Genomic DNA, 57,671 nt, shown 5'->3' on the forward strand with positions numbered 1-57,671 from the left:
ATTTAATCGAGTATTCTGTTTATTTTTCTATTTTTAAAAGTTTTGACGATTATTTTCGATAAGCCTTTATACTATGGCTATACCACTCCTGCATTTCTTTTGATGGAGGAGTCATATAATCCCCATACATCTGTGTTAGAAAAGCATCATAGTTCTTTGGAATAGGTACCATCCGACCTTCAAACTCTGTTAAAATCAGTTCTTTTAAAGTTCCTGCTGGAAAGACTTCTTTCATTTTTTCTTTCCCAACTCCAATGGCTCCTTCATATGCAGGATTTTCTGTCACACTATTTTTAACTAATTGATCTATTTTCTTATAGAAATATCTCGGATTAACAAGTCTAAGAGGATACCAGATACACAAACGAAGGAAATCTTTTAATTTGCTATCTCCGTGTACTGCACGTTCTTTTTTGATATAGGCAAGCTGACGCAAGGCAACATATTTATAGCTCTTATCAACGATGCTCAAATCTGAAAAATGATCGATTGGAAAGACATCAATAAACAAACTCGTATCATGACGCTTATATTTTACGTTATCTTCAATAACTGTTGATGTATCAAGAATAGCTGCAAAATTATGGAAATACCATGAAGAAGTATCGTAAGAAAGAACTCGATAAATAGGATGATTATCTTCCTCAATCGCTTTTAATAGACGCTCATAGTCTTTTCTATACAGTGAAATATCGATATCATCATCCCAAGGAATCATTCCCTTATGACGAACAGCTCCCAACATGGTTCCATAGCTGAGGAAATAAGGAATGTCATTTTTTTTACAAATTTCATCAACATAGTCCAGAATACCTAGTTGAATTTCTTTAATTTCATTTTTTTCTAAGTACTGCATTTAATCCTCCAATTGATAGGCTTCAAATTCGTGACTATAAAACTGTTTTTCTTTTGGTGGGAGAGTCATATAATCACCATAATACTGCTTCAAAATAGTATCGTATTGTTTCGGTGCTGAAAGCATCAGATGTTCAAAAGGAACTTCAATTAAATCTTCAAAAACTTCTTTGGCAAAGACTTCTTTTTCCTTAAACTTGGAAGGAATAAAAGCGATATATTTTCCATCTTTTACCCTATACTTTTGAATTTGCTTTTCAATTTGACTTGCAAAATAACAGGGAGAAATAGGACGAAAAATAAACCAGAAGAAGGTACGAATCAAGTCTTTTAACTTGCTATCTCCATAAACAATATTCTTATGTTTACTGAAAGACAATAATTTAAAGCTTTCCAACTTATAGCACACATCGATAACTTTAGGATCATTGAAAGAATCCATTGGAAAAATATCAATGAAAATTCCAGAATCATAAGTTTTTGTATTTCGTGTATCTACTATTCTCGTTGTCGAATCTACAACCTTTATAAAATTATTATAGTAGTGATCATCGGTTTCCAAAGCTAAAATCTTATATTTCGATTGTTCTTGATGAAATAACTGGATAAAACGGTCATAGTTTTCACGTGTCATAGAGAGGTCTATATCATCATCCCAAGGAATAAAACCTTTGTGACGGATAGCCCCAATCAAGGTACCATAATTAATAAAATAGTCAATATTATGCTTCTTACAAAAAGAGTCAATATAGGCCAAAATGTCAAGCTCAATCTGCTTAGCTTCTTCAATACTTAATCTTCTCATCTAATCCTCCTAAGATTTTTTTATACGTTTTTTGAGAGAAACAAAATGACCTAAAAATTCATAAAAGATACTATCTTTGGTCCAAACTAGTAAACCAATATAACTAAGAGCTGATAAGACCATGATAATCAGCATATTAATCAAGAAAGGTAGGTTAATCACCATTTTGACTGGATAAATAGCATTGACCAAGAAATAGATAGGAACAAATGTCAATGCAAAAAGAGAATAACGTACCGTATATTTAAAGATATGTCCTAGGTTAATGAGCTTAGTCTTATGAATAAAGATTACGTACAGTATTAGAAGAAAACTTTCTGACATCATCGTCGTAATCAAATAATACTCGGGTGAAATAATGTTATTAAAATAGAGAAGGCAATCTAAAATGAGGTTCAATCCACCCGCAAATAGCGTATAAACTGTAATTCTTTTTTCAAATCCATTTGTAAAGAGAATTTGAGAGCCTAAAATAGTATCTAAAGCAAGAATAATGGTACGAAATGCAAAGAGGGATGTCAAGATACCACCACCGATATATTTTTCACTACCATACAGAAGGATTGCATAGGGACCCAAAATCATCAAACCAAAACTAAGAGGGATGATGAAGAAGTTAAAAATACGACTTCCCCGGTTCACCAAATTTACATACTCTTCTTTTTTCCCGATTCCTAAATAGTAACTCAAGCGAGGAACACTAACTCCAATCGCACCTGTAACAACACCAGCGATAACTGTTACAATACGTTGTGCCATCGTATAATAGCTGACGTTCACATCAACACCCGTCTTTACCAAGAATAGACGGTCTAGGAAGGTAAATAACATATTGGCATTGGCAAAAATCAACATGGCTGTCAAAGGTAGGAAAAGAGGTCTAAACTCTTCTAACGAAACCTTAACAAACTGAATATCTCTCTTAATCCAAAAATAACTAATGAGATAATTGATAAGAGTTGAAAGACTCATAATCAGTGTATACACAACAATGTCATGCTCATTTTTTACAAACATAAAGATAGAGACAAGCATGAGAATACGGATGAAGGCTGTTTTATAAAATAAAAAGCTATAATTCTCAAGTGCCTCATTGACCCATTCGATGGAGAAGATTTGAGCAATTAGTTGAACACCCATTACCAAAAAAATCTTTTTGATGACAGGATTACTATTAAAGAATAAGGGATAGGAGAACAGATAGACAATACTTGTTAAAATCGTACAAACTACACATAAATAAAAAAGGCTTGAAAAGACTTTATTTAGTTCTCTTTTATTGTCTTTTACATTACTAATAGCACGAAGTCCGTAACTATAGACTCCATAGGTCGCAAAAGGCAAGAAAAAAGACAGAATAGTATCGACAGAGTTAAAATAACCATAATCTGTACGATCTAAAACACGCGCGACATAAGTACCCGTCAAAATTGGAAAAATGATATTTAAAACACGAATACCCATATAAGCCAGGGCATTTAACTTAATACTTTTCATTCAATTTACCTCGTTGATTTATTATATCATAAACTTAGTTAAAAAGCCTACTTAGCTTTAAATCCTATTTCTTACTCGATGATGATCGGTGAAAAAAAGAGGAACCTTCAGTCCTCTTTTTCTGTATTCTTAATTTTTCCTTGATGATTGATATTAGAGCGCAAAAGCAATAACACCTAAAACAGAACGATTGAGATTTCTCACTTCTTGCAAACTTTCTTCAAATTTCTTATAGCGAGTGACACCATATTCTTCTACAAATAGTACATTCTCAAATGCTAAAAGTTCTTTGACATTCTGCAAATTAACAAACTGAACTCCTTCAAGATTCAACTTGTATTCTGACTTCAATTTATTCAAGATATGATTATCTGAACTTACAATTGCTAATGGTTGGCCTTGGCACATATAACTTAGGAGTTCAGAAAGATTTTCAACAGTGGTAATAGTTGAAACGAAATCTACTTGATAAGCAGAAAAATCACCTGCACGATTGATAGTTGGATTAAAGAGATATACTAGGATATTTGCTAAAATAACTAAGACTACACAGAGGACACCAATAATCACTAAGCGTAAAATAAGATTTTTCAAGTTAAATCCAAGAGCAACTTCTCCATTCGGAGTCAATTCTGTAGAGTTGACCGTTTCAAGTTTCTCAATCTTAACATCTGTAAAAGTAGACTTAAACTTATCAATCAAAGAGTCAAATTTACTCTCAAGGAAATCATTTACTTCCTTACTTGGAGTTAAAATTTTAACAGTTACACCTGCATCATCAATTAATGGATTGATCGTTAATTTTTTTGTCCAATAGTCACTTGCAGAATTCTTCAATGCTGTTTCTGTAGTATCTAAATCTTTTGCGATTTCTTTCATCTTATCAGAATCAACATCATTAAACAGAAAGGCACCATTGAGATTACCATCAATTAGTTTTGCATAGAAGTCACTATAGCCACCAACTTGATGATTTAAAATTGTCTTTGACGATTCTTCTGGAGCAGTTATCTTATAGGTAATATAAGTTGAATAGCTAGTAGAATCTTTGACTGTATTTTTATTTTTTACAGCTTTTAAAGTAAATGGTACAGCTATGAGAGCAAATAAGGCTAGTAAAGCTAGCAAATTCACTTTACGTTTTTTATAAAGATTTGCGAACAAATCAGCTACAGAATAATGTTCAAACATGTATTTCCCCTTTTTTGATTAAGTGATGATTTTCTTTTGTAAGCATTTTTGCCACGAAAATGATAATAAGAACAATTCCCCAGAATTGCATTGTAAAAAGATTAAAGAAACTTTCTGAGAAGCTACTTCTAGGCATAAAGAATAAATTATTCAAGATTAGCAAAGATAATGCAAATAAGATTGTTCTTGAGCGATATGCCACTTGCAACATAGCTATAAAGAGCATACCAAGTAAGATACTTAGTAGAAATAGTCCCAACATACCATAATCAGTATACAATTCCATGATATAACTACTTCCAATACCATGGCCTCTTAAATATTCTTTATTTAGAACAAGATAAGATAAATTGTGGGCATAACTATTACTGTCAATCGCTAGTTCAATACTATTTGTCGTATGTTCAAATGGTTTGGCACCAAATATGATTCCGATACTACCTCTCGCAAAATAGTCAACAACCGGACCAAAAGTGAAATTTCGGAAGTCTCTATAAGGAAGACTACTATTGTACAGGAATCCTCTAGCTAAAACTCCAAAACTAGTTCCTTGTTTATAAATGAAATCGAGTAATAAATCAAAAACTCCACTATGGGATACTTGAGCATTATCACGAACATAGTTTAATGCTCCCATCGCAAGCATGAGAACAGGTGTTCCAAGATAAATAGCCATTTTTTCTTTGAAACCGATCCATTTACCTTTCTCCGTTTGTTCACGCATAAAGTAGTAAACAAAGGCAAAAATCAAACTTAGAATAAAGGGATTTCTGGTACCAATTACTAAGTGAATCAAGTTAGCCGCGATATAGGCAACTAAAACCATTGTCGCATGTGACTTTTTAGGTTTGGTTGCTAAATAAACACACATGGCATAAACCGTGAAAGTCGATAAGATATAGGTAAAGTAGGGCAATTGACTTTCAAAATTTGCATAATAATTGTAATAAGAAGTTTGCAAACGGTATAGTAAGCGCTCAAATAGTCTAAGGAAATAAAATGGATAGGTGAGTAGAAATACACTCAATGAAACGAAGCGTAGTTTTTTTACATAATTGACATTCGATTGTTTTTCCACTCTTACAGGAGCTTTGCTTTTTCGAGAAAGATAATAATTCGCTATCAATCCCCCTAAAGTCAATCCTAAAATAGATACAATAACAACTAGGAAAGCAAATTGATAAGCAATTGGTTGGTAAGTATCAAGTGCTCCATCTCTGAAATAATCGATGGTGGGTCTGGATACCAAAAATATAAAAATCGTGATAAAAAATATAAAGTGAATCAAATAATATTTGATGTTATTCCAGCAAAGTAGCAGACTGCTAATTAAGAGCAAAAGCAAAGTTGTCAGAAGTCCTACGTTGTTACTGGTAAACAAATAAGTGATTCCACTTATTATGGTTACGATATAGCTTAGAATCGTAACCGTTAGCAACATTCGTTTGCCATCAACCATCTCAGCCCTCCTTTTCTAATTGATTTTTTTCGACTGCTCAATATTTTTAAACAATAATATTCTATACAATCTTACATTTACAAATAAGGCTAAAGCACTAATACGTCTTCCTTTTCTAAAAATGGTATTTTTAAAAATAGCAAAGGCATGTTTTTTCAAGTAGTCATAAATCCTTGGATAGTCTTTAAACCCTTTGAAATTATCATCTAGAAGCATTTTATCCAAGATAAAGAAATATGCATATGCAAGTCTAAAGAAAGCTACTTCTGTTAAGCTTGTATAGTCTTTAACTACTTCATTATAAAATTTTTGATAAATATCAATGTAGGCTAAATCTTTTTCCGCATATGGTTTGGTAGTAATACTGTCTCCTCGGTGGAAATAGTAATAGTATGGTTTGGTATTAACTACGTACTTTTTAGCTACTTTAATGAGATCAAAATGATAATAGGCATCTTCATAAATCAAGCCCTTTGGAAAACCTAACTGTGTTGCAATCTCTTTCTTGATGAGTTTGTTACAAATAGTACCAGGTATTTTCTCACCAATTAAATATTCTCTAAGGAATGTTTCAGTATCACATACAAAATAATCATCCTGGTTTTCAGTTTGGGGACTCTCACTATTGGCATAGACATTCATAACCCCACAGCTGGAAACATCAGCATCTTCTTTGATTAATTGTTGATATAAGCTTGCAATCATTTCAGGATGAATATAATCGTCCGAATCTATAAAAATAACATAGTCCCCGTGGGCTTGCTTCAATCCATCATTTCGAGCTTGAGATAGTCCTTCATTTTCTTTGTGATAGACCAAAACTCTTTCATCTTGCTCAGCAATTTGTTCACACAAGCGACCACTTTCATCTATCGCCCCATCATTAACAAGAATAATTTCGAGATTTTTATAGGTTTGTTGCTGAATGGATGCTATTGATTTTTCAAGGTATTGCGCCACATTATAGACTGGAACAACGACACTAATTAATGCAGTTTCCATGCTACTCCTCTATTAGTTTTTCTACTTGTTCAATTTGTTTAGCAATTGTAAACTGTTGAATAAATTGGCTAGCTTCGTTAACATCAAAGCTTGAAACACCTGTCATGTAGTTATCAATTGCTTGAGCTGCTTCTTGATTGCTTTCAATGATTTTACCAAATCGACCTTCCTGAGATAATTCTTCTGCTCCGCCAACCTCGGTAGACACAAAGGGAACCCCTAGACTCAAGGCCTCAACATAGACCCCAGGAAAACCTTCCTGTTTGGACATGGATAATAGGACTTTCATATGAGAGAGATACTGATAAGGGTTCTTTTGATAGCCTAAAAAATGAATGTAGTCTTCAAGTTGGTATTCTAGCACTCTTTTTTTCAATTCACTTTCCATCTCTCCAGCACCTATAAAGTAGAGGTGATATTTCTTACCTTGTTGGTGCAAAAGTCGTATAACTTCTACTACTCGGTCAGAACCTTTATTTTCCTCAATACGTCCAATGGTACAGATACTTTGAGGAGCTATGTCTATTGCTACTTTCTCTTTTGATTTTTCTAAAATACTTTCAAAATCATAACCATTATAAACTGTAGTCAATTTCTGTGAGTATTCCGGATAAACTTCTCTGATAGAATTGCTGGTTTTCTTTGAAATTCCCACTATCCTATCAGCAGCATCCAATTGTCGTCTATGAGAACTACGTTTTGAAAGATCTGTTAAAAATTCTTCAATACTTCCATGAATCCAAGAAATCTTTTTCACTTCCTTACGTTTAGAAAATAAAAGAGGAGGATTCATAATGGTAAAGGAAACCTCTACATCATATTGATCTTTTACTAGTAATCGTCTTGTTAATCTTGGGAAATAAATTCTCAATCTCCACAAAAGCGCTCTTAACCATCTTGGTTGGCGATAATCTTGAAAGGCTTTTAAAATTCTCACATTTTCAGGTACTGGTTCGTATCCTTTGTCAAAATGTTCCATTTCAAGGATATCTATATCATACTTTGTCGGATCCAAGTTTGAAACAATCGTTGATAAGATTTTTTCTGCACCTCCACCTAGAGAGAAGGACCACATAAAAAATAGAATTTTCTTCTTATCCACCATATTCTCCCTTATATTCTGTATAGCTTTTATCCATATCTACTATTATGGCATCGTGGTGAGGCACTTGCTTGTCAGCTGGTGGTGGTGTCATGTAGTCACCAAAAGCTGTTCTGAGATAAACATCGTAACCAACTGGAATAGGCATTTCTGTTCCTTCGAATGGTAGGAAAATGTTGTCTTCAAAAGCCTGAATTGGATATTTATTTTTCATATAGCCAGGGCCTGAACATAATTCTGTAATGCCATCACTTTCAGAAAGTCCATACTTGGTCATTTCTTTCTCAGCCTTTTTCCAGATACGATAGCGAAGCGATTTTGGAGTTAATCCTAATAAAATGGTGCTCCCCCACTTCATGAGAACTCCATGCTTTTCTGGAATGGTTTGTGCACAAAATAGAGAATAAATCAAAGCCCAGCGGACCTGTTTCTTACGCTCTGCTGGATTTTTAGGATAGTAGTCCAAGGGAAGAACATCTAAAGCCAAGCCGTGGGGAAGATCCAAATCTTGTTGATAAGGCTTGATACAAGTCGTCTCCTTATCGCGAATGGTGATAAAGAGGTTACGGTCTACATAGTCTTTAGAACTCTTTGATAGGAAGTAACGCTCATCCGCATATTGAGGCCATAACTCTGCTAGTTTTTCATAGTCCTTTCGTGGCATAAAGAAATCCAAATCATCATCCCAAGGGATGAAACCTTTATGTCGTAAAGCTCCAATAGCTCCTCCGCCACACAAATAACAGAGTAAGCCATGTTCTTTACAAAAGGCGACAAAATATTCAGCCATTTCCAGACTACGAGCCTGAATCGCTTTCAAATCACTCATCTCATTCTCATCCTCTTCTATAGAATTACATCATTTTATTATACCAAAAAATGGTCAAAAAATCCATCTGGTTATGTGAAAAATCAAAGCCTGAGACATCTATTTTATTAGATATTTCAAGCTTTGATTTAGTTTTTATTATCATCTAAATCCCATTTGAGCTAATTTTTTCTGATAGGCTTCTTGGTCAATACGAAGTGACTGGCCTCCATAGACATCATAGTCATCTACCCAGTCTCCAAGTTCCGGTACTGTTAGTCTTTCAATACCGTTCTGGCCTCCTTCGAGAACGGATAATCCGTTGGTCAATATGAAAGTATAAGGAAGGTTTGTGGATGTCATAGCGAATACTTTACCAAGAGCTTCTGAACCTGTGAAAAGTTTTGTTGGATCCTTAATTTGCTGTAAAACAGCAGTCATGACTTGTTGCTGCCTACGAGTGCGTCCATAGTCCCCTTCATCATCATCGCGGAAACGTGCATAGTTAAGGAGAGTAGAACCATTCATTTGTTGTGTCCCAACTTTAATAGTTTGTGTTGGTGATTCGGTTTCTGTCGCATGCAAGTCATCGCCGACTGTCGCTTCTGTAACTGGAACTCCATTTAGGGTTGAAAATTGAGCATCAATGGTCACCCCGTTAGGGAAAAGCGTATCAATTGCAGTCGCAAAGGCTTGGAAATCTACAAGAGCATAGTATTTGATATCTAGGTCAAAATTATCTTTAAGGACCTTACGTACCATTTCAGCCCCTTGTTTTCCTTCTTGTTCACCTAATTCGTAGGCTAAGTTCAACTTGTGGTCAGTTTGTTTTTGTCCGTTAATAACTTGGCTATAACCATCAATATAAACTAGGTTATCTCGCATAAAACTTACAAGCTTAAGTTTTTTATCTTTACCACTTACATTAAGAACCATAATAGAATCGGTCCGTGTTTCTGCACTATTCTGACCAATACGGCCATCTGTTCCTAAAATAAGAATATTGACACCATCTCTTGTATCCTGTCCATTAAAGACTTCAACTTGAGCGGCTTTGGCATCTTTTGATCCATTTGAACTATTAGGATTGGCTGATTGAAAACCTTTCAGGAACATAAAAATCATTCCCAATGCTGCGCAAAGCAACAGCATTCCTAGCCAAGCAAGTATCCGTTTAAATCGAAAAACTCTTTTTTTCTTTGGTTTCTTCTGCTTAGGAATCTTAGCTTTTGGTTGAGGCAGACTAGTACGTCGACTAGCACGGCTGCGATTCGTATAACTCGGAAGACCTGTGTTCAATTCAGTGTATTCTTGATTTTCTACTTCTTCTTGGACAACGGAGCGCACTTCTTGTTGACCATCCAGCTTAGCTTGTAAAAAAGCAAACTCTCGCTTTTCTTTATCATTTAGATAGTGGATGTTTTTTAATAGATAGTCGTAACGTAGTTTTTCATGGTGTGTCAGAGGATTTTCTCTAGTCATTCCTTCTCCTTCCCTTTATCCTGTATGGTATAGATAGGATAAGCACCTAGTACTTTATAGTGGATCCCAATCGTTTCTAATTCTTTTTGAGCAAAGTGGACCAGTTCTTTATCAGCATAGTCCACATCAATGATGAAAAAGTATTCTCCCAGTGCTGTTTTTAAAGGACGGCTTTCAATCTTAGTCAGGTCAATTCCCCGCCAAGCAAAGGTGGAAAGAGCCTTATACAATGCACCAGGTAGATTATCTGGCAAGGTCAAGGCTAAGCTCATCTTTTCAGAATCTGCATTCAAGGGAATTTGTGGTAAGTTAGGTCCCAAAACCCAAAAACGCGTGAAATTAGCTTCCATTTCTTGAATATCTTGAGCGACTAATTCTAGTCCATATTCCTCAGCAGAGCTCTTGGGAGCAATAGCTGCAAAAGGTTGATCCGGATGTTCGGAAACATACCGCGCGGCGTAGGCTGTACTGGCAGTGACTTCTAATTGAGCATTCGGATAATGTTCATCGATAAATTTCTTCCCTTGAGCCAATGCCTGTGGGTGAGAAAAGATTTTCTCAATTGTAGATTTCCCTGGCACTGCCATCAACTGTTGATGGATTGGCTGAACAATCTCTGCCATAGCTTGAATGCGAGCCTGATGGAAAAGATAGTCTAGGGTCTCATGAACACTACCTTCAATAGAATTTTCAACTGGCACTACTGAATAGTCTACCAAACCTTGTTCATAGGCCTTGATAACGTCCGTAATATTTGAAAAAGGCTCTAGTTCCTCATGTGGAAAAGCCGTCTGCACAACATGGTGCGAAAAAGATCCTTTGGGACCTAGATAGGCAATTTTCATTTCAGTTCCTCTATAATTTCCTCTGGGCTTAATCTTGATACATCAACAATCTGACTAGCCACTTCTTCATACCAAGCCTGTCTTTCATCAAAAATCGCAGCCAAATCTTCCTTGCTATTGTTTAAAAATAGTGGACGTTGATTGTCCTTATCGACTGAAATACGCTGGTAGAGAGTCTCAAAATCTGCTTTAAGGTAGATGTTGTCTGGATTTTGCTTGAGCAAGGCACGATTTCGAGGAGAAATGACTATTCCTCCTCCTGTGGAGATAACTTGATCTGTCTTTAGCAGATCAGCCAAAACTTCTTCTTCTATCTGACGGAAGGCTGCTTCTCCTTTTTCTTCAAAGAAACGAGCAATCGGCATCCCCAAACGTTCTTCAATCAGGGTGTCCATATCTACGAAGTCAGGTGCTAAATTTCTAGCAATGGTAGATTTTCCTGCTCCCATAAATCCAAGTAAAACCTTAGCCATGAATCAAAGTCTCCAAATCATCAAAGAAGCTTGGGTAGCTAGTATTAATAGCTTCTGCACGATCCAATTCGACCTCTCCATCTGCAACTAAGAGAGCTGCAATGGCTGTCATCATGCCGATACGGTGGTCACCAAATGTATTGACTCTGGCTCCATGAAGAGCAGATTTTCCTTTGATAATCATTCCGTCTGCTGTAGGAATAATAGCTGCACCCATGTTATTTAAAGCATCAGCAACAACTTGAATACGGTCAGTTTCTTTAACCTTGAGTTCCTCTGCATCTTTGATAACCGTTTGCCCTTGAGCTTGGGTAGCAAGGAGCGCGATAATTGGTAATTCATCAATTAAACGCGGAATCAAAGCTCCACCAATCTCGGTTCCTTTGAGGTCTGAAGTTTCGACAGTCAAGGTTGCAGACTTAGCAATTGGATCAATATCAGTAATGTCCAATTTACCACCCATAGCACGGATAACATCGATAATACCTGTTCGTGTTTCATTAATACCAACATTCTTAAGTACCACTCGAGAATTTGGCACAATCAAACCTGCTACTAACCAAAAGGCTGCACTAGAAATATCTCCTGGTACGACAACCGTTTGTCCACTTAGTTTCTGTGGCCCTTGAACAGTGATTTTCTTACCATTGACACTCAAATCACCTCCGAATTGTTGGAGCATATCTTCTGTGTGATTACGAGTGCACTCCTTCTCCATAATGACTGACTGGCCGTGAGCCTGCAAAGCCGCAAAAATCAAGGCTGACTTGACTTGGGCAGAAGCGATTGGCAATTCGTATCGAATAGTTCTTAAGTTTTTCGTTCCTTTCAACTGCAACGGTGGCAAGTCTCGCTCTGTTTGACCTGAAATGCTAACTCCCATTTTTTTCAAGGGAAGAGTTACACGATCCATTGGGCGCTTGGAAAGACTATCATCTCCAAACATCTCTACTTCAAAGTCTGCACCAGCAAGGACACCTGAAATCAAACGAATAGAGGTCCCAGAATTCCCCATATCCAGGGCTTTCTGAGGGGCTTTTAATCCACCCATGCCAACACCTTGAATAGTAACGACACCGTCCTTATCCTCAATCTTTACGCCGAGGTCACGAAAAACTTGCATAGTTGATAAGACATCTTCACCACGCAAGATATCATAAACTTTAGTCTCACCCTCAGCCAAGCTTCCAAAAATAATAGAGCGATGACTGATGGACTTATCTCCTGGTACTCGAATACTACCTTTCAAATGGTTAACGTTTGTTTTTAACTTCATACCGGCCCTCATACTGACAATACTTTTTCTTATTTTATCATAAAAAGTCAGAAATTTCTTAAAAATTCCTGACTTTATGAGGTAAATTCTTATTTTAAAAGTTCTGATATTGGTTCAAAGACAATTTTTTCAATATCAGAAAGGTAAATCGAAAGTTGTTGCTGTTTGGCAAAGAATTCTGACAAGAGAGAGTTACCTTGAATCTGCTTGCCAAAACTTTCCATTTTTTCTTGGAAAGAAACATCTGGAATTTGACCAGTCTGTGCCATGATTTGGATTTCATGTTGAAAAGCAATATAATCTGCAAAAATTTTGCTTGCTTCTGCATCCGCTTGGATGGCATCTCTAGCTTCTTTAACTGCCTTGTATTCAGGCAATTCGCGTAGTCCACGACTTAGTGCATTTGCACTATCATAAATATTTGACATAATTGTCCTCCTTATTTAATAACGACTGTGTAGTCAGTATTTTCTGTAATGACTTGCTCAGCACGTTTTAAATCCTGAGCATTCTTAAAGGAAATTTGCAGAATCCCGTGAACATCCTCACGGTTTTCCTCATTGATATGGATATTGACCAAAGAAGTTCCACGTAGCAATTCCAAGATGCGTAAAATCACATCTTCCTCATCGGGAACATCAACATAAAGGTCATAAGAACTATCTACACCACCACGTTTATGGATTTCCATAGCCTGACGTTGCTCACGCGCTTGATTGAAAAAGTTCCAGATTTGGTTTTCATCACCCTTACTGATAGCTTGTCCAATCTCGTCCAAACGGCCCTTGAAATCCTCGATGCGTTCAATAATGGTATCCCGATTGGATAAGAGGATAGAAGTCCACATACTAGGCTCACTTTCGGCAATCCGAGTCATATCACGAAAACCACCTGCCGCAAAGCGTCGCGCCATTTCATGCTCTTCAGCATAACTTGCAGTTTGTTCCATTAGGCCTGATGCTAAGATATGCGGAAAATGGCTAATCTGAGAAGTCACTCGGTCATGCTCTTCAGCATCAATCTCGATAAAGCGAGCATGGAGACCAGACAACAGGTTCTTCATTTCTTCAAGAGTATCTGAAGTGGTCAGACTTGACGGTGTAAAAATATAGTAGGCATTTTCAAAAAGATTGACATCAGCAGAGGCTGCTCCTGTCTTATGACTCCCTGCCATAGGATGAGCTCCAACAAAGCGAACAGACTTATCAGCAAAACACTTCTCAGCTGTAGCCACGATAGCTGACTTGGTCGATCCAGCATCAGAAATAATGACACCTTCTTTCAAGTCCAAGTTGGCCAATTCCTTGATAAAGGCAATAGTTTGCTTGATTGGCAGGGTAAGAATGATGACGTCTGCAAGTGGAGCAAAACTGGCAAAGTCATCCGTCGCACGATCAATCATCCCTCGCTCCAAGGCAATATCTCTAGACGCTTGACTACGATTGTATCCTAAAATTTCATAATCAGGATGATCCCGCCTGATTCCGAGTGCCATGGAAGCACCAATCAAACCTAGTCCTGCGATATAGATGGTTTTTGCCATAAGAACTCCTTAATAATTCTTTGTATACTCCCGATGTTTCGCAACAGCTTCTTTTAATTCTTCCAGATTATCAGAGGAGAATTTCTCAAGGATTTCTTGAGCCAAAACCGTTGCTACGACTGCCTCCATAACGACACCTGCTGCTGGAAGAGCAGTAGGATCACTTCTCTCTACTGTTGCTTTATAAGGCTCATGAGTTTCAATATCAACACTCATCAACGGCTTGTAGAGAGTCGGAATTGGCTTCATAACTCCACGAACGATAATCGGTTGGCCGTTGGTCATACCACCTTCGAAGCCTCCAAGGTTATTAGTCCGACGAGTATAGCCATCTTCTGATGACCAGAGAATTTCATCCATGACTTGGCTACCCTTAAGATGGCCTGCTTTAAAACCGAGGCCGAACTCCACACCCTTAAAGGCATTGATAGAAACAACAGCTTGAGCTAGCCTTGCATCTAGTTTACGATCCCATTGAACATAAGAACCAAGACCAACCGGAACACCACCGACAACCGTTTCAACAACTCCACCGATGGTATCCCCATCTCGCTTAATCTGGTCAATATAGTCCTTAATCTCCTGCTCACGTTCTTGGTTGACGATAGAAACTTCAGACTGGGCAGCCAATTTCTTAATCTCTGAGACTGTTAAGTTTTCTGGAACATTGATTTCCTTACCACCAAAGACAACAACATGGTTAGCAATTTCGATATCAAGCTCAGCTAAAAGCCGCTTAGCAACAGCTCCAACTGCCACTCGCATAGTTGTTTCACGAGCAGATGAACGTTCCAAAGAATTTCGTAAATCATCAAAGCGGTATTTGATGCCCCCAACCAAGTCTGCGTGACCTGGACGAGGATGTGTGATTTTTCGTTTACTTTTGAGTTTGTCTTCAATATCCTCGGCAGACATGATATCTAGCCATTTTTGGTGGTCTTTGTTAATGACATCCATGGTAATGGGAGCCCCTGTCGTCTTACCATGACGAACCCCAGAAGTGAAGACAACCTGATCACTCTCGATTTTCATGCGTCCACCACGACCGTAACCGCCTTGGCGACGTTTGAGATCCTCATTGATATCTTCTGCAGTCAAAGGCAGTCCTGCTGGAATTCCTTCAATAATTGCTGTCAGACGAGGACCATGTGATTCTCCTGCTGTTAAATATCTCATACATTCTCCTTATTTTACTAAGTAATCTTTCATTTCTTCGAGAGAAACTGGGTGAATCGTCGCTGAACCAAGTTCTGGTACCAAGACTAACTTCATGGTATTGCCACGCGCTTTTTTGTCATGAGTCAAAGCCTGATAGAGCTTGTCAACATCCCAGTTTTCATAATCAACAGGAAGACCAAACTTCTGACACATCTCTCGGATAGACCGAGTTATTCTAGCTGGCATGAGTCCTTTGCCTTCGGCTACCTTAGAGACCTGAACCATTCCCATAGCTACTGCCTCACCGTGCATGACTTTTCCATAACCAGCAGTTGCTTCAATAGCATGGCCAATTGTGTGACCAAAGTTGAGATATAAACGAATGCCATTATCCAACTCATCTTCAACTACCATCTTGCGCTTGACCTGGCAAGAATGCTCAATCAAACTCTCTGAATGTTCCAAAATGCTTTCCACAGAACCATCCAAATTAGATAATAGGTCCCAGAGCTCAGGATCTTCGATCAAGCCATACTTGATGACTTCACCCATTCCTTCAATCAACTCTCGCTTTCCTAAGCTTTCAAGAACAGTTGGGTCAATCAAAACGCCATCCGGCTGAGCAAAAGTTCCCACCATATTCTTGGCAAAAGGTGTATTCACACCTGTCTTACCACCGATTGAAGAATCCACCTGGGCCGTCAAACTAGTCGGAATTTGGACAAAGTGAATACCGCGCATATAGGTAGAGGCCACGAAACCTGCCAAATCACCAACTACACCGCCACCTAGAGCCACAATTCCATCGCTACGAGTCAAATCCTGTTTGACCAAGAATTCATAAGCCTTTTGAACCGTGGTTAAATTTTTTCGCTCTTCACCCTCTAGGAAGTCAAAAACTGCCACTTGGAAACCAGCATCCTCTAAGCTCAATTTAACCTTTTCTGCATAGAGTGAAGCCACACGGTTATCCGTTATGATAACAATTTTTTGTGGTTGCCAAAGTTCTCGCAACCATTTTCCTGCTTGAGACAAGCATCCTTTTTCAATCTGAATATCGTAGGGATGATGTGGAAGGTCTATTCTAATTTTCATAGCAGGTCTCCTTTTTCTTTATTGGTACTTTTGTTTTAATAATTCCCAGATTTGATCTGTTGGCATTTCCTTGCCTGTCCATAACTCAAAAGCTTCAGCAGCTTGGTAAAGTAGCATGCCAAGACCATTGATAGATTGATTTCCCTGGTTTCTTGCCCATTTTAAAAACGGTGTTTCAAAGGGTTGATAAATCACATCTGCTACCAAGAGCATCTCTGGTAAAACGATGCTGGTCGGGATTGGATGAGAGGATTCATCCATGCCCACACTAGTAGCATTAACCAAGAGGTCGGCTTTAGTGATGCTGTCTTGAAGATCTTGAACATCCTCTAATGCAAATAAATCTACTCTAAATCCAGTCGCATTCTGTATTTTTTCTAAATAAGGTCTTGTTTTTTCCATGGATGAAGAACGAACAAAGACAGAAATCTGACTCACTCCATCCAAGATTGCCTGTGCCAAAATTGCCTTGGCTGCACCGCCTGCTCCTAACAAAACCAGTCTTTTCTTTGATATTTTAAAAGAAGGCAAGCTCTTAAAGAATCCCTTGCCATCTGTGTTATATCCAATTAATGTTCCTTCTCGATTCACAACTGTATTAACTGCACCAATTAAACAAGCCTCTGCGCTCAACTGGTCCAGATAAGCAATCACTTGTTCCTTGTAAGGCATAGAAAGATTGATTCCATACATCTGATAGCGACGAATATTAGCAACTGTTTCTGCTAGTTCAGTCGCATCTACTTCCCAAGCAAGATAAACACCATTGGTATTGGTTGCTTCAAAAGCGCTATTGTGAATAAAGGGAGAAATGGAGTGTTTGATAGGATTTGCGACTACAGCTGCTAAACGTGTGTAGCCATCAATCTTCATTTAGAAGCTCCCTAATTTTTTTCATGCTAGATAGTGAAATTTGTCCTGGGGCACTAGCTTCATCTAGACTTGCAAAAGACCAACTAGATCCAGTCACATCTGAAGTAATACGAGAGACCTTGCCCACTTTTCCCATAGAAATCGTTACATATTCTTGTTCAGGATTCAGTGTTTTAAAGCCACGTGTAAAGTTCATCAAATCCAACACATCCTGTTCTGTATTAGCCATAACAGCTATTTTTACAACTTTAGGATTTAAACTTGTTAACTCAGACAAGATTTCCATTAGATTTTCAGGTGTCTCTTGGAAGTTATGGTAGCTCAAGACGAGATTTGGAAAGTCCAACATCTGATCAAAAACATCCTTGTAGCTAAAATATTCAAAATCAATATAATCTGGTTGATAAAGCTGTGCCACTTCCTTGATCATTTGAACATACTCTTCTGAAGAGAGCTCAATTTGACCACCCTCGGCACGAGTACGTAAAGTAAAAACAAGCTCACGACCTGCAAATTTTTCAAAAATAGCTGGCGCTACCTGCAAGATAGCTTCCTTGGGTAAGAAGTCTGCTCTCCACTCAATGATATCTGCATCATGATACCGCATAACATCAATGGCCTGAGCCTCTTCTATACTTCTTGGCATGACAGAAACAATTAATTTCATTTACTAACCTTCATGGTAATCACTTTGAGGTAATTACTACTTTCATCTTTTTCATTGTAGACAAAGTCTGCTGGAAGTCCATATTTATGAAGGACCTGATACTTTCTACCTGCAAATCCTTTGTCGATTTGTTCTGTGAATTTTTGACGGGAAACATTAGCCGCATTGGTACTAGCAATAATGATTCCACCTGGGTTTAAAATCTCTAGGCTTTGGGAAATCAACTTATGATAATCCTTAGCTACAGAGAATGTTTGTTTTTTATTTCGGGCAAAGCTAGGCGGATCCAGAACAATCACGTCATAACTTAAACCTTTTCTCTTAGCATATTTAAAATATTCAAAGACATCCATGACAAGCAGTCGATGATTGTCTAAACTCAAACCGTTGGCATGAAAATGAGCTTCTGATAGTTCTCTTGAACGTTTGGCTAGGTCTACAGAGGTTGTTTCACTAGCTCCCCCCATAGCTGCAGCGACTGAGAAGGCCGCTGTGTAGGAAAACATATTGAGTAAGGATTTCCCCATAGCTAAACCATCAACTAAGCTCCCACGAACTTCATGCTGATCCAAGAAAATCCCTGTCATAAGGCCGTCATTCATAAAGACTTGGTACAAGACTCCATTCTCAAGAACAGTGAAATATTCAGCTGCTTCTTGACCATAGATATGAGTAGACTCATAGTCTAGACCTTTAAAGCGAATCTTTTCATAGGCACCTAAGACTTCCGGGAATACCTGAGAGAAGGCTGCTATGATCTCTTGGCGAAGACTATAAATATAGGAGTTATACCAAGAAAAGACAACATAATCTCCATAGAGATCCAGCGTCATTCCACCAAAACCATCACCTTCTTGATTAAACAAACGAAAGGCAGTTGTCAACTCATCTTGATAGTAGGAAGAACGTTTTAGTTTGGCTTGCTTAAACAAGCTTTCAAAGAAGGTTTGTTTAAAAGAAATGTTCTGGTTAGATACAAACCAACCAATTCCCTTATTTTGACGAGATAAATAAGCCTTCCCTAAAAATTCTTTGCTTTGGCTGAAAAGTTCAACTTCCTGATCAGTTTCAGATAAGTCTGGAAAATCAACTTCTTCCAAAAGAACCTGACCTTTGCGGAGCTTTTTTTCGACACGCCGACTGACGAATACTTTATTCATAGATACAATTATATCAAATTTGTTGAAAATTCACAAAGTAGAAAGTGATTTCTCCATTGATGTCATAGGAACTATCCAAACTTTTCGTTTCTGCTTGATGATTTCTAAATGAGAATGGTCATTTGTGTTGAGAAATTTCATTCTATTACCGTAAAAATAGACATTCACATCCTGAGGTCTATTTTTGTAGCGCAAACGTTTGCTCATTTGCTTGCTTTGTGGTAAAATGATTGTCAAATTGTTAAGTATGAGGACTTTCTATGAAAAATCAAACCCTAATGCAATATTTTGAGTGGTACCTTCCCCACGATGGACAACACTGGACGCGACTTACCGATGATGCTGAGCACCTTGCAAATCTAGGAATTAGCCACGTCTGGATGCCACCTGCCTTTAAAGCTACCAACGAAAAAGATGTCGGTTATGGTGTCTATGACCTTTTTGACCTCGGTGAATTTGATCAAAAAGGAACTGTGCGTACCAAGTACGGTTTCAAAGAAGACTATCTTCAAGCCATTCAAACACTTAAATCACATGGGATTCAACCTATGGCTGACGTCGTCTTAAACCACAAGGCAGCTGCAGACCGTTTAGAATCCTTCCAGGTTATTGAAGTCGACCCAGAAGATCGCACTATTGAACTTGGAGAACCTTTTACCATCAATGGTTGGACTGGTTTTACCTTTGATGGCAGACAAAACACCTACAATGATTTCCACTGGCACTGGTACCATTTCACTGGAACTGACTATGATGCCAAAAGACGGAAGTCTGGCATCTATCTCATTCAGGGAGAAAACAAAGGTTGGGCTCATGAAGAATTAGTCGATAACGAAAATGGTAACTATGACTACCTCATGTATGCGGACTTAGATTTTAAGCATCCAGAAGTCATACAAAATATCTACGATTGGGCTGATTGGTTCATGGAAACGACTGGTGTAGCTGGTTTTCGTTTAGATGCAGTCAAGCATATCGACTCCTTCTTTATGCGTAATTTCATTCGTGACATCAAAGAGAAATATGGACAAGACTTCTATGTCTTTGGAGAATTCTGGAATCCAGACAAGGATGCCAACCTAGACTATCTCGAAAAAATTGAAGAGCGCTTTGACCTTGTCGATGTCCGCCTCCATATGAATCTCTTTGAAGCAAGCCAAGCTGGTGCAGACTACGATTTGCGTACCATCTTTAATGATAGTCTGGTTCAAATCAAACCAGATAAGGCTGTAACCTTTGTCGAAAACCATGATACTCAACGAGGACAGGCTTTAGAATCTACTGTAGAAGAATGGTTCAAACCAGCAGCCTATGCTCTCATCCTCCTACGTGAACAAGGGCTTCCTTGTGTCTTTTACGGAGACTACTATGGTATCTCTGGTCAATATGCTCAGCAAGATTTTAAAGAAGTTCTTGATTGTCTCTTAGCTATCCGAAAAGATTTGGCTTATGGAGAGCAGACGAACTACTTTGATGACCCTAATTGTATCGGTTGGGTTCGTTCTGGAGCTGATAACCAATCACCTCTTGCCATTCTTATCTCAAACGCTCAAGAAAATTACAAAACCATGTTTGTAGGTCCAGAATGGGCTGATCATACTTTTGTTGATTTACTTGGCAACCATTCAGACCAAGTAACTATTAATGCTGAAGGATATGGTGATTTCCCAGTTGCTGAACGTTCTGTAAGTGTTTGGGGACTTACTTATTAAGAACACAAAAAACTTGCCATAGGCAAGTTTTTTTATTACTAAATATTAGTCTTTCCAAAGATCCATGGCATTTTTAAAATCAGATGAAACCTGAACATTTTGAGGGTTTGTTGCCTCTCTCTCTTGACGTTTCGCTTCTACCTGGGCTACACTCCTAATCCCTTCATGACGCCAGTTTCGTAGGATAGCTTGGATATATTTCCAATTTGGTTTTCCATTCAAAACAGCTTCTCGTAAGGCTTCTTTTATCAAATCCACACTAGTTCCGTCTTCTTTCAAACTCTTTTCCAAGTCTTCAATTTCAAATGGGCTCAATAGACGACCTAGTTCCTGTTGGAAAGTATCTACCAAGCTCTTTAAGTCATTTGGAGCAGATTGCACCTGGTTTGGAGCTTGTTTTTCAAACAGTTGGTCTAAGCGCTCCAAGGCAAGAGTTGCATCGAAGATTACTTCTATTTCACCATTCAGTTCAATGGTTCGGTATTGAAGCAACCCTTTCTCAGTCAATCGTGAAATAGCCTGATTGACTTCAGTGACATTTTTGCCGATTTTTTCAGCAATCTGACTTGGAGACAATTCACCTAAAGCCGTTGTATTCTGTAGGTAAAAGAATTGCCAAACCAAGAAATCATCGCTTGACGAAAACAGTTGATTGTAATGTAAGAGCAGGTCACTCGGTAACACTAAGTTTCCTGATTTGAAAGCATCTAAATATGTCATAATTCCTCTTATAAATATCCAAAATGAGACACATCATCTTCCACACTTTTCCACTCAAACGGCGTCTCTTGGTACACTGCATAATTTACCCAGTTACTAAAGAAGAGGGCTGCAGATGAACTCCAACGCATACATGGGAGTTCATGAATGTCATCATTTTTGAAATAATTTTCTGGTATATGTGGATCTAAACCAGCATCTAGATCTCTAAAATATTCCTTTGCAAGCGTATCGCGATCATACTCTAAATGCCCAAAGCTATATACTTCTCTCAAATCTCGACTCGCAAGGATAGATATTCCCACCTCTTTTCCTGATGCTAAAATCTCTAGATTTGTTTTGTTTAGAATATCTTCTTTGTGGACTTCTGTATGGCGAGAATGAGGGGATACATATAAATCATCAAAACCTCTCAGTAGAAGATGACCTTCTTTCAAAACATCTTGAGAATAAATCCCAGAAAGCTTCTGGTCCATCTGGTATTTATCTACGCCATAGCGATAGTATAGACCCGCTTGTGCTCCCCAGCAAATATACAGGGTTGAAAAGACATGAGTCTTAGACCAATCGATAACCTTAGTAAATTCCTCCCAATAGTCCACTTCTTCAAAAGGGAGATGTTCAACTGGAGCACCTGTAATAATCAAGCCATCAAAATACTGGTCTTGAACTTCTGAGAAGGTCTTATAAAAAGTCTTCATATGCTCAGAACGAGTTGTTTTCGACTGATGACTTTCCATATATAAAAATTCAATATCTAACTGCAAAGGAGTATTGGCTAAATGGCGTAAAAGCTGAGTTTCTGTAACCATTTTCAGTGGCATCAAGTTTAAAATCAGAATTTTCAGTGGTCGAATATCCTGATGAGCCGCCCTCTGGTCATCCATGACGAAAATATTTTCCGTTCGTAAAATCTCAACTGCTGGTAATTTTTTATCAATTCGAATCGGCATAGAAATCTCCTTACTGTATCATATTGGACTCAAGTAAACATGGTATCGTCAACGGGGAAAAATGCTGACGTTTCTCTTTCCCTTTATTATACTGTATGAAGATATAGTTTTCAATTATAGTTTTTCTCTAACTAGATATAGCTTATTTTTATATCAAATGAAGAGAAAACAGCCCTAGGGACTGTTTTTCATTAATAATGCATCAGCACTTTATAGTCGTAATCTCCGATAGCTTCACGACCTTTGAGTTCATCCAGTTCGATCAAGAAGGCACAACCTGCTACGACTCCACCCAATTTTTCAATCATTTCGATGGTTGCTTTAACAGTACCACCTGTTGCCAAGAGGTCATCTACAATAAGAACACGTTGACCTGGTTTGATAGCATCTGCGTGCATGGTCAAAGTATCAACACCATATTCTTTTTCGTAGTCCGCTGAAATGACTTCACGTGGCAACTTGCCAGGTTTACGAACAGGCGCAAAACCAATTCCCAACTCAAAAGCGACTGGACATCCAACGATAAATCCACGAGCTTCTGGTCCTACGATCATATCAATCTTTTTATTAGTAGCATATTGAACAATTTCACGAACAGCATAACTGTAGGCATTTCCATCTGCCATCAATGGGCTAATATCACGGAAAGTAATTCCTTCTTGTGGATAATTTTCAATACTTGCAATGTAATCTTTTAAGTTCATAGCGTTTCTTTCTTTTAAAGTTTTTACTCCCTATTATACCATAATTCCTAGAAAAGCAAAATAGAAAGAAGCCTTGGAATATCCTTCCAAAGCCCCTCAGTCCTTCATAAAATTCGGAGATTCACTCGCTCAATGAAATCTTTACTTCTTTTTGCTTTTAGTGCTTTGATTTCGCTCGCGATTTTGTTCGATGCGCCACTCTCGCTCAAAGTAAGACATGGTTTCAAATACTCTCTTTGGTAAGCCAACATCCAGCAAATAGATTGGGATTTTCAAAACGTTCGAATGTTTTGAACTTGTAAATCTACTTCGAAGATGATTCCAGAAAGAGTTGGATTTTAAAAGTTCCTTGTCATAAAACCGAACCTCAATCATATAAAAATCCCTTGCATTTCTACTACCCTTAATTCTCGTGAGAGCAAACTTTTCTACCTGTCCCCAGGAATAAAACTGCCAGTCTTTCTTTGGATATGGTTTATAGGAAAATCCTTGAGCCGTACATTTCAAATACTCTTTATCAGAAAAAAGCCGTCGCAAATGTTGATACAAAATGAAGCCAACGATGATGATTAAGAAACCAATAAAGAGGATTAAGGCCACCAATCCCGCAGGTGCTTCTTCGGGATAGCTCAGCAAAAACGAAAAAATCCAAAGTAGAAGAGCCAATTCTAGTAGGTAAAGAATAAGGCTCAAAATGATTTTCTTACTACTCCATTTAATAATTGTTTCTTCCATTATACTAACTCACTTAAATATTCATAGCGTTCATATTTTTCCAGCAAGTCTTCATTTTTCTCGTCTAACTCTTTTTGAAGGGTAGCTAGTTTCCCAAAGTCAGAACCATTTGCTAGCATTTCTTCCTCTATAGAAGAGATGCGGTTTTCCAAGGCTTCGATGTCACCTTCAATACATGCCCACTCCTGCTTTTCTTGGTAGGTCATCCGTTTCTTTTCTTCACGGACTTTAACGACTTTTTCCTTCTCAACTTTTTGACTTTGCGTTAAGGCTTCTGCTTCAAAGGCCTTTTCATCTAGATAATCTGTATAATGGCCAAAGAAAGGACGAATGGTCCCGTCTTCAAAAGCAAGAATCTTAGTTGCTACCTTATCAAGGAAATAGCGGTCGTGACTAACTGTCAAGACTGGTCCTGCAAAACCTTGTAAGAAATTTTCTAGAACTGTTAAGGTCGCAATGTCTAGGTCATTTGTTGGTTCATCTAAGAGAAGCACATTGGGTTTTTCAAGGAGTAATTTGAGGAGGTAGAGACGCTTCTTCTCTCCACCTGACAGCTTCTCAATCAAGGTACCGTGCGTTGAACGAGGGAAAAGAAATTGTTCTAGTAATTCTGCAATGGATGTCGTAGTACCACCGCTAGTCTTAACCTCTTCTGCCACTTCCTGCAGGTAATTGATAACCCGCTTACTTTCATCTAAACCTTCAATTTGTTGAGAGAAATAAGCGATACGTACCGTTTCACCGATGATAACTTGTCCTTCAGTAGGTTCAAGACTTCCTGCAATAAGATTAAGAAGGGTTGACTTCCCAACACCATTGTCCCCGACGATTCCGATACGGTCTTTGGCTTGTACCAAAAGATTAAAATGTTTCAGAATCGGTTTATCGTCATAGGCAAAGGAAACATCCTTAAACTCGATAACTTTTTTACCGATACGGCTAGTTTCAAAATTCATGCTCAAGTCTGTCTCAAGGCTAGTATCTGAAACTTCCTTTTTCAAGTCATGGAATCGATTGATACGAGCTTGTTGCTTGGTCGCACGAGCTTGAGGTTGCCGTCTCATCCAAGCTAATTCTTGTTTGTAAAGTTGTTCCTTTTTGTGAAGAAGAGCTGCGTCGCGCTCATCCTGTTCAGCCTTGAGACGGACATAATCTTGGTAATTCCCCTGATACTCTGTTAATTCACCTCTATCCAATTCAAAAATTCGCGTAGAAAGAGCATCTAGGAAATAGCGATCGTGGGTGATGAAGAGGACGGTCTTCTTGGAATTCTTCAAGAAAAGTGTTAGCCACTCAATGGTCGCAATATCCAAGTGGTTGGTAGGCTCATCAAGAAGCAAAAGATCATGGTTGCCCAGAAGGACTTGCGCCAACTGAACCCGTCTTCGCAGACCACCTGACAATTCTCCAACAGGAGTAGATAAGTCTTGAATGCCCAGCTTGCTGAGAACGGTCTTGACTTGACTCTCAATTTCCCAAGCTTGAAGGGAATCCATCTCTGCCATAACCCGTTCCAAACGTGCCTGCTTGTCTTCACTGTAGTTGAGCATAAGCAGTTCATACTCCCGAATCAACTGGATTTCTTTGAGGTCACTGGATAAAACAGTATCCAAGACAGTCTTACTATCATCAAAATCCGGATTCTGGGTCAGGTAGCCAATCTTGTAATCATTCTTTGCTGAAAATGGGCTAACATCACCATCAAAACCTGAAACGCCAGAAAGCACATCTAAAAGGGTTGTTTTACCGGTTCCGTTGACACCGATAAGACCAATTCTGTCCAAGTCATGGATGATAAAGGAAATATCCTTAAAGACTGTCTTATCTCCCACGGATTTACTTAGTTTTTCAACGATAAAGTCACTCATTTTCTCTCCCTTAGGTATGCATGAATGGCATCCAAGTTATTTTCCAAATCTCCATCCACAATAGCATACTCAATTTCTTCTAAAACATCTCCTAATTCTGGACCTGGTTGGTAGCCGTATTTTTTGATGAGAATACCACCATTGATTTGCATCTCTTTCTTATCATGAATGGTCAAGCTCTCATAAGTTTCTGTGATTGTTTGTGGATTATAGTCTTTACCTTGAGCTCGACGAAGATTTTCAGCCTGTAGAAGCAAGTCCAAATCAAAGCGGTAACAATCACGCTTGCCGAGTTCCCCTTCTTCTCGAAGAGCCAAAATAGCGAGCAAATCCTGTACCTGTTTGGCAAATTGTCGTGATGTCTTCCAATGTTTTAAAAATTTTTGAGCATCTTCCACTTTTAAAACCCATAAAAGTGCTGCCCAGGCTTGTTCAGAAGATTCAAAAGTGAAATGATCTTCTAAATCAAATAATGACTGGAGTTTATCCTGACTACCAGCCATATCTGGAAGATAATCATAAGCTTGACTCTCAATCATAGATGATAAACCTACTCGCCAATAGGGAGCCAGTAAAAGCTTATCAAACTCGACAAAAGTGCGCTCCACAGAGATTTTATCTAAGAGTGGTGTTAAGGCCATCATCGCTTCAAACGTTTCTTGCTCGAGTTCAAAACCAAGACTAGCCTGAAAACGAAATCCACGCATGATGCGTAGCGCGTCTTCATTGAAACGTTCACTAGCTACACCGACGGCTCGCAGGACTTGATTTTCTAAATCTTTGAGACCATCAAATAAATCGACGATTTCCCCTGTCTCATCCAAGGCAAAGGCATTGACTGTGAAATCTCGGCGTTTGAGATCTTCTTCGAGTGAACGAACAAAAGAAACCGAACTTGGTCTCCGATAGTCTACATAGACATCCTCTGTTCGAAAAGTGGTTACTTCGTACTCTTCATCTCCATCTAAAACCAAAACGGTCCCATGCTCAATGCCGATATCAGCTGTGCGTGGAAAAATCTGCTTGGTCTCTTCAGGATAAGATGAAGTCGCGATATCCACATCATGGATGGGACGATTGAGTAGGGCATCCCTAACAGAGCCACCCACAAAATAAGCTTCAAATCCTGCTTCTTTAATTTTTTCTAATACTGGTAAAGCCTTCTGAAATTCAGAAGGCATTTTTGTTAATTTCATAGTAAGTGTTCTAATCCATAGACAAGCTCATGACGCTTGACAACTTCTTTGATTCCCAAATTCACCCCTGTCATGAAGGAGCTACGATCATAGGAGTCATGACGCAGAGTCAATCCCTCTCCTTGATTGCCAAAAATGACCTCTTGATGAGCTACCAAACCTGGCAAGCGAACTGAATGGATTCGCATACCATCAAAGTTAGCTCCACGTGCTCCCGCAATGAGTTCTTCCTCATCGCTAGCACCTTGTTGAATAGACTCACGAACTTGTGCCATCAACTCAGCTGTTTTGATAGCTGTCCCGCTCGGCGCATCTTTTTTCTTATCATGGTGAAGTTCAATAATCTCCACATTTGGAAAGTATTTAGCTGCCTGTGCTGCAAATTGCATGAGTAAGACAGCACCCAAGGCAAAGTTAGGAGCAATCAAGCCACCCAAGCCTTTGGAACGAGACAATTCCTTTAATTCTTCGATTTCTTGACTGGTGAAACCTGTCGTTCCTACTACTGGAGCAAAGCCATTTTCAAGAGCAAAGCGTGTATTCTCATAGGCGACAGCTGGTGTAGTAAAGTCTACCCAAACATGGGCATCAAAGCCTGCTAAGTCATTTTTATCATTGAATACTGGAATTCCTTGCCATTCAGATGCAGTCTCAAAAGGATCCAAAACAGCTACTAGTTCAAGTTCAGGATCAGACAAAACCATCTGACAAGCAGCTTGTCCCATTCTTCCCTTAAAACCAGCAATAATCACTCGAATACTCATCTTTACTCCTATCTAAGATACAAAGCCTGTAAGAACACAAAGTGAAAATAGGAGTTCTGATCAAGGAGTTTCTTCTCCTTGGAAGAACTATCTTTTTCACATAGGGTTCCAGGCGTGTTCAATTGCTAAGATACAAAGGACGTTAGCTGCCCATGAAAAATAGGGAATGGCGCCGACTTTCCATAAAAGGCAAGACTGGCATCTTTTTTCAAGAGGCAGATAGTCCGTGTTCAATTTTAAGATACAAAGCCTGTAAGAACAATCTAGACAATTGGTGTGTATGCCAAAGCGATGCTTCCTTCTCCCAGGTGGGTTCCAATAACACTACCAAAGGTTGCAATCTCAACATCTGTAGCTACTCCACTATCTAGCAATAGCTGACGTAAATCGGATGCTTTTTGAGAGGCATTCCCATGAATTACCATAATCTGGTAGTTTCCGTTACTTGTCACATCTTTGACAATTTCAACTAGACGTTTTGTTGCTTTCTTCTCTGTACGAACCTTCTCATAAACTTCGATAACACCTTGGTCATTGAAATATAGAATTGGTTTAATGCTAAGAAGATTCCCTAAAATAGCTGCGCCATTTGATAAACGACCACCTTTAACCAGATGATCAAGGTCATCTACCATGATAAAGGCAGAAGTATTTTCAATCTGTTCGGTTAACTTATCTAGTATAGACTGGAAATCATCTCCCTGATCAGACCATTGAAACACACTTTCCACCATAAATCCTAGGGGCGCACTTGTAATGCGAGTATCAGGAAAAGCAATGGTTAGATTTTCGAACTCATCCGTCATATGCTGGATATTCTGGTGAAATCCTGAGATTCCAGAAGAAAGGAAGAGTCCCAAAACATGAGTATAGCCTTTTTCTTTTAATGATGATAAAATTTCATCCAACTTTGCAATACTTGGTTGACTTGTTTTAGGTAGTTCAGATGAACGAGCCATTTTTTCATAAAATTCTTGAGCGGTTAGATTTACACCTTCAACATACTCCTGTCCGTCGATATTCACAGGAATGTCAAGCACAAATAAATCTTCTTTCCGCAAGGTTTCCGCTTGTAGAAAAGCAGATGAGTCTGTTATGACCGCTAATTTCATTTTTTTTAAAACTCCAAATTAATTCCTGGTAAGTCTAGTGCAATTTCCGTTACTTCATAAGTCAAACGGTTTAGCATATCCAAAGAAGGACGAGCAAGCGTCTCAACTTCTTCTTGACTAAAGTCACTTGGTTGATCTACGATACGACCTTCAACGTGGTTCACTTGAGAAATAGTACCACTGATAACAAATTTATCAAAGACAATCATAAAGCTCAAAACAACTACGAGAGAAGTCACCTGATTTTCTTGGTCATGTTGAAGTAGTTGGAAGTTCACATCAACCTTTGTTTCAGGAATTCCGTTCTCATTTTCCCATTCAAAATTACGCGCATCAAAGTGATACTGACTTACAAATTCTTGTTCACGTTTTAAATTCATCATATTCTCCATGGTTACAATTTACTTTGACATTGTAACATATTTTCTTATTTTCTGCTAACTTTCCTAAATTCCGATTTCTGCTTTCACAACTTCAGCAATGGTATCCACATAGTAATCTACTTCTTCAGTTGTTGGTGCTTCAGCCATGACACGCAAGAGTGGCTCAGTTCCACTTGGGCGAACGAGAATACGTCCGTTACCTGCCATCTCTTCTTCCATCTTATCGATAATAGCCTTGATAGCTGGTACTTCCATGGCTTTGTCTTTCATGGTGTTTTCCACACGGATATTAACCAATTTTTGTGGGTAAATTGTTACTTCTGAAGCCAACTGAGATAAGCTCTTACCTGTTTCTTGCATGATCTTAGTCAATTGAACTGCTGACAACTGACCATCACCAGTTGTATTGTAGTCCATCAAGATAACGTGACCTGACTGCTCTCCACCGAGATTGTAGCCTGATTTTCTCATTTCTTCAACTACATAGCGGTCTCCAACAGCAGTGACAGCTTTATTAATGCCTTCACGATCCAAGGCTTTATGGAAACCAAGGTTGGACATAACTGTTGTTACAATTGTATTTTGTGCCAATTGACCTTTTTCAGAAAGGTATTTACCGATGATATACATAATCTTATCACCGTCGACAATCTCACCGTTTTCATCTACTGCAATCAAACGGTCGCTATCACCATCAAAGGCTAAACCAATGGCAGATTGATTTTCTTTGACAAGTTCTTGCAAGGCTTCTGGATGAGTCGAACCAACATTCAAGTTAATGTTCAAACCATCTGGAGTTTCTCCAATGACAGTGATTTGAGCACCCAAATCTGCAAAAATTTGACGAGCACTTGTAGAAGCTGCTCCATTTGCAGTATCCAAGGCTACCTTCATTCCTTCAAGACCTGTTCCAGTTGAAACCAGATAGGCTTCATACTTGCGTAATCCTTCTGGGTAATCAACAACAGTACCTAATCCTTCAGCACTTGGACGTGGGAGAGTATCTTCACTGGCGTCAAGCAAGGCTTCGATTTCTGCTTCTTTTTCATCGTCTAGCTTAAAGCCATCTCCACCAAAGAATTTAATCCCGTTATCAAGGGCTGGGTTGTGGCTAGCTGAAATCATGACACCTGCGCTCGCTCCTTCAGTTTTCACCAAATATGCTACTGCAGGTGTAGCAAGTACACCAAGTTTATAAACGTGAATTCCCACAGAAAGAAGACCAGCAATCAAGGCTGCTTCTAACATTTCCCCTGAAATACGTGTATCGCGTCCAACAAAAACCTTAGGCGCTTCTGTCGCATGTTGACTGAGGACATATCCTCCAAAGCGACCCAATTTAAAGGCCAATTCTGGCGTTAATTCTACGTTTGCTTCTCCACGGACTCCGTCCGTTCCAAAATATTTACCCATTTTATCATTCCTTTTCTAGTATAATGTTTATTTTAAGATTCTGACTTCGTTTCTGCTGCTGTCGTTGAAGAGTTTTCAGTAGATGAAGTATTACTTGTTGTGGTTGTGCTACTTGTTGTTCTTACAGCTTTGGTCGTTACTTTCATAGTAGTTTCAAAAGGTGTAATCACTGTTGGTAAGACAGCCCCATTTTTATCAACAGCTTGCAAAGGAACTGATCCAGAATAGTTCCCTGTAATCTGTTCACTCGTTGGTAAAACTGCAACAATCCGATCAATCTTAGATAGTGTATCCGCATCACTAGTTACTGAAACTTTTTCATCAGAAACAGTCACACGTTCGATTATAATCTTCTCATCAATTTGACTAGAATCAATTTGAGGTACAACAGGTACATTATCTCGAGTAACTTTCTTACCAACCTTGACTGTGATCTTTTGTGGTGTTGCTACAGCTGTCAAACCACTTGGAAGATTTTCAATGGTCAAGGGAACTTCAATCGTTCCTTCTGTAGCCTGGGTCAAATCAGCAGTCACTTTAAATTTACGAGTGCTCTCTTGCATCTCACTAGCCAAGGTGACTCGATTTGAACCCGTTAGAAACACTGTTACTTCTGAGCTGAAACCACTGATAAAATATTGCTCACTATCATATTGAATATCAATCGGTACATTGACTACTGTATTGGTATAGGTTTCAGTTTTAGTTTGTCTTGCGTTGGTATTGTTTTGATAATTGATTGATGTTGCATAGATAAACAGGACACATGCAAAGAGGAGTGAGGAGATGATATAAAGACTATTTCTTTTCATTATTCCAGCCTCCTAATAGACGTTCTTTTAAGCTTAGTTCTTGTTCATCCTTAGGTATCAGAATACGACGTAGTTCTTCCTCGAATTCTTCCAAACTTAGATCATATTTGAAGACACCATTATAGGTGATGGATATCCCCCCAGTTTCTTCTGATACAACAAAAGTAAGGGCATCTGAAACTTCTGATAAACCTATGGCTGCACGGTGACGAGTTCCGAACTCTTTGGAAATACCTGTGTTTTCAGTCAGTGGTAAATAGGCAGAAGTTACTGCAATCCGATCCCCACTGATAATGACTGCACCGTCATGGAGAGGCGTATTAGGGATAAAGATGTTAATTAATAACTCAGCAGAAATTTTAGCATCCAAAGGAATTCCTGTAACGATATACTCTTGCAAGGTTCTCACACGTTGAACAGCTACCAAAGCTCCAATCTTTCGCGGGCTCATATACTCAACAGATTTTACAAAAGCTTGTACCATCTGCTCCTCTGAACTCATAGGAGTATTTGAAAAGAAGTCCGTAGCTCGACCTAATCGTTCCAAACCTGTCCGAATTTCTGGAGAAAAGATAACAACCGCTGCGATAACTCCATAGGTAATCAATTGGTTAATCAACCAGGAAATAGTCGTCAAGCCCAAAAAATTAGCCGCAATCTGAGCTAAGATAAAAACTAAAACGCCTCGAACCAGAATCATAATCTTGGTTCCTGCAATTGATTTTGTAAATTGATATAAGATATAAGCGACGATTAGAATATCAATCACATTTATCGCAATACTCCAAGGACTGGAAAACAAACTAGACCAGTATTGAAGATTAGATAATTGCTGAAAATTCATCCTGTGTCCCCTCTCCAAAAAAGCTTCTCTTCATTATACCATTTTTAATAGAAATTTTCTCCCCCCTACCTCATTTTAAATTGGCAGAAAATATGTTAGAATAAAATGATAAAAATGAAATAAGGAGAAACCATGTCTGAATTATATGATATTAGCATCATAGGGGGTGGCCCAGTTGGTCTTTTCGCAGCCTTTTATGCAAATTTACGTCAAGCTAAAGTACAAATCATTGACTCTCTTCCTCAATTAGGTGGCCAACCTGCCATTCTTTATCCTGAAAAACAAATTCTTGATGTCCCAGGTTTCCCAAATCTCACTGGTGAAGAACTAACTAATCGCCTCTTGGAACAACTAAAAGGTTTTGATACACCAGCACATCTCAATGAAACTGTTCTTGACATTGAAAAAGAGAATGATATTTTTAAGATAACAACTACTAAAGGTATTCATAGTAGTAAAGCTGTCATTATCGCTATGGGTGGTGGTGCCTTTAAACCGCGTCCACTTGAATTGGATGGTGTTGATAGTTATGAAAATATCCATTACCACGTTTCTAACATTCAACAATATGCTGGCAAGAAAGTAACCATCCTGGGTGGAGGAGACTCTGCTGTGGACTGGGCCTTAGCTTTTGAAAAGATTGCTCCAACTACACTTGTTCACCGTCGAGATAACTTCCGTGCGCTTGAACATAGTGTCCAAGCCCTTCAAGAATCATCTGTTAGCATCAAAACACCATTTGTACCAAGTCAACTTCTTGGAGATGGAAAAACTCTTGACAAGCTTGAAATCACAAAAGTCAAATCCGATGAGAGCGAAACCATTGAAGTGGACCACCTCTTTGTCAACTATGGCTTTAAATCTTCTGTCGGTAATCTTAAAAATTGGGGATTAGACCTTAACCGCCACAAGATTATCGTTAACAGCAAGCAAGAATCAAGCCAGTCAGGAATTTACGCAATTGGTGATTGTTGCTACTATGAAGGTAAGATTGATCTAATTGCGACAGGTCTTGGTGAAGCACCAACTGCTGTTAACAATGCCATTAACTACATCGACCCTCAACAAAAAGTACAACCAAAACACTCAACAAGTTTATAAGAAAAAAACCACGAATCCTAGGATTCGTGGTTTTAAAGTTCATCAGCAATTTTATTTATCTTTCTCAGTCGATGATTGACACCACTTTTTGTGAGTGGATTTGTCAAACTGTCAGCCAATTGCTGGATAGAGTAGTCCGGATGTTGGATACGCAAATGTGCTACTTCCTGCAAATCTACTGGTAGGCTATCTAGACCTATGGTATCAATGATTTTACTGATATTGTTGATAGTTTTCATGCTTGCAGAAACCGTACGAGCGATATTAGCTGTCTCTGCATTATTAGCACGATTGAGATCATTCCGAGTTTCTCGGAGAATCTTGACGCCTTCAAAAGTATCTCTCGCTTCCATGGCTCCCACTAAAATCAGAAAATCCATAATATCTTCCGCTCGCTGAAGATAGGTCACCGCGCCTTTTTTTCGTTCGATCACTTTAGCATCTAGCAAGAACTGCTGCAAGAGCGAAGCAATCCCTTGGGCATGGTCTAGATAAACAGAACTTATTTCTAACTGATACTTGCCTGACTCCGGATCCCGAATACTCCCATTTGCTAAAAATGCACCACAAAGATAGGCACGACCTGCTTCTTCATCTCCTAAAATTTCTGGATCAATCCCAGTCTCCAAGCCAAAGAAAGAATCGGCCAAACGCAAATCTGCTAAAAGTTCTTGGACTCGCTCATCCGTAAATACAGTATAGACGCGATTTTTCCGTAAATTACTTCTCTGGTGGTGACGAATCTCAGACTTGATGCCGTAAAAGTGCAAGAAAGATTCATAGAGATGACGAGCCAATTTAGCATTTTCTGTAATGACGGACAAGGTCAAACCAGAGCTCGATAAACCAATACTACCAGACATCTTGATAATAGCTGACAATTCATGACGACTCAGGTGATGCTGACTTAAAATTTCTTCTTTTACTGCTACTGTAAAACTCATTTTCTCACCTGTATGATACGCATGAGCTCATCTACGATTAAATCACCATCGTGAAAGGCTCCCCCATTTTCCAAGCGTAGAAAGTTGGATGAAATGACACGTGGGACTTGCTTACGCAAACCTTCAAAATCATGCTCAACCTGCACCAAATACTCATCAAAACGGTTGGTATCCATATAGTCCCTCGGAACCTTTTCGATATTAACAAGGACAGTATCGATAAATGGACGGCCTAAATGACGATGCAAGACTGCTACGTGATCACTATCTGAGAAATGCTCCGTTTCTCCACGTTGAGTCATAATATTGCAGACATAGGCAATCTCCGCCTTAGTCTCTAGAAGAGCCTGTCCAATTTCTTCAATAACAATGTTTGGTAAGATGGATGTAAAGAGCGATCCCGGTCCCAAAACAATCATATCACTCTCAAGAATGGTATTGACAACACGACGGCTAGCCTGCGGTTTCTCATCATCTAGAGTGTTTGTTACATAGACATGGTCAATCATACCTGAATGATCTGCAATGTGACTTTCCCCAGCAACTTCTGAACCATCTTTAAAGACAGCATGGAGTGTCAAAGGATGGTCACTTGATGGGAAAATCTTCCCTGTAGTATGGAAGAATTTACTCAGCAATTGCATGGCATTATAGGTCGAACCCTGCATTTCAGATAAACCTGCAATGATAATGTTTCCTAGCGGATGACCTGCAAATGAACCAGCATCCTCAGAAAAACGGTATTGAAAGACCTTTTCATAGAATTTTGGCATATCTGACATAGCCACAAGAACATTGCGAAGATCCCCAGGAGGAGTCAACTGTTGAATGTTTTTACGAAGCTCTCCTGAAGAACCTCCATCATCAGCAACGGTTACAATGGCTGCAATTTCGACATCCTTTTCCCGTAAACTCTTTAAAATAACAGGGATCCCGGTTCCACCACCAATCACCGTGATTTTTGGTTTTCTCATGAACGGTTTACCGTTTCCTTTCTTCGGTCTTTATCACGATGGCTTTCGTTTACAGGCCAATGTTTCGCCAAATCATTTGCTAAACGCTTTGCAAAGGCAACGCTTCGGTGCTGCCCACCTGTACAACCCACTGCAATGGTTAAAACAGATTTACCTTCTTTTTTATAGCCAGGAAGAATCGGTTCAATCAGGGCTAGCAAATGACGGTAGAAATCTTCAGATTCCTCATGATTCATAACATAATCATAAACTGCCTGATCCTCACCCGTCTGATTACGGAGTTCAGGTAGATAGTAAGGATTTGGCAAAAAACGAACATCAAATACCAAATCGGCATCAATTGGAATTCCGTATTTAAACCCAAAAGACATAACCTCGATACGGAAAGACTGCGTTTGTTCTTGGTCTGAAAACTGTTCTGCAATGGTCTTTCGAAGTTCACGTGGAGTTAACTCTGTCGTGTCTACCACGTTTTGACTCATATTTTTCAAAGGCGCCAAGAGTTCGCGTTCCAGCTTAATCCCGTCCAAGATACGACCATCTGCTGCTAGTGGGTGACTTCTTCTTGTTTCCTTATAACGTGCCACTAATTCCTTATCAGCCGCATCCAAAAAGAGGATTTTAAAGTCTAAATCATCTTGATTTTCCAACTCATCCAAGACAGCCTGAATCTCTGAAAAGAAAGAACGACTACGCATATCAACCACTAAAGCTAACTTGTGGTCATCATCCTTGGTCTCGACCAACTGCAAAAACTTTGGCAAGAGAGCAGGCGGCATATTATCAATGGTAAAATATCCTAAATCTTCAAAGGACTGAATGGCTACCGTTTTCCCTGCACCACTCATCCCTGTCACAATCACCAGGTGAAGTTGTTTCTTTGTCATCATAGTCTCCTTATATCAAAAGAAGTTTGGAAGAACCAAACTTCTACTAGCTTATCCAATCTCTGCGATGACTTCAATTTCGACTTTTACATCGCGAGGAAGACGAGCTACTTCCACAGCTGAACGAGCTGGAAATTCCTTATTAAAGGCTGTTTGGTAAACCTCATTGAAGGGTACAAAATCGTTCATATCGCTTAAGAAACAGGTTGTTTTCACCACATGGTCAAAATCTGTTCCTGCTTCTGCCAAAATCGCTCCAATGTTTTTCAAGACTTGTTCGGTCTGTTCTTGAATCGTTTCTCCTACGATTTCTCCAGTTTCAGGAGATAGAGGAACTTGACCGCTAGCAAACAAAAAGTTCCCAACGATTTTTCCTTGAACATAAGGTCCGATTGCCTTTGGAGCTTTATCTGTATGAATTGTTTTTGCCATATGTATTCCTCACAGTTTTTCTAAAATAGCATCCCAAGCCTGGTCCATTCCTGCTTTTGTTACGGATGAAAAGAGGATAAAATCATCACTTGGATCAAAGTTTAATTTCTTTTTAATGGCTGATTCGTGCTTGTTCCATTTACCGCGCGGAATCTTGTCTGCCTTGGTCGCCACAATGATGACCGGAATCTCATAATATTTAAGAAATTCGTACATCTGTACATCATCTGCTGACGGATCATGACGAAAGTCAACGAGACTAACCACTGCTCGAAGATTTTCTCGAGTGGTTAAGTACTCCTCAATCATGCGTCCCCATTTTTCGCGTTCCTTTTTGGACACACGGGCATAACCGTAACCAGGCACATCTACAAAACGCATCTTATCATCAATATTAAAGAAATTAAGTAGTTGTGTTTTCCCTGGTTTTCCAGAGGTACGAGCTAGATTCTTACGATTGAGCATGGTATTGATAAAACTTGATTTACCAACATTTGAGCGACCTGCAAGAGCAATTTCAGGAAGTTCATCCTGCGGATAGTGGGACTTGTTGGCAGCACTCAGTAAAATCTCAGCATTGTGTGTATTGATTTCCATAGTCACCTCTAGGCTGTCTCTAGGATTGGCTTAGCTGTTCCATCAACTGCTTCTTTTGTGATACGAACTGTTTTCACATTTTCTTGACTTGGAACTTCAAACATAACATCTAGCATGGTTTCTTCGATAATTGAGCGAAGACCACGCGCACCAGTTTTACGTTCGATGGCTTTGCTCGCAATTTCCTGAAGTGCTTCATCGTCAAATTCAAGCTCAACATCGTCATATGAAAGCAAGGTCTGGTATTGTTTGACCAAGGCATTTCTTGGCTCTTTCAAAATGCGAACCAAATCATCTACTGTCAACTGCTCCAAGGCTGCAAAGACAGGCAAGCGTCCAATCAATTCAGGAATAATACCGAATTTCTGAATATCTTCTGCAATGATTTCTTGCATGTAAGAACTGTTTTCGTCAATAGCCTTGCTATTTTGTCCGAAACCGATAACTTTTTCACCAAGACGCTGTTTGACAATTTCTTCGATTCCATCGAAGGCACCACCCACGATGAAGAGGATATTCTTAGTATCTACTTGAATCATTTCTTGTTGTGGATGTTTGCGTCCACCTTGTGGAGGAACACTTGCTACTGTACCTTCGATAATCTTGAGGAGAGCTTGTTGCACACCTTCACCAGAAACATCACGTGTAATAGAAACATTCTCGCTCTTCTTAGCAATCTTGTCGATTTCGTCCACGTAGATAATGCCACGCTCTGCTCGTTCAATGTTAAAATCAGCTGCCTGCAAGAGTTTGAGGAGGATATTTTCAACGTCCTCACCCACATACCCAGCCTCAGTAAGAGCTGTCGCATCAGCAATAGCAAATGGTACATTCAAACTTCTAGCAAGAGTCTGAGCAAGGAAAGTCTTCCCTGATCCAGTTGGGCCAATCATTAGAATGTTTGACTTTTGCAAATCCACATCTTCACTATCTTCACGAGTGTCATGGAAATTGATGCGTTTGTAGTGGTTATATACAGCCACTGCCAGAGCACGTTTGGCACGATCTTGACCGATCACATAGTGGTTCAAAATGTTTAGGAGTTCGATTGGTTTTGGTACCTCAGACAAGTCCGCCAAAACTTCCTCAGCCAACTCCTCACGAATAATTTCCTGAGCCAACTCCACACATTCATTACAGATAAAGGCATTGTTCCCAGCAATTATTTTTTTAACTTCTTCTTGGCTTTTGCCACAAAATGAGCAATAAACCATCATATCATTTTTCCTATTTGTAGACATGATTCCCTTCCGTTCTAACTATTCATTCTATCTAAAATAAGGTCATATAAAAAGCATGAATGCTATTCACCAAGTTTGTGAAAGCATTTAGCCAAAGCAGAGTAGCAAGTCCAAAGCGCTTTTTACGAAAAGCGTGTGTTCCAGCTACAAGACAGACAGCACACAAAAGAGCTGTAAAAAATCCAAAAATACTACGCTCCATTAGACTTCCTTCCTCTTTCTATATTCGATGGTAAAATCATAGACATTTTTCTCATCTTTGGAATAAGATTTGCTTGCAGCAGTCTCAAAAACAGTCAAGTCAAAATCTTCTGGGAAATAGGTATCCCCTTCAACTTGAGCATGAATTTGTGTCACAATAATCTCATCGAGATAAGGTTCAAAAAGCTGAAAAATCTGCTTGCCACCAATGATATAGAGATTCTTAGCCTGATGATGATACCAGTCTAAAACATCCTCAACATTTTGAAAGACCAGAGCACCATCGATTACTTCTTCAGGATTGCGCGTCAAAATCAAGGTTTCACGTCCTGGAAGCAATCGTCGACCCATCCCATCAAAGGTGACACGACCCATTAAAATGGCATGATTCAAGGTTGTTTCTTTAAAATGTTTTAACTCTGCTGGCAAATGCCAAGGTAAACGATCCTCTTTCCCGATCACACCCTTTTCATCTTGAGCCCAAATGGCTACGATTTTCTTTGTCATGCTTTCATCCTTTTCATTGATAGTTCTATTTTATCAAAAATCTTCAAAAAAGACTGTTTTGGAATGCCCTCCTGAATAGAAAAAATCCGTAGAAAACTTCTACGGATTTTTAGAAAAATGCAGTATCTTACAAACCAGGTGCTTGTCCTAATTCTGCTGCAAGCATCCAAACTGTTTTTTCAAGATCTGCCTTAGCACCAACGAAGATATCATTGGTTACATCATCACCTTCTTCATCAGTTACATCCAAAGCTTTTTGGAAAAGAGTGATAAGGTAACGATAAATTTCAAGGACACGTTCCAAACTTTCTTCTACGTTGCGGAATTCTCCAACACCTTCTTCGATTTCACTGTGTTGAAGGAATTCTGTCAAAGTAGAGTATGGTTTGCCACCAAGTGTAATCAAACGTTCGCTGATTTCATCAAGGTAAGCATCTAGACTATCCATGTATTCATCCATCTTAGGATGCCATACCATGAATCCACGTCCACGCATGTACCAGTGTACTTGATGAAGAGCGATATGTGCTACGTACAAGTCAGCTACGGCTTGATTCAAAACTTCCTTTGTATTTACAAGCGCTTCTGCCGCTGGTTTAGTTAATGTTGCTACATCTTTTACTGCTTCTTTTTTCAATTCTACCATGTTTATTACCTCTTTTCATTTTTTATAGCCACTTTATCAGTGGTTATAGTACAAGTATACTACTCCCAGCATTCGATAGCAAGGAAAGTGTACTATCTTAGAAAAGTCTTAATAGACTGATAATTTAAGAATAGGAAACTGTAATTTTTAGTTCTTTTCTGTGTCTTTACCAGAAAATTGACTTTGATAAAGGTCATAATAGAAACCCTTTGCAGCTAGGAGACTTTCATGATTTCCTTGTTCGATAATCTGCCCATCTTTCAGCACCAAAATTTTGTCAGCTTCCTGAATTGTCGAAAGTCGATGGGCAATGACAAAGCTTGTTCTCCCCTTCATCAAACGTTTCATGGCCTTTTGAATCAAGAGCTCTAGACGAGTATCGACTGATGAGGTCGCTTCGTCCAAAATTAAGATTTTAGGATCCGCCAAGAGAGCACGCGCGATAGTTAACAACTGTTTTTGCCCAAGAGAAATATTACTTGACTCTTGGTTCATTTCCATGTTATAGCCACCAGGAAGGGTGCGGATAAAGTGGTCAACATTGGCCGCCTTAGCAGCTTCAACGATTTCTTCATCTGTTGCATTCAGATTTCCAAAGCGAAGATTTTCCTTGATACTGCCTTCATAGAGCCAGGCATCCTGTAGGACCATCCCAAACTGTCGACGATAGTCCTGACGAGACAAGTCTCGAATATCTTGGCCATCCACTAAAATGGCACCAGCTGTCACATCGTAAAAACGCATGAGAAGGTTAATCAAGGTTGTTTTCCCTGCTCCAGTAGGTCCAACGATAGCTACCATCTCTCCAGGTTCAACATCTAAGTTGAAATTGCGAATCAATGGTTTGTTTTCCACATATTGGAAATCGACATTTTTGAAACTAACTTGACCTGTCAATGGTGCTAGTTCTTTCACTTCAGCAGTTTGGACTTCTTCCTGTTCATCTAGAACTTCGAAGACACGATCAAGCGAAGACTTAGCACTTTGCATTTGCCCTGCTAATTGAGTAATATTTTGGATTGGCTGGCTGACTTGCCACACATACTGAACGAAGGCCTGCATATTACCAATCGTCAAGCGCCCTGCAATAACCTGCAATCCACCTAAGACAGCTACAATTAAGTAAGTTAAATCAGACACGATGTGAAGAGCAGGCATCATCAAACCTGAAATAAAGCTCGCCTTAAATCCGACTTGTTGCAATTCATCCGTAATCTTTTCAAATCTCTCTTGAGAGTTTTCTTCGCGTCCGAAAAGTTTTAAAACATTGAAACCTGTCAAGTTTTCCTGTACAAATCCATTCATACGTCCCAATATAGCTGCCTGCTGTTTAAAGTATGGCTGCGAACGATTTAGAATTGTTTTGGCTCCAAAATAAGTCACTGGAATCGACAAGATAACAATGATAGCCAACTGAAGATTTAGATAGAGGACCATACCCATAACAAAAAGAATGGTAAAGACTGCATTAACAATCTGTAAGAAGGATTGTTGGAGTGCATTAGATACGGTCTCTACATCACTAGTAAAACGTCCCAGCAAATCTCCAAATTGGTGCTTGTCAAAGTAAGACACAGGGATGCGGTTGATTTTTTCGCTCATTTCATTTCGCAAATCCTGTATCATAGACTGGACAGCATTGGTCATGAAATAGTTTGAGTAATAAGAACCCAACTCATAGAAAAGCCCACGCAAGAGATAAATCACTAGAATTACTGCGATATAGCTAGTATTAATACCTGCTCCTGCAACACCATTTGCCATGGCAAGGAGGTTGCTGGTTAACTCAGTGATAGCAAGCCCCAATATGAATGGCTCGATAACACTCATTATGACGCTGACTATTTTTAAGAAGACTGCAAAGAAAACAGAGAAACGGTAGGCTTTTAAATAGCTCCATAGACGAGCTATACTAGATTGTTGTTTCATCCTTTACCTCCTATTCTTCTGTCAGAGACGCATTTTTCAACTGCGACTCAGCAATTTCTCGATAGATGTCATTAGTTTCCATCAATTCTTCATGACGGCCACGACCAACGATTTCGCCCTTATCAAGGACGATAATCTGGTCCGCATCCATAATGGTTCCAACACGTTGCGCGACAATCAATACCGTAGCATCTTGAGTCACTTCCTTGAGACGACGACGCAAGATAGCATCTGTACGGTAGTCCAAGGCTGAGAAGGAGTCATCAAAGATATAGATATCTGGACCCTTGATGACTGCACGGGCAATCGACAAGCGTTGCTTTTGACCACCTGATAGATTGCTTCCCCCTTCAGCCAGATGAGTTGCAAAACCTTCTTCTCGACTTTCGATAAAGTCTTTGGCTTGGGCTACATCAGCTGCTTGGTGCAAGTCCTCATGACTGGCGTCCTCTTTTCCGTAACGGAGATTATCTGCGATAGTCCCTGTAAAGAGCAAGGCTTTTTGTGGAATAAAACCAATTTTCTGGCGGAGTGATTTGAGACGGTAATCCCGGACATCAACACCATCGACCTTAATTTTCCCCAGTGTAACATCATAAAAACGAGGAATTAACTGAACCAGAGTAGACTTACCTGACCCAGTCGAACCGATAAAAGCAATGGTTTCTCCCGGTTTAGCAGTAAAGGAAATATTATGCAAAACAGGGCTTTCCGTCTCACCAGGATAAGCAAAGGTCACATTATCAAATTCTAGATAACCATGTGTTTCTGTTTCTTGAATTCCGTCCTCATTTGGATCAATGGAAATAGGCATATCCATGATTTCCTTCAAACGTTCACTGGATACGGCCGTTCTAGGGTACATGGTAAAAAGGTTTGACAAGAAAAGGAAAGACAAGAGGGCGTGGAAACTATACTCGATGAAGGCTACCAAATCCCCAATCTGCAAACTTCCTTGCTTGAGAGGATCTAGAGCAAACCAAACGATAGCTACAATCATGGCAATAATGATTTGCACAAAAAGCGGCTCTGTCAAACCAGTCAATTTGAACAAACGATTTGAATTATCTGCATAGATTACATTTTTCTCTTCGAAACGGTTTTCTTGGAAGTCTTCACGAGCAAAGGCACGAATCACTCGCAAGCCCATCAAATTTTCACGGACATATTGGTTTATCTTGTCCAGTGTTTTCTGTTGTTTTTCAGATAAGGGGCGCGTTTTCACTGCCACATAAAGGACTACTACAGCTAGAAAAGGAACGGAAAAAGCGACAATCCAAGCTAGTGATGGACTAGTTAAGAAAATCATGAGAATACTAGACAGCATCATCATGGGTGTGATAACACCCAACTTAAGCGTTTGTTCTGCAAACTGCATAAGGACAAAGGCATCACTGGTAATACGAGTCACCAATGAAGAAACACCAATTTGTTCATATTCGTGATGAGAATACTCTTGTAATTTAGCATAGACATCATTCCGCATGTCCTTAACCATATTGGTGGTCAGTTTACTAGCAGCATAGGATAGAACAACCCGCCCAAATGTCCCCAAGACGATAATAACCAACATGACGATAGCCCAAAAATAGAGCTTTTCTTCATTACCTTGATTAATCCCCTGGTCAATCATGCGAGCAAGAACAGTCGGTAGCCCAAGATTGACAATCACAAAGAAAATAGCTCCGAAGAAGTCTAACACTAGCCACTTGGGATAACGTTTGAGATGAGACCAAATATAAAGCATAAATCTCCTTTCCTTTTCATTCAAAATGCAGAAAAGAGCGTGCTTTCGCACGCCTTTTTACTAAAAAGAAGACAGGCAGTCTTAACCTCGAGGGAGGGAACTGTCTGTCTCAGATATTTGAAGCTTATTTTACAAAATCAAGCAATGCCAAGAAGCTTTCTGGATCAAGTGATGCACCACCAACAAGAGCTCCGTCAACGTCTGGACAAGCCATGTATTCTGCAACGTTTTCAGGTTTAACTGAACCACCGTATTGAACACGTACTTTATCAGCTACTTCTTGACCAAAGTCAGCTGCTACAACGTCACGAACAACTTTACACATTTTTTGTGCATCGTCTTGTGAAGCTGATTTACCAGTACCGATAGCCCAGATTGGCTCATATGCGATAACTGATGAAGCTACTTGTTCTGCAGTCAATCCTGCAAGAGCAGCTGAAACTTGAGCACCTACGAATTCAGCAGCTTTTCCTGCTTCGTAAGTTTCAAGAGACTCACCACAACAGATGATTGGAAGCATACCGTTAGCAAAGATTGCTTTTGCTTTTTTGTTGATGTCTTCATCTGTTTCGTGGAAGTAGTCACGGCGTTCTGAGTGACCGATCACAACATAGTCAGTACCGATTTCTTTCAAAACTTGTGGGCTAGTTTCACCTGTGAAAGCACCTGCATTTTCAAAGTAGCAGTTTTGAGCAGCAACTTTAAGGTTAGTTCCTTTAGCAGCAGCAAGAACAGTTGTCAAGTCAAGAGTAGGTACAGCAATCCCAGCTTCAACAAGGTCTGATGAAGGAAGTTTTGATGCTACAGCTTCAACGAATGCTTTTGCTTCTTCTGGGTTTTTGTTCATTTTCCAGTTACCAGCGATAAATGGTTTACGTGACATTTCACATACCTCTTTTTTCATTTTATTTTCTACTTATTTTATCATAAATAGAGGGAGCTTGCAAATTTTACTCTGTAACTAGAAGTCTTCTTTTCAAATACTTTCCAGTCGTCAATTCTATTTAGAGTCTGGCTTTCTCCTAGTTAATTTAACCACTGCTTCTGTCCTAGCCGTGTGCGGAAACATATCAACCGACTGGATATAATGCAGGTCATAGACCTCCATCAATCTGACTAAATCACGCGCCAGGGTAGATACATTGCAGGAAATGTAGACCATCTTTTTAGGAGCGTATTTGACGATGGTATCCAAGAGTTTGTCATCTAAACCTGTACGAGGCGGGTCCACAATCAAGGCATCGGCACGATAGCCTTCCTTGTACCAACGAGGGATGATTTCTTCTGCAGTTCCAGCCTCATAGTGAGTATTGGTATAACCCATACGCTTGGCATTTTCTTTGGCATCCTCAATAGCTTCTGGAATAATATCCATCCCTCTCAGACTTTTAACTTTTTTGGCAAAGGCAAAACCAATGGTTCCAACACCACAGTAGGCATCAATCAGATGGTCATTCTCATTTACGTCCAAGGCTTTAACGGCTTCACTATAGAGGATTTCAGTCTGTTCAGGATTGAGTTGGTAAAAAGCTCGTGGTGAGAGAGAAAACTCATAGTCTAATACACCCTCACGAATACTATCCTGTCCCCAAATAATCTCAGTCTTGTCCCCATAAATCTCACTAGTTTTAGCAGTATTGGTATTGACTGCGACAGTCACTACTTCAGGATAATCCTTGACTAGGTCTTTCACAAATTGAGTCAGATTTAATTGACGATTGGTCACAATGATAATCTGAACTTGCCCAGTTTTCCGTGCTCGACGAACCATGATGGTTCGAACCCCAAGGATTTTCCGTTCATCTGTAATTGGAATTTGATGATAGGTCAAGAGTTCAGCAATGCGATTGGCAATCGCTTGCGTTTCCTTGTCTTGAACCAGACAGTCTTTTAATTCAACCAGATAATGCGAATTCTGAGCATACAAACCTGCCTTGACTTGGCTTTTAAACTTTCGTGTCTGAAATTGTAGTTTAGCCCGATAATACTTTGGTTTCTGCATGCCAATGGTTGGTCTGATTTCAAAGTTTTCATAGCCAGCAGGGGCAAATTTCTTCAGTGCTTGATGGAGAAGATCTGTCTTGAACTCTAGCTGCTTGTCATAATGTAGGTGCATGATCTGACAGCCACCACACTCATTATAAATAGTACAGTCTGGAACCACTCGAAACTTAGATTTTTTATTGACCTCAAGGAGTTTAGCCTCAACGTAGTTACGCTTAACGGAAGTCACCTGACAATAGATATCTTCACCCTTGAGGGCGCCTGGAACAAAAACAAGGGTTTTCTGGAAAAATCCGATACCTTCCCCGTTAATCCCCATACGCTTAATTTTTAATGGAATTTTTTGTTTGACTTTAAGACTCATAAGTCTATTATACCACGTAGTTTCTCAATGGTTAAGAATATGTTACAATAAAACCATGAATACAAAGACATCTCATTTTTCCCCATTGGATTTTCCTGAGCAATTACGAACTTATATAGAGGGAGCAACCCTTTCTGACAGCTCTTCTCATTCAGGAGCAAGGGTCCTCTATCTTGACTCAGGTTACTACTTGAAAATAGATCGAAAGGGAAGTTTAGAGCGAGAAGCTAGCATTGCAAGTTGGTTTGAACAAGAGGGAATAGGAACTCCAGTCATCCACTATCTATCTACAGATAAAGACTACCTCCTGACTAAAGAGGCTATTGGTCATGATGCTCTCGCTTTTTTAGACCAGCCAGAAAAAATCTGCCGAACAATGGCAGAGGCTCTTAAAAAGCTTCACAACTTAAACCCACAAAATTTTCCATCAGAAAATCATTTAAAAGCCTATAAAGAAAGAGCCATTAAAAACTATGAAAAAGGGGAGTTCTATGCCAAGGCACTCCTACCCCAATTCCGGATTAGTAGCCGCGAAGAGGCCTTCCAACTCATCCAAGAACAAGGGCACCTTTTAGAAACAGATGCCTTTATTCACGGTGATGCCTGTCTACCAAACTTTATTCTAAAAGATGCTGACCACTTCTCTTGTTTTATTGACCTTGGTTTGGCTGATTTTAGTGACCGACATATCGATCTCTTTTGGGCAGTTTGGTCCCTCAACTATAACCTAAAGGACCCTAAATACGCTGAACTATTTCTTGACTATTACGGGAGAGAACAGGTCAATATACTTAAACTTCGACTCGTTGCTGCCTTTGAAGCATTCGGATAAAAGAAAACCATGAAAATCACAAAACTAGAAAAGAAAAAAAGACTCTATCTGCTAGAGCTTGATAGCGACAAAACTTGCTACATTACCGAGGATACCATTGTTCGCTTTATGTTGACCAAAGATAAGGACATTAGTCCTCAAGAGTTTGCAGAAATCCAGACCTTTGCACAATTTTCCTACGGAAAGAATCTAGCACTCTACCACTTATCCTTCAAGGCTCGTACTGAAAAAGAAGTCCGAGATTATCTAAGTAAACATGAAATCGATGAGAACATCATACCCAAAGTCATCCAATCTCTAAAAGATGACAACTGGATAAATGACAGACAATATGCCTATGCTATTATCAACTCTAATCAGCTATCTGGTGACAAGGGAAGCTATATGCTGATGCAGAAGATTTCTCAAAAGGGAGTTGCCAAATCCATCATCCAAGAAGTCTTACAAGAATTTGATATGATGGAAGTCGCTGAACGCACGGCTGAAAAACTACTGAAAAAATACCAGGATAAATTACCTGCCCGTGCTCTACAGGATAAGATTATCCAAATCCTAACCAATAAAGGATTTTCCTACTCAGAAGCCAAGGCTGCCTTTGATCAACTAGATAGCCAGGTCGATGAAGAAACTGTCCAAGAGCTGATTTTTAAAGAGTTGGATAAGCAATACCAAAAATACTCACGAAAGTATGAAGGATACGAACTCAAGCAGCGCTTGACCCAAGTTTTAGCCAGAAAAGGTTATGATTTTTCGGATATAGCCAGCGCTCTTAGAGAATATCTTTAATTTTTTCATGAAAAACTAAGAACTTTAAACAAAAATGTGATACAATAGTAAACGATAAACTTATAAAATTGTAGAAAGTTGGTTAGTTATGAAACTTCCAAAAGAAGGCGACTTTATTACAATTCAAAGTTATAAGCATGATGGGAGTCTTCACCGTACTTGGCGAGACACCATGGTACTAAAAACAACAGAGAACGCTATTATCGGCGTCAACGACCACACACTTGTTACCGAAAGTGACGGTCGTCGTTGGGTGACTCGAGAGCCGGCTATTGTTTACTTTCACAAAAAATATTGGTTTAATATCATTGCCATGATTCGTGATAATGGGATTTCCTACTACTGCAACATGGCTAGCCCATACTATCTAGACGAAGAAGCTTTAAAATACATCGACTATGATTTAGATGTTAAAGTTTTTACAGATGGTGAGAAACGCCTCTTGGACGTTGAAGAATATGAACGTCATAAGCGTAAGATGAATTATCCTGATGATTTAGACTATATTTTGAAAGAGCATGTTAAGATTCTTGTTGATTGGATTAACAACGAACGAGGCCCCTTCTCAGAAGCCTATGTCAACATTTGGTACAAACGCTACGTAGAACTAAAGAATCGGTAAAGTTGTCAAACTAGGGTGTCTGCCCTAGTTTTTTTATAATCAAAAAACCTGCCTTAAGGCAGGTTTTCGTTTAAATATCTAATTTCGTAACGGTAAATTTGATATGGGAATAATCTTTCTCGATATCCTTATCTACCATAAAGGCTGTTGCATCCTTCTTGACCTGCACCAAGTCGATATTCTGGGCTTGAGCTGCATAGACACAACCACAGTAACATTGACGATAGATATCATATTCTTCACACATCTCTACAGAACGTTTGTAACCTTGGTTTTTCTTAAAGTCACTCGGAAGATAATGAGTGGTGTAGATTTTTTGCACATCAATCCCGATACTATTGATGGTTTGTGAATTTTTGTGAGGACTGATGGTTAGGGCTGAACCAAAATAGTCAAACCCTAAATCCATAGCCACCTGCGCTGTCTTGTCCAAACGATAGTCAAAACAAACCTTGCAACGATCGCCACCTTCAGGTTCTTCTTCCAAACCTCGAACCAGTTTACGGTATTCATTGGGTTCATAAGGTGCTTCTAGATATTGGACGTTGTTGCCAGTTCTCTCATTAAAATCACTGACAAACTTCTTGGTCACATAAGCACGCTTGTGATATTCTGCCTTGGGATGGATATTGGAATTAGCAAAATAAATGGTCACATCGGCATACTTAGTCAAGTACTCTAAAGTGTAGGTACTGCAGGGAGCACAACAGACGTGCATGAGAATAGTTGGTCTTTCTTCATTTTTTTCCCAAACTTGGACCATTTTTTGCATAACACGGTCATAGTTAATCTTTTGATTGGGATTCATCTTGCTTAGAATTTCTTCTACATCAATCATGCTCTTCTCCTTTTCTTCTTGTTATTTTATCACAAGAAGGCTCTTTGGGCAAATAGGGTTTCATGCTTTATTCAGTTATTAAGTCCTGATTTAATAGCTTGCCCATCCTTTTTAGACCAATTCTTAAGATAGGATAGGTTAATAGTAAGATAAGGCCTAGAACTAAAAAGACAGCTACAAGACCCCAACGATCAATCAACCAACCTGTCAGTGGGAAAATGACAATCATAGATAAACTAAAGAGCATGGAATTGATACTAAGCATAGTTGCTCTTACACTGGACGGTAAATAGCCTTGTAAGTCATTAAAATAGATTGGTTGATAAACTGCATAGAGTATATCGGTTAAAAGATAGACGAGAAGAAAAGCAAAGGGAGTTCCAAAAAATACCAATAGTAGGGACAAGCCCGTTAGTGCAACAAGAGTCGGAAAAACTCGATTGCTATTCCATTTTTTACCGATTTGGCTAGCCACATATACTGCCAATAGATTTAACCCACTACCAATAAGCATAACCAGTGAAACCTGCCATCCTGCTAAGTCACTTATTTTCTGCTGATAGTAAAAGTAAAACATACACATGAGTGTCCCTACTAGCTGATAAGTCAGCATCCAGTAAAAGAGTACTGGTTTTTCCTGCCATTCTTTTCGAACTTGCTGGACAATCATTTTAAAGGTCAAGACTTCATTTTTCTCTCTCTTGGCCATTGGTTCTTTCATAAAATAAATCAAAATGATAGAAAGAAATGATAATCCAATAGCAATTAGATAGGTCCAAGCCAATGCTCCGTGAATAAAGAAGCCTGCCACAACTGTACCTAAGGTTCGGGTGATTTCTGCCACACCAGACAAAAAGCTAGAAATCTGAAGATATCGATCCTTTTGCCCCGCTTCAACCGCCGAATCATATAAGAAAGCGGTACTGGTCCCCGAATCAAAATTGTAGGACCAAGCATTAACCATCATAGCGACAGCATAAATCCAAAAATTCCCCTTACCAAATAAAATCAAGATAGAGGATACAATACTGGCCAAGCGAGCCAAATAGAGATTGGTCTTGTAGCTAAACCGATCGGCCAACATACCAGACGGAATTTCACATAAGAGGCTTGTCCCGTGAAAGATACTTTCTAATAGACCGATTTGAAGTAAGGAAAGACCATTTTGAATGAAAAATAAAATCCAAAAACTGGTGATTCCAAAATAAGATGTAAATTCCAGACCTGCCAGGAGTGGAATATTGCGTTTGTAAGTTCTTTTAAACATCGTTTTCTCTCTTTCAATATGTAATATGATTGTTTCTAAAAGACTTACTGAGAGTTGCCTACATTTTCTCTACCTCTTTCATTTAAAGTAATACTCAATGAAAATCAAAGAGCAAACTAGGAAGCTAGCCGCAGGCTGTACTTGAGTACGGCAAGGTGAAGCTGACGTAGTTTGAATTTGATTTTCGAAGAGTATAAAAACGCCAGACGGCGTTTTTATGGCTATTAAGGTTTGATACGGTGCAACATACGTGGGAATGGAATAGCCTCACGGATGTGTTTTGTACCAGCTGCGAAGGTTACCATACGTTCGATACCGATACCAAATCCACCGTGTGGAACTGTACCGTATTTACGAAGGTCAAGGTAAAATTCATACTCTGTACGATCCATACCAAGAGATTCCATCTTCGCTACAAGGGCATCGTAATCTTCCTCACGCATGGAGCCACCGATGATTTCTCCGTAACCTTCTGGTGCGAGCAAGTCTGCACAAAGTACGCGATCTGGGTTACCAGGGACTGGCTTCATATAGAAGGCCTTGATATCTGCTGGGTAGTTCATGACAAAGGTTGGTACACCAAAGTGGTTTGAAATCCAAGTCTCGTGTGGTGAGCCGAAGTCATCTCCATGCTCGAGATGTTCATAGTCAGCGTCTTCATCATTTTCATGCTCTTGCAAGAGATCAATGGCTTCATCGTAAGTGATACGTTTGAATGGCTCTGCAATGTAGCGTTTCAAGAGCTCTGTATCACGTTCCAAGGTTTCCAAGGCTTGAGGGGCACGATCAAGAACACCTTGAAGCAAAGCTTTTACATAAGCTTCTTGCAAGTCAAGTGACTCATCATGTGTCAAGTATGAATACTCAGCATCCATCATCCAGAACTCAGTCAAGTGACGACGAGTCTTAGATTTTTCAGCACGGAATACTGGACCAAAGTCAAAGACACGACCAAGGGCCATAGCACCAGCTTCCAGATAAAGCTGACCTGATTGGCTCAAGTAGGCTGGTGTTCCAAAGTAGTCCGTTTCAAACAATTCAGTTGAATCTTCCGCCGCATTTCCTGAAAGGATTGGGCTATCAAATTTCATGAAGCCATTCTTGTCAAAGAACTCATAAGTTGCATAGATGATAGCGTTACGGATTTGCATAACCGCTACTTGCTTACGAGAGCGGAGCCATAAGTGACGGTTGTCCATCAAGAAGTCAGTTCCGTGTTCTTTTGGAGTAATTGGGTAATCTTGAGATTCACCGATCACTTCGATGTCTGTAATATCCAACTCATAACCAAATTTTGAGCGTTCGTCTTCTTTGACAATCCCTGTCACGAAAACAGAAGTTTCTTGGCTTAGGCGTTTGATGGTGTCAAATTTTTCAAGACCTACTTCTTCACCAAATTTTTCGATAAAGTTTGGTTTGAAAGCCACACCTTGGAAAAAGGCAGTTCCGTCACGCAATTGCAAGAAGGCAATTTTTCCTTTTCCTGACTTGTTAGCAACCCAAGCACCAATAGTCACTTCTTGCCCAACGTAGTCTTTTACTTCGATAATTGTTACACGTTTTGTCATGTTTTATCTTCCTTTTTTGTTTAACTTGTCCAAAGACATTATTACTCATTATTGTACCACAAATAATGCCTGATAGCTAGCTAGTTTGATAGAAATTCATAAGTTTTAACAACAAAAACCTCCGCCAATGAGGCAGAGGTTTTACTTCCTAATTTTCCATAAATTGGTGCAAGCGACGAATAGCTTCTTTGAGTGTATCTAGGTCTGTCGCATAGCTGAGACGGACATTCTCTGGTGCTCCAAATCCTGCTCCCGTAATCAAGGCCAGACCCACTTCCTCAAGAATAGCCGTTGTAAATGCTGTTACATCTGTATAGCCTTTCATCTCCATAGCTTTTTTAACATTTGGGAAGAGGTAGAAGGCTCCTTGCGGTTTGACTACTTCAAAGCCAGGGACTTGGCACAAGAGAGGATAAATGGTATTGAGACGTTCCTCGAAAGCCTGACGCATGGTTTCTACGGAGTCTTGTGGACCAGTTAAGGCCTCGATTGTTGCGTATTGTGAAACAGCGGTTAGGTTTGAAGTTGTTTGACCAGTCAATTTGCTCATAGCAGCAATAATTTCTGGATCACCTACTGCATAACCAACACGCCATCCTGTCATAGCGTAGGCCTTAGACACTCCATTGATGACAATAGTTTGTTTGCGAATATCTTCTGACAGACTAGAGATTGGAACGAACTCATTCCCGTTATAGACCAAACGTCCATAAATATCATCGGCCAGGATAAGAATATCATGCTTAACTGCCCAATTTCCAATGGCTAACAATTCCTCACGAGAATAGATCATCCCAGTCGGATTAGATGGTGAGTTTAGTACCAAGACTTTAGTCTTATCTGTGCGAGCAGCTTCTAATTGCTCCACAGTCACTTTAAAGTGATTGTCTTCCTTGGCTTGGACAAATACTGGAAGGCCTTCTGCCATCTTAACCTGATCCCCATAGCTGACCCAGTATGGTGTTGGAATGATAACCTCATCACCTGGATTAATCACAGCCATAAAGAAAGTATAAAGGGAGAACTTGGCACCAGTCGCAAAAGTGACCTCATTAGCTGCCACAGAATATCCATAATATCGTTCAAAATAGGTATTGACTGCTGCTTTTAACTCAGGCAAACCTGAAGCCACCGTATAGAAAGACGCGCGACCATCTCGAATGGCTGCAACCGCAGCATCCTGAATATTTTCAGGAGTATGAAAATCGGGCTGACCTAAAGTCAAGAAAAGAACGTCTTTTCCTTCAGCCTTTAACTTCTTTGCTCTTGCATCACTAGCCAGAGTAACGCTTTCTTCAATCTCTAAGACTCGTTTGGATAATTTCATTGTTTCTCCTTTTCGACTAAGGCACCAGATTCAAAATCTACTAGATAATAGTCTCCTCCAGACTTGATTTCCCAGACAGGCTTTTCAGCGTACCGTCCGAAGGTAATCTTGTCGATCTCAGTTGCTCCTTTTTCTCTGACAACTGCTTCTGCTTTTTCTTGAGAAGTACCATTTTCTAGTTGATATACGTAAATATTGTTGCTACTTTTCTCTATTAAGACAGCAACTGATTTCTGGTTCTTATCTTGGCCAAGAACACTATAATAGCTTTCTAAACCATTGAAGATATCAATCTGGCTAACCGTTTCTAGATTTGCATACTGCTTAGCGAGTCTTTCACCTTCTACCTTAGCAGTTTGATAAGGCTTCATGCTGAGCCATACCAAGTAGAGAAAGGAAGAAGTGATGACTAGAGTTAACAAAGTTATACCAATAATGTACTGAAATAATAGGGAATTTTTTTCTTTTTTCTGTCTCTTTTTCACTCGTCTATTTTACCATCTATCCTAGTGAATTACAAGTGAAGTTAGGGGAGGAATCTGGATTTTCAATACGTTTTTAGAATATCATTACATAACTTCAAGCCGTGTTTTTATAGACTTTTCTACAGTCTTCATTTTTAATTAAAAACTTAGATTCTATTGATTTTATTTTCTGAGCATATCCCTTGCAAATGATTTTATCGTGTTGTAACATATATTATAACAACAGAGTGATTCTGATTAAAAGATTGAAATTTAAAGGAGACTCCCTATGTCTAAAAAAGTATTATTTATCGTTGGTTCACTTCGTGAAGGTTCATTCAACCACCAAATGGCACTAGAAGCTGAAAAGGCACTTGCTGGCAAAGCCGAGGTAAGTTACCTTGACTACTCAGCCATTCCTCTCTTTAGCCAAGACCTTGAAGTTCCTACACTTCCAGCTGTTTCAGCGGCTCGAGAAGCTGTTCAAGCTGCAGATGCAATCTGGATCTTCTCTCCAGTCTACAATTTCTCAATTCCAGGGACTGTGAAAAACTTACTTGACTGGCTTTCACGCGCAATTGACTTGTCTGACACTCGTGGAGCATCTGCTCTTCAAGATAAGATTGTTACTGTATCATCTGTAGCTAACGCTGGACATGATCAACTCTTTGCGATTTACAAAGACCTTCTACCATTTATCCGTACACAGGTTGTTGGTGATTTTACCGCAGCCCGTGTTAATGATTCTGCCTGGGCAGATGGGCAATTAGTCCTTGAAGATAGCGTCGCTGCTTCTCTAGAAAAACAAGCTGAAGATTTACTTCAAGCTATTCAATAATAAAAAAGATAGTAGAAAATCTCATTTCTACTATCTTTTTGTTTATTCAACAAACTCTCCGATCATACTATGTTTTAATGGCAAACTACACATTACCAAAAGGAAAATGAAGGAGGATTGAATCCAAAAGAGGGCCAAATCAAAAATTCCATGCACAGCAACTACTGTTAAGAATGAAAGATAAAGACCAACAATCGGACGCTTGCTCGGCTCCTGGCTCATATCAATCAACATTCGAATTGGACCAGAAGAAGCTATTCCTAACAATACCGTTCCTACCACACCGTAACTCAATATCGTATCAATGTATATACTATGAGCATGTTCGTGATAAGGAGCAAAAATACGAGGATAAGAGTGCATATAGGTTAGGGGACCCTCACCCCAGAAGGGATTTTGTTTGAATAAGGTCATACCTGCATTCCAGATCGACACTCGTTCTTCCATAGACGAATCGAGCGTTCCCATTCGAACTCCCAAATCACTCGAGAAGAGAAAGGCTAAACCAACACCAAAGACTCCGATACTGAGCCAGAAGGCACGCCAGTTCTTAATGGTAGTGAAAAGATAAATAATCGCACCAAAGATAATAGCTGGAAAAGCTGTTCTATTTTGGGTGAAATTCAAGCCAAACAAATTCGCAAAGATTGCAATGAGAGAGAAAATTCTCAACCATCTCAATCTAGTCGTACTAATTAGGTAAAATCCAATCATAATACAGAAGCAACAGATAATCCCATAATAATTAGGATTAAAGAAGGCTACTTCTGCACGGTTCTGATGCCAGACCTGCATCTTAGGTGATAAGAAAGTATAATCAAATTTCTTTACAATCTGAAAATGCTCTAAGGCTGCAAAAACTGATGCTAGCACACTAAGCGACATAACCGATTGCAATACTAATCTGAAAAACTTAGGGGTTAAATGGGCTTGGTAATAATAAAAGAAAATTGCAAAGAGGAACATTCCTAAAGTGGAAACCATCCCCATCACATTTTGAGCTAAAAGCGAGATTACACCACTATAGCCGATAAATAAAAGTAAGATAAAATGGTGGGATAATCGTTTTAATATCCCCTTCATCTCTCCTGTAAATATTAGACCTATTAAGTAGGCGATAAAAATAATAACGAAAATATAAAAAGGCAAGAAAATACTTAGAATAACAGCTAGTAAGACTAGCTCTTTCTTGGATAAGCCTTTCAATTTTTCAATGATACCTATTGATTTCACAACAGATCCTTTCTCTCTGCGCTATAAAGCTCAGATAAATAAACTATTAAAACATTTTACCATTTTTCAAATGATTTGAAAACCACTTTGTCCATGTCATCCTGACTAAAACTAGGTAAAATTTTATAGCGAGCTAAGATATCTCTCAAAGCGCGCATCCTTTTTTAAAAATATGGTACAATAAATCTAGTTGTTCCAGAAAGGACCTAGTATGAAATCCTACCAAGAAGTTTACAAAATCTTAGCTCATGAAACAGATTATTTAAGCGGAGAGAAAATCGCTGAAATATTAAACCTCTCTCGCACCTCTGTTTGGAAGGCTATCCAGCGCCTCCAGCAGGAAGGTTTAGAAATTGACAGCATCAAAAACCGTGGCTACAAACTTCTTCACGGTGACCTAATCTTACCTCAAGAAATAGAAGCTAACAGCCCAATCTTAGTTCAATTTAAACCTATCACCAAATCAACCCAGAGTGATGCTAAGGAGGCCATGGAAGCTGGTGCCAAAGGAGACACACTCTACCTATCAACAGGCCAAACTATGGGACGTGGTCGATTTCAACGCCCCTACTATTCTCCAGAACAAGGTGGGATTTACATGTCTCTCCACCTCAAGCCCAATCTCTCTTATCTAGATTTGCCAGCCTATACACTCCTGACTGCAGCCGCAATTTATAAGGCTGTTAAAAACCTTTGTCTGATTGATTTAGATATCAAATGGGTAAATGATTTATACCTAAATCAGAAAAAAATAGCCGGTATTCTAACCGAAGCCATCACTTCTGTCGAAACAGGCCTTGTCACAGATGTTATTATTGGTGTTGGTATCAACTTTTCTATCGCTGATTTTCCAAAAAACCTACAAGGGAAAGCTGGAAGTCTCTTCTCTCAAAATAGCCCAATCACTCGCAATGAGCTGATTGCAGAAATCTGGAAATGTTTCTACGAAACTGAGTCCGATGAGCTGCTTTACCTTTATAAAAAACAATCAATTGTTTTAGGCAAAGAAATTTCCTTTAAGAAAGATCAAGAAATCATCTCAGGAAAAGCTTGTGATATCTCTGACCAGGGTCAACTACAAATCCAATTAGCTACTGGTGAAAAAATTTGGCTCAATAGTGGTGAAGTTTCGCTCACTAAATGGTGAATTATTTTTTAAAAATAAAAAATCGACCTCTCTTTCGAGAAGGTCGATTTTCTTATCATTTATTTTTTCAAACGCTCAACATCACGCGCAATCACAAGTTCTTCATCAGTTGGGATGACAAGTACACGAAGTGTCGCAGCATCTGTAGAAATGTCTCCAGTTACTCCAAAGACATTTTTCTCTGGGTCTAGATCACAACCAAACCAAGAGATACCTGAAATAACTTTCTCGCGCACAAGAGTTGCATTTTCACCAACACCAGCAGTAAAGATAATAGCATCTGCTCCGTTTAGAACTGCCAAGTATTGTCCAATGTATTTTTGGATACGGTCAACGTACATTTCAAATGCCAAAGCAGCATCATGATTCCCTGCTTCCATTGCAGCAATCACATCACGCATATCACTAGACTTCCCTGAAACACCCAGCAATCCTGACTCACGATTAAGAATACGACTGATGTCCTCAGGCTTGTTAAAGTCCTCTGTATATTGCATTAAATAAGGAATGATGGCTGGATCAATATCCCCTGTACGAGTTCCCATCATAACACCACCAAGTGGAGTGAATCCCATTGATGTATCGATTGATTGACCACCTTTAACAGCTGTGATAGAAGCACCGTTACCAATATGGCAAGTGATCAACTTCAACTCTTCTAATGGACG

At 39.3% G+C, this 57,671-nt stretch carries 58 protein-coding genes (1 of these 58 running past the window's edge); 7 read left to right on the top strand and 51 right to left on the bottom strand.

The features are described 5' to 3' along the window. Nucleotides 1-49: 49 nt before the first annotated feature. From I1J71_RS03635 to I1J71_RS03725, 19 genes are all read right to left on the bottom strand, one after another. Nucleotides 50-856 (bottom strand): LicD family protein, encoded by an 807-nt coding sequence (locus tag I1J71_RS03635; RefSeq protein WP_195183746.1) that lies wholly within the window; start codon nucleotides 854-856, stop codon nucleotides 50-52. Then, entirely contained in the window at nucleotides 857-1,660 is an 804-nt protein-coding gene (locus I1J71_RS03640) for a LicD family protein (protein WP_195183747.1), read from the bottom strand. 9 nt (nucleotides 1,661-1,669) lie between these two features. Next, a complete protein-coding gene (locus I1J71_RS03645) occupies nucleotides 1,670-3,157 on the bottom strand; it encodes an oligosaccharide flippase family protein (protein WP_195183748.1) in 1,488 nt (495 codons plus the stop codon). A 153-nt stretch (nucleotides 3,158-3,310) separates the two neighbouring features. Beyond that, nucleotides 3,311-4,348: a prephenate dehydratase gene (locus I1J71_RS03650; protein WP_195183749.1), complete on the bottom strand. Its 1,038-nt coding sequence runs from the start codon at nucleotides 4,346-4,348 to the stop codon at nucleotides 3,311-3,313. Continuing rightward, a complete protein-coding gene (locus I1J71_RS03655) occupies nucleotides 4,341-5,807 on the bottom strand; it encodes an O-antigen polysaccharide polymerase Wzy family protein (RefSeq protein WP_195183750.1) in 1,467 nt (488 codons plus the stop codon). The genes I1J71_RS03650 and I1J71_RS03655 overlap by 8 nt, the downstream gene beginning before the upstream one ends. 15 nt (nucleotides 5,808-5,822) lie before the next feature. Beyond that, entirely contained in the window at nucleotides 5,823-6,809 is a 987-nt protein-coding gene (locus I1J71_RS03660; protein WP_195183751.1) for a glycosyltransferase family 2 protein, read from the bottom strand. Between the two features lies 1 nt (nucleotide 6,810). Further along, nucleotides 6,811-7,914 (bottom strand): glycosyltransferase, encoded by a 1,104-nt coding sequence (locus I1J71_RS03665; protein ID WP_195183752.1) that lies wholly within the window; start codon nucleotides 7,912-7,914, stop codon nucleotides 6,811-6,813. Beyond that, entirely contained in the window at nucleotides 7,904-8,740 is an 837-nt protein-coding gene (locus I1J71_RS03670) for a LicD family protein (RefSeq protein WP_195183753.1), read from the bottom strand. Before I1J71_RS03670 ends, I1J71_RS03665 begins: the two co-directional genes overlap by 11 nt. Before the next feature lie 141 nt (nucleotides 8,741-8,881). Further along, nucleotides 8,882-10,201, bottom strand: a complete 1,320-nt coding sequence (locus I1J71_RS03675) for an LCP family protein (RefSeq protein ID WP_195183754.1) — start codon at nucleotides 10,199-10,201, stop codon at nucleotides 8,882-8,884. Then, the gene (pheA, locus tag I1J71_RS03680) at nucleotides 10,198-11,046 is read right to left on the bottom strand and encodes a prephenate dehydratase (RefSeq protein WP_195183755.1); all 849 of its coding nucleotides are present in this window, start codon (nucleotides 11,044-11,046) and stop codon (nucleotides 10,198-10,200) included. The genes I1J71_RS03675 and pheA overlap by 4 nt, the downstream gene beginning before the upstream one ends. After that, on the bottom strand, nucleotides 11,043-11,519 hold the full coding sequence (locus tag I1J71_RS03685) for a shikimate kinase (protein WP_195183756.1): 477 nt from the start codon (nucleotides 11,517-11,519) through the stop codon (nucleotides 11,043-11,045). Before I1J71_RS03685 ends, pheA begins: the two co-directional genes overlap by 4 nt. Further along, on the bottom strand, nucleotides 11,512-12,795 hold the full coding sequence (aroA, locus tag I1J71_RS03690; protein WP_195183757.1) for a 3-phosphoshikimate 1-carboxyvinyltransferase: 1,284 nt from the start codon (nucleotides 12,793-12,795) through the stop codon (nucleotides 11,512-11,514). The genes I1J71_RS03685 and aroA overlap by 8 nt, the downstream gene beginning before the upstream one ends. A gap of 89 nt (nucleotides 12,796-12,884) precedes the next feature. Further along, nucleotides 12,885-13,223: a YlbF/YmcA family competence regulator gene (locus I1J71_RS03695; RefSeq protein WP_195183758.1), complete on the bottom strand. Its 339-nt coding sequence runs from the start codon at nucleotides 13,221-13,223 to the stop codon at nucleotides 12,885-12,887. An 11-nt stretch (nucleotides 13,224-13,234) separates the two neighbouring features. After that, nucleotides 13,235-14,338, bottom strand: coding sequence for a prephenate dehydrogenase (locus I1J71_RS03700; RefSeq protein ID WP_006151543.1), 1,104 nt, complete (start codon nucleotides 14,336-14,338; stop codon nucleotides 13,235-13,237). Nucleotides 14,339-14,347: 9 nt separating this feature from the next. Further along, entirely contained in the window at nucleotides 14,348-15,514 is a 1,167-nt protein-coding gene (gene aroC, locus I1J71_RS03705) for a chorismate synthase (protein WP_006151452.1), read from the bottom strand. A gap of 9 nt (nucleotides 15,515-15,523) precedes the next feature. Next, complete coding sequence (gene aroB, locus I1J71_RS03710) at nucleotides 15,524-16,591, bottom strand: 3-dehydroquinate synthase (RefSeq protein ID WP_195183759.1); 1,068 nt, start codon at nucleotides 16,589-16,591, stop codon at nucleotides 15,524-15,526. A gap of 18 nt (nucleotides 16,592-16,609) precedes the next feature. Next, nucleotides 16,610-17,464, bottom strand: a complete 855-nt coding sequence (locus I1J71_RS03715; RefSeq protein ID WP_070677132.1) for a shikimate dehydrogenase — start codon at nucleotides 17,462-17,464, stop codon at nucleotides 16,610-16,612. Then, entirely contained in the window at nucleotides 17,454-18,131 is a 678-nt protein-coding gene (gene aroD / locus I1J71_RS03720) for a type I 3-dehydroquinate dehydratase (protein ID WP_004252228.1), read from the bottom strand. The genes I1J71_RS03715 and aroD overlap by 11 nt, the downstream gene beginning before the upstream one ends. Further along, nucleotides 18,128-19,291 carry a class I SAM-dependent rRNA methyltransferase gene (locus I1J71_RS03725; protein ID WP_195183760.1) on the bottom strand — a complete coding sequence of 388 codons (1,164 nt, stop codon included), beginning with the start codon at nucleotides 19,289-19,291 and terminating at the stop codon, nucleotides 18,128-18,130. Before I1J71_RS03725 ends, aroD begins: the two co-directional genes overlap by 4 nt. A gap of 260 nt (nucleotides 19,292-19,551) precedes the next feature. Between I1J71_RS03725 and I1J71_RS03730 the strand changes: the two genes are divergently transcribed. Next, a complete protein-coding gene (locus I1J71_RS03730) occupies nucleotides 19,552-21,003 on the top strand; it encodes an alpha-amylase (protein WP_195183761.1) in 1,452 nt (483 codons plus the stop codon). Nucleotides 21,004-21,048: 45 nt separating this feature from the next. On the opposite strand, the gene I1J71_RS03735 is transcribed toward I1J71_RS03730, so the two are convergent. The 12 genes from I1J71_RS03735 to cdaA form a co-directional block, all read right to left on the bottom strand. Continuing rightward, nucleotides 21,049-21,723, bottom strand: coding sequence for a DnaD domain-containing protein (locus I1J71_RS03735; RefSeq protein WP_195183762.1), 675 nt, complete (start codon nucleotides 21,721-21,723; stop codon nucleotides 21,049-21,051). 8 nt (nucleotides 21,724-21,731) lie between these two features. Then, nucleotides 21,732-22,676, bottom strand: coding sequence for a homoserine O-acetyltransferase MetA (metA, locus tag I1J71_RS03740; RefSeq protein ID WP_195183763.1), 945 nt, complete (start codon nucleotides 22,674-22,676; stop codon nucleotides 21,732-21,734). A gap of 191 nt (nucleotides 22,677-22,867) precedes the next feature. Beyond that, on the bottom strand, nucleotides 22,868-23,380 hold the full coding sequence (locus I1J71_RS03745) for an adenine phosphoribosyltransferase (protein WP_006148048.1): 513 nt from the start codon (nucleotides 23,378-23,380) through the stop codon (nucleotides 22,868-22,870). A gap of 141 nt (nucleotides 23,381-23,521) precedes the next feature. After that, nucleotides 23,522-24,115 (bottom strand): hypothetical protein, encoded by a 594-nt coding sequence (locus I1J71_RS03750; protein ID WP_195183764.1) that lies wholly within the window; start codon nucleotides 24,113-24,115, stop codon nucleotides 23,522-23,524. Next, nucleotides 24,115-25,983: an ABC-F family ATP-binding cassette domain-containing protein gene (locus tag I1J71_RS03755; protein WP_195183765.1), complete on the bottom strand. Its 1,869-nt coding sequence runs from the start codon at nucleotides 25,981-25,983 to the stop codon at nucleotides 24,115-24,117. Before I1J71_RS03755 ends, I1J71_RS03750 begins: the two co-directional genes overlap by 1 nt. After that, entirely contained in the window at nucleotides 25,980-27,179 is a 1,200-nt protein-coding gene (locus I1J71_RS03760; protein ID WP_033685985.1) for a CCA tRNA nucleotidyltransferase, read from the bottom strand. Before I1J71_RS03760 ends, I1J71_RS03755 begins: the two co-directional genes overlap by 4 nt. Next, nucleotides 27,176-27,943, bottom strand: coding sequence for a 4-hydroxy-tetrahydrodipicolinate reductase (dapB, locus tag I1J71_RS03765; protein ID WP_036757150.1), 768 nt, complete (start codon nucleotides 27,941-27,943; stop codon nucleotides 27,176-27,178). The genes I1J71_RS03760 and dapB overlap by 4 nt, the downstream gene beginning before the upstream one ends. Nucleotides 27,944-28,206: 263 nt before the next feature. After that, complete coding sequence (locus I1J71_RS03770; RefSeq protein WP_195183766.1) at nucleotides 28,207-29,055, bottom strand: DegV family protein; 849 nt, start codon at nucleotides 29,053-29,055, stop codon at nucleotides 28,207-28,209. Nucleotides 29,056-29,060: 5 nt separating this feature from the next. Next, on the bottom strand, nucleotides 29,061-29,435 hold the full coding sequence (locus I1J71_RS03775) for a DUF1149 family protein (RefSeq protein ID WP_004252208.1): 375 nt from the start codon (nucleotides 29,433-29,435) through the stop codon (nucleotides 29,061-29,063). 66 nt (nucleotides 29,436-29,501) lie between these two features. Beyond that, the gene (gene glmM, locus I1J71_RS03780; protein WP_195183767.1) at nucleotides 29,502-30,851 is read right to left on the bottom strand and encodes a phosphoglucosamine mutase; all 1,350 of its coding nucleotides are present in this window, start codon (nucleotides 30,849-30,851) and stop codon (nucleotides 29,502-29,504) included. A 32-nt stretch (nucleotides 30,852-30,883) separates the two neighbouring features. Beyond that, nucleotides 30,884-31,663 (bottom strand): YbbR-like domain-containing protein, encoded by a 780-nt coding sequence (locus tag I1J71_RS03785; RefSeq protein ID WP_006151670.1) that lies wholly within the window; start codon nucleotides 31,661-31,663, stop codon nucleotides 30,884-30,886. Next, the gene (cdaA, locus tag I1J71_RS03790) at nucleotides 31,650-32,507 is read right to left on the bottom strand and encodes a diadenylate cyclase CdaA (protein WP_195183768.1); all 858 of its coding nucleotides are present in this window, start codon (nucleotides 32,505-32,507) and stop codon (nucleotides 31,650-31,652) included. Before cdaA ends, I1J71_RS03785 begins: the two co-directional genes overlap by 14 nt. Before the next feature lie 132 nt (nucleotides 32,508-32,639). Between cdaA and I1J71_RS03795 the strand changes: the two genes are divergently transcribed. Continuing rightward, the gene (locus I1J71_RS03795) at nucleotides 32,640-33,608 is read left to right on the top strand and encodes an NAD(P)/FAD-dependent oxidoreductase (protein WP_195183769.1); all 969 of its coding nucleotides are present in this window, start codon (nucleotides 32,640-32,642) and stop codon (nucleotides 33,606-33,608) included. 32 nt (nucleotides 33,609-33,640) lie between these two features. On the opposite strand, the gene whiA is transcribed toward I1J71_RS03795, so the two are convergent. From whiA to rlmD, 13 genes are all read right to left on the bottom strand, one after another. Next, entirely contained in the window at nucleotides 33,641-34,552 is a 912-nt protein-coding gene (whiA, locus tag I1J71_RS03800; protein ID WP_195183770.1) for a DNA-binding protein WhiA, read from the bottom strand. Then, entirely contained in the window at nucleotides 34,549-35,526 is a 978-nt protein-coding gene (locus tag I1J71_RS03805; RefSeq protein WP_195183771.1) for a YvcK family protein, read from the bottom strand. The genes whiA and I1J71_RS03805 overlap by 4 nt, the downstream gene beginning before the upstream one ends. Then, nucleotides 35,523-36,413 carry an RNase adapter RapZ gene (rapZ, locus tag I1J71_RS03810; protein WP_006150216.1) on the bottom strand — a complete coding sequence of 297 codons (891 nt, stop codon included), beginning with the start codon at nucleotides 36,411-36,413 and terminating at the stop codon, nucleotides 35,523-35,525. Before rapZ ends, I1J71_RS03805 begins: the two co-directional genes overlap by 4 nt. A gap of 51 nt (nucleotides 36,414-36,464) precedes the next feature. After that, complete coding sequence (locus I1J71_RS03815; protein ID WP_195183772.1) at nucleotides 36,465-36,845, bottom strand: RidA family protein; 381 nt, start codon at nucleotides 36,843-36,845, stop codon at nucleotides 36,465-36,467. Nucleotides 36,846-36,854: 9 nt separating this feature from the next. Continuing rightward, the gene (gene yihA, locus I1J71_RS03820) at nucleotides 36,855-37,442 is read right to left on the bottom strand and encodes a ribosome biogenesis GTP-binding protein YihA/YsxC (RefSeq protein ID WP_195183773.1); all 588 of its coding nucleotides are present in this window, start codon (nucleotides 37,440-37,442) and stop codon (nucleotides 36,855-36,857) included. A gap of 8 nt (nucleotides 37,443-37,450) precedes the next feature. Further along, nucleotides 37,451-38,683 (bottom strand): ATP-dependent Clp protease ATP-binding subunit ClpX, encoded by a 1,233-nt coding sequence (clpX, locus tag I1J71_RS03825; RefSeq protein WP_195183774.1) that lies wholly within the window; start codon nucleotides 38,681-38,683, stop codon nucleotides 37,451-37,453. Between the two features lie 31 nt (nucleotides 38,684-38,714). Continuing rightward, nucleotides 38,715-38,885, bottom strand: coding sequence for a hypothetical protein (locus I1J71_RS03830; protein WP_000442255.1), 171 nt, complete (start codon nucleotides 38,883-38,885; stop codon nucleotides 38,715-38,717). Then, entirely contained in the window at nucleotides 38,885-39,391 is a 507-nt protein-coding gene (locus tag I1J71_RS03835; RefSeq protein WP_195183775.1) for a dihydrofolate reductase, read from the bottom strand. Before I1J71_RS03835 ends, I1J71_RS03830 begins: the two co-directional genes overlap by 1 nt. A 127-nt stretch (nucleotides 39,392-39,518) precedes the next feature. After that, on the bottom strand, nucleotides 39,519-40,037 hold the full coding sequence (locus tag I1J71_RS03840; protein ID WP_016466667.1) for a Dps family protein: 519 nt from the start codon (nucleotides 40,035-40,037) through the stop codon (nucleotides 39,519-39,521). 147 nt (nucleotides 40,038-40,184) lie between these two features. Further along, entirely contained in the window at nucleotides 40,185-41,966 is a 1,782-nt protein-coding gene (locus I1J71_RS03845) for an ABC transporter ATP-binding protein (RefSeq protein WP_195183776.1), read from the bottom strand. 10 nt (nucleotides 41,967-41,976) lie between these two features. Further along, complete coding sequence (locus I1J71_RS03850; protein WP_195183777.1) at nucleotides 41,977-43,713, bottom strand: ABC transporter ATP-binding protein; 1,737 nt, start codon at nucleotides 43,711-43,713, stop codon at nucleotides 41,977-41,979. A 124-nt stretch (nucleotides 43,714-43,837) separates the two neighbouring features. Then, the gene (gene tpiA / locus I1J71_RS03855) at nucleotides 43,838-44,596 is read right to left on the bottom strand and encodes a triose-phosphate isomerase (RefSeq protein WP_195183778.1); all 759 of its coding nucleotides are present in this window, start codon (nucleotides 44,594-44,596) and stop codon (nucleotides 43,838-43,840) included. A gap of 117 nt (nucleotides 44,597-44,713) precedes the next feature. Continuing rightward, nucleotides 44,714-46,081: a 23S rRNA (uracil(1939)-C(5))-methyltransferase RlmD gene (gene rlmD / locus I1J71_RS03860; RefSeq protein ID WP_195183779.1), complete on the bottom strand. Its 1,368-nt coding sequence runs from the start codon at nucleotides 46,079-46,081 to the stop codon at nucleotides 44,714-44,716. 55 nt (nucleotides 46,082-46,136) lie between these two features. On the opposite strand from rlmD, the gene I1J71_RS03865 reads away from it, so the two are divergent. From I1J71_RS03865 to I1J71_RS03875, 3 genes are all read left to right on the top strand, one after another. Beyond that, entirely contained in the window at nucleotides 46,137-46,913 is a 777-nt protein-coding gene (locus I1J71_RS03865; RefSeq protein ID WP_195183780.1) for an aminoglycoside 3'-phosphotransferase, read from the top strand. A gap of 9 nt (nucleotides 46,914-46,922) precedes the next feature. Then, nucleotides 46,923-47,699 (top strand): recombination regulator RecX, encoded by a 777-nt coding sequence (gene recX, locus I1J71_RS03870; RefSeq protein WP_195183781.1) that lies wholly within the window; start codon nucleotides 46,923-46,925, stop codon nucleotides 47,697-47,699. Nucleotides 47,700-47,787: 88 nt separating this feature from the next. After that, entirely contained in the window at nucleotides 47,788-48,321 is a 534-nt protein-coding gene (locus tag I1J71_RS03875) for a DUF402 domain-containing protein (protein ID WP_004252157.1), read from the top strand. A gap of 70 nt (nucleotides 48,322-48,391) precedes the next feature. Here I1J71_RS03875 and I1J71_RS03880 read toward each other — a convergent pair whose 3' ends face one another. From I1J71_RS03880 to I1J71_RS03900, 5 genes are all read right to left on the bottom strand, one after another. Continuing rightward, complete coding sequence (locus I1J71_RS03880) at nucleotides 48,392-49,159, bottom strand: epoxyqueuosine reductase QueH (RefSeq protein WP_006150335.1); 768 nt, start codon at nucleotides 49,157-49,159, stop codon at nucleotides 48,392-48,394. Between the two features lie 67 nt (nucleotides 49,160-49,226). Beyond that, nucleotides 49,227-50,426, bottom strand: a complete 1,200-nt coding sequence (locus tag I1J71_RS03885) for an MFS transporter (protein WP_195183782.1) — start codon at nucleotides 50,424-50,426, stop codon at nucleotides 49,227-49,229. 224 nt (nucleotides 50,427-50,650) lie between these two features. Next, nucleotides 50,651-51,994 (bottom strand): asparagine--tRNA ligase, encoded by a 1,344-nt coding sequence (gene asnS, locus I1J71_RS03890; protein ID WP_195183783.1) that lies wholly within the window; start codon nucleotides 51,992-51,994, stop codon nucleotides 50,651-50,653. 148 nt (nucleotides 51,995-52,142) lie between these two features. Beyond that, complete coding sequence (locus I1J71_RS03895; protein WP_004252146.1) at nucleotides 52,143-53,321, bottom strand: pyridoxal phosphate-dependent aminotransferase; 1,179 nt, start codon at nucleotides 53,319-53,321, stop codon at nucleotides 52,143-52,145. Next, entirely contained in the window at nucleotides 53,318-53,806 is a 489-nt protein-coding gene (locus I1J71_RS03900; RefSeq protein WP_070677107.1) for a DUF5590 domain-containing protein, read from the bottom strand. The genes I1J71_RS03895 and I1J71_RS03900 overlap by 4 nt, the downstream gene beginning before the upstream one ends. A 268-nt stretch (nucleotides 53,807-54,074) precedes the next feature. Between I1J71_RS03900 and I1J71_RS03905 the strand changes: the two genes are divergently transcribed. Continuing rightward, nucleotides 54,075-54,623, top strand: coding sequence for an NADPH-dependent FMN reductase (locus I1J71_RS03905; RefSeq protein ID WP_195183784.1), 549 nt, complete (start codon nucleotides 54,075-54,077; stop codon nucleotides 54,621-54,623). Nucleotides 54,624-54,665: 42 nt separating this feature from the next. On the opposite strand, the gene I1J71_RS03910 is transcribed toward I1J71_RS03905, so the two are convergent. After that, a complete protein-coding gene (locus I1J71_RS03910) occupies nucleotides 54,666-55,856 on the bottom strand; it encodes an O-antigen ligase family protein (RefSeq protein ID WP_195183785.1) in 1,191 nt (396 codons plus the stop codon). A gap of 211 nt (nucleotides 55,857-56,067) precedes the next feature. On the opposite strand from I1J71_RS03910, the gene birA reads away from it, so the two are divergent. Further along, complete coding sequence (gene birA, locus I1J71_RS03915) at nucleotides 56,068-57,003, top strand: bifunctional biotin--[acetyl-CoA-carboxylase] ligase/biotin operon repressor BirA (protein WP_195183786.1); 936 nt, start codon at nucleotides 56,068-56,070, stop codon at nucleotides 57,001-57,003. 59 nt (nucleotides 57,004-57,062) lie between these two features. On the opposite strand, the gene I1J71_RS03920 is transcribed toward birA, so the two are convergent. After that, nucleotides 57,063-57,671, bottom strand: partial view of an acetate kinase gene (locus I1J71_RS03920; RefSeq protein ID WP_195183787.1) — the 3' portion only. 582 nt of this gene lie beyond the right edge of the window; only the last 609 of its 1,191 coding nucleotides appear in the window; its start codon lies off the right edge, out of view; it ends in the stop codon at nucleotides 57,063-57,065.

It is taken from the genome of Streptococcus infantis (assembly GCF_015546995.1).
Taxonomy (GTDB): Bacteria; Bacillota; Bacilli; order Lactobacillales; family Streptococcaceae; genus Streptococcus; species Streptococcus infantis_J.

Excerpts from the sequence above, each read along its gene's own strand:
- I1J71_RS03645 (WP_195183748.1), bottom strand. The coding sequence starts at position 3,157 with ATGAAAAGTATTAAGTTAAATGCCCTGGCTTATATGGGTATTCGTGTT.
- I1J71_RS03865 (WP_195183780.1), top strand. The coding sequence starts at position 46,137 with ATGAATACAAAGACATCTCATTTTTCCCCATTGGATTTTCCTGAGCAA.
- cdaA (WP_195183768.1), bottom strand. The coding sequence starts at position 32,507 with ATGAATTTTCAGCAATTATCTAATCTTCAATACTGGTCTAGTTTGTTT.
- I1J71_RS03845 (WP_195183776.1), bottom strand. The coding sequence starts at position 41,966 with ATGAAACAACAATCTAGTATAGCTCGTCTATGGAGCTATTTAAAAGCC.
- I1J71_RS03715 (WP_070677132.1), bottom strand. The coding sequence starts at position 17,464 with ATGAAGATTGATGGCTACACACGTTTAGCAGCTGTAGTCGCAAATCCT.
- whiA (WP_195183770.1), bottom strand. The coding sequence starts at position 34,552 with ATGAGTTTTACAGTAGCAGTAAAAGAAGAAATTTTAAGTCAGCATCAC.
- I1J71_RS03695 (WP_195183758.1), bottom strand. The coding sequence starts at position 13,223 with ATGTCAAATATTTATGATAGTGCAAATGCACTAAGTCGTGGACTACGC.
- I1J71_RS03700 (WP_006151543.1), bottom strand. The coding sequence starts at position 14,338 with ATGGCAAAAACCATCTATATCGCAGGACTAGGTTTGATTGGTGCTTCC.
- I1J71_RS03785 (WP_006151670.1), bottom strand. The coding sequence starts at position 31,663 with ATGAAAAGAAATAGTCTTTATATCATCTCCTCACTCCTCTTTGCATGT.
- I1J71_RS03835 (WP_195183775.1), bottom strand. The coding sequence starts at position 39,391 with ATGACAAAGAAAATCGTAGCCATTTGGGCTCAAGATGAAAAGGGTGTG.
- I1J71_RS03640 (WP_195183747.1), bottom strand. The coding sequence starts at position 1,660 with ATGAGAAGATTAAGTATTGAAGAAGCTAAGCAGATTGAGCTTGACATT.
- metA (WP_195183763.1), bottom strand. The coding sequence starts at position 22,676 with ATGCCGATTCGAATTGATAAAAAATTACCAGCAGTTGAGATTTTACGA.
- rlmD (WP_195183779.1), bottom strand. The coding sequence starts at position 46,081 with ATGAGTCTTAAAGTCAAACAAAAAATTCCATTAAAAATTAAGCGTATG.
- I1J71_RS03840 (WP_016466667.1), bottom strand. The coding sequence starts at position 40,037 with ATGGTAGAATTGAAAAAAGAAGCAGTAAAAGATGTAGCAACATTAACT.
- I1J71_RS03905 (WP_195183784.1), top strand. The coding sequence starts at position 54,075 with ATGTCTAAAAAAGTATTATTTATCGTTGGTTCACTTCGTGAAGGTTCA.
- rapZ (WP_006150216.1), bottom strand. The coding sequence starts at position 36,413 with ATGACAAAGAAACAACTTCACCTGGTGATTGTGACAGGGATGAGTGGT.
- aroD (WP_004252228.1), bottom strand. The coding sequence starts at position 18,131 with ATGAAATTAATTGTTTCTGTCATGCCAAGAAGTATAGAAGAGGCTCAG.
- birA (WP_195183786.1), top strand. The coding sequence starts at position 56,068 with ATGAAATCCTACCAAGAAGTTTACAAAATCTTAGCTCATGAAACAGAT.
- asnS (WP_195183783.1), bottom strand. The coding sequence starts at position 51,994 with ATGACAAAACGTGTAACAATTATCGAAGTAAAAGACTACGTTGGGCAA.
- I1J71_RS03750 (WP_195183764.1), bottom strand. The coding sequence starts at position 24,115 with ATGGAAGAAACAATTATTAAATGGAGTAGTAAGAAAATCATTTTGAGC.
- I1J71_RS03650 (WP_195183749.1), bottom strand. The coding sequence starts at position 4,348 with ATGTTTGAACATTATTCTGTAGCTGATTTGTTCGCAAATCTTTATAAA.
- I1J71_RS03665 (WP_195183752.1), bottom strand. The coding sequence starts at position 7,914 with ATGGTGGATAAGAAGAAAATTCTATTTTTTATGTGGTCCTTCTCTCTA.
- I1J71_RS03770 (WP_195183766.1), bottom strand. The coding sequence starts at position 29,055 with ATGAAATTAGCGGTCATAACAGACTCATCTGCTTTTCTACAAGCGGAA.
- I1J71_RS03885 (WP_195183782.1), bottom strand. The coding sequence starts at position 50,426 with ATGTTTAAAAGAACTTACAAACGCAATATTCCACTCCTGGCAGGTCTG.
- tpiA (WP_195183778.1), bottom strand. The coding sequence starts at position 44,596 with ATGTCACGTAAACCATTTATCGCTGGTAACTGGAAAATGAACAAAAAC.
- I1J71_RS03760 (WP_033685985.1), bottom strand. The coding sequence starts at position 27,179 with ATGAAATTAACAAAAATGCCTTCTGAATTTCAGAAGGCTTTACCAGTA.
- aroB (WP_195183759.1), bottom strand. The coding sequence starts at position 16,591 with ATGAAAATTAGAATAGACCTTCCACATCATCCCTACGATATTCAGATT.
- glmM (WP_195183767.1), bottom strand. The coding sequence starts at position 30,851 with ATGGGTAAATATTTTGGAACGGACGGAGTCCGTGGAGAAGCAAACGTA.
- aroC (WP_006151452.1), bottom strand. The coding sequence starts at position 15,514 with ATGAGATATTTAACAGCAGGAGAATCACATGGTCCTCGTCTGACAGCA.
- pheA (WP_195183755.1), bottom strand. The coding sequence starts at position 11,046 with ATGAAAATTGCCTATCTAGGTCCCAAAGGATCTTTTTCGCACCATGTT.
- I1J71_RS03670 (WP_195183753.1), bottom strand. The coding sequence starts at position 8,740 with ATGAGTGATTTGAAAGCGATTCAGGCTCGTAGTCTGGAAATGGCTGAA.
- I1J71_RS03745 (WP_006148048.1), bottom strand. The coding sequence starts at position 23,380 with ATGAACTTAAAAGATTACATTGCAAGTATTGAAAATTATCCACAAGAA.
- I1J71_RS03725 (WP_195183760.1), bottom strand. The coding sequence starts at position 19,291 with ATGAATAAAGTATTCGTCAGTCGGCGTGTCGAAAAAAAGCTCCGCAAA.
- I1J71_RS03655 (WP_195183750.1), bottom strand. The coding sequence starts at position 5,807 with ATGGTTGATGGCAAACGAATGTTGCTAACGGTTACGATTCTAAGCTAT.
- I1J71_RS03735 (WP_195183762.1), bottom strand. The coding sequence starts at position 21,723 with ATGACATATTTAGATGCTTTCAAATCAGGAAACTTAGTGTTACCGAGT.
- I1J71_RS03730 (WP_195183761.1), top strand. The coding sequence starts at position 19,552 with ATGAAAAATCAAACCCTAATGCAATATTTTGAGTGGTACCTTCCCCAC.
- I1J71_RS03815 (WP_195183772.1), bottom strand. The coding sequence starts at position 36,845 with ATGGCAAAAACAATTCATACAGATAAAGCTCCAAAGGCAATCGGACCT.
- dapB (WP_036757150.1), bottom strand. The coding sequence starts at position 27,943 with ATGAGTATTCGAGTGATTATTGCTGGTTTTAAGGGAAGAATGGGACAA.
- I1J71_RS03675 (WP_195183754.1), bottom strand. The coding sequence starts at position 10,201 with ATGACTAGAGAAAATCCTCTGACACACCATGAAAAACTACGTTACGAC.
- I1J71_RS03660 (WP_195183751.1), bottom strand. The coding sequence starts at position 6,809 with ATGGAAACTGCATTAATTAGTGTCGTTGTTCCAGTCTATAATGTGGCG.
- I1J71_RS03795 (WP_195183769.1), top strand. The coding sequence starts at position 32,640 with ATGTCTGAATTATATGATATTAGCATCATAGGGGGTGGCCCAGTTGGT.
- yihA (WP_195183773.1), bottom strand. The coding sequence starts at position 37,442 with ATGGAAATCAATACACACAATGCTGAGATTTTACTGAGTGCTGCCAAC.
- I1J71_RS03895 (WP_004252146.1), bottom strand. The coding sequence starts at position 53,321 with ATGAAATTATCCAAACGAGTCTTAGAGATTGAAGAAAGCGTTACTCTG.
- I1J71_RS03685 (WP_195183756.1), bottom strand. The coding sequence starts at position 11,519 with ATGGCTAAGGTTTTACTTGGATTTATGGGAGCAGGAAAATCTACCATT.
- I1J71_RS03880 (WP_006150335.1), bottom strand. The coding sequence starts at position 49,159 with ATGATTGATGTAGAAGAAATTCTAAGCAAGATGAATCCCAATCAAAAG.
- recX (WP_195183781.1), top strand. The coding sequence starts at position 46,923 with ATGAAAATCACAAAACTAGAAAAGAAAAAAAGACTCTATCTGCTAGAG.
- I1J71_RS03850 (WP_195183777.1), bottom strand. The coding sequence starts at position 43,713 with ATGCTTTATATTTGGTCTCATCTCAAACGTTATCCCAAGTGGCTAGTG.
- I1J71_RS03830 (WP_000442255.1), bottom strand. The coding sequence starts at position 38,885 with ATGGAGCGTAGTATTTTTGGATTTTTTACAGCTCTTTTGTGTGCTGTC.
- I1J71_RS03635 (WP_195183746.1), bottom strand. The coding sequence starts at position 856 with ATGCAGTACTTAGAAAAAAATGAAATTAAAGAAATTCAACTAGGTATT.
- I1J71_RS03775 (WP_004252208.1), bottom strand. The coding sequence starts at position 29,435 with ATGAATTTAAAACGTGAACAAGAATTTGTAAGTCAGTATCACTTTGAT.
- clpX (WP_195183774.1), bottom strand. The coding sequence starts at position 38,683 with ATGTCTACAAATAGGAAAAATGATATGATGGTTTATTGCTCATTTTGT.
- I1J71_RS03875 (WP_004252157.1), top strand. The coding sequence starts at position 47,788 with ATGAAACTTCCAAAAGAAGGCGACTTTATTACAATTCAAAGTTATAAG.
- aroA (WP_195183757.1), bottom strand. The coding sequence starts at position 12,795 with ATGAAGTTAAAAACAAACGTTAACCATTTGAAAGGTAGTATTCGAGTA.
- I1J71_RS03805 (WP_195183771.1), bottom strand. The coding sequence starts at position 35,526 with ATGAGAAAACCAAAAATCACGGTGATTGGTGGTGGAACCGGGATCCCT.
- I1J71_RS03755 (WP_195183765.1), bottom strand. The coding sequence starts at position 25,983 with ATGAGTGACTTTATCGTTGAAAAACTAAGTAAATCCGTGGGAGATAAG.